The sequence below is a fragment of the Algibacter sp. genome (genome assembly GCF_039977455.1).
Lineage (GTDB): Bacteria > Bacteroidota > Bacteroidia > Flavobacteriales > Flavobacteriaceae > Algibacter_B.
Genome location: NZ_JBDWDG010000012.1, coordinates 115,344 through 173,014 on the forward strand (window position 1 = coordinate 115,344; position 57,671 = coordinate 173,014).

At 32.9% G+C, this 57,671-nt stretch carries 54 protein-coding genes and 1 tRNA gene (2 of these 55 cut by a window edge); 22 read left to right on the forward strand and 33 right to left on the reverse strand.

Translation table 11 applies throughout. The features are described from left to right. Window positions 1-792: the 5' portion of a GLPGLI family protein gene (locus ABJM36_RS03575; protein ID WP_348449257.1), read on the reverse strand. It extends 75 nt beyond the left edge of the window; the window shows 792 of its 867 coding nt (coding positions 1-792); it begins with the start codon at window positions 790-792; the stop codon falls past the left edge of the window. Window positions 793-983: 191 nt separating this feature from the next. Between ABJM36_RS03575 and ABJM36_RS03580 the strand changes: the two genes are divergently transcribed. Continuing rightward, entirely contained in the window at window positions 984-1,763 is a 780-nt protein-coding gene (locus ABJM36_RS03580; protein WP_348449259.1) for a hypothetical protein, read from the forward strand. A gap of 4 nt (window positions 1,764-1,767) precedes the next feature. After that, window positions 1,768-2,382, forward strand: coding sequence for a deoxynucleoside kinase (locus ABJM36_RS03585; RefSeq protein ID WP_348449261.1), 615 nt, complete (start codon window positions 1,768-1,770; stop codon window positions 2,380-2,382). A gap of 115 nt (window positions 2,383-2,497) precedes the next feature. On the opposite strand, the gene ABJM36_RS03590 is transcribed toward ABJM36_RS03585, so the two are convergent. The 3 genes from ABJM36_RS03590 to ABJM36_RS03600 all read right to left on the reverse strand — a co-directional run bounded on the left by ABJM36_RS03590 (window position 2,498) and on the right by ABJM36_RS03600 (window position 6,670). After that, window positions 2,498-3,496: a phosphatase domain-containing protein gene (locus ABJM36_RS03590; protein WP_348449263.1), complete on the reverse strand. Its 999-nt coding sequence runs from the start codon at window positions 3,494-3,496 to the stop codon at window positions 2,498-2,500. An 83-nt stretch (window positions 3,497-3,579) separates the two neighbouring features. Continuing rightward, window positions 3,580-6,006, reverse strand: coding sequence for a sodium-translocating pyrophosphatase (locus ABJM36_RS03595; RefSeq protein ID WP_348449265.1), 2,427 nt, complete (start codon window positions 6,004-6,006; stop codon window positions 3,580-3,582). A gap of 130 nt (window positions 6,007-6,136) precedes the next feature. Next, window positions 6,137-6,670: an inorganic diphosphatase gene (locus ABJM36_RS03600; protein WP_348449266.1), complete on the reverse strand. Its 534-nt coding sequence runs from the start codon at window positions 6,668-6,670 to the stop codon at window positions 6,137-6,139. 217 nt (window positions 6,671-6,887) lie between these two features. Here ABJM36_RS03600 and ABJM36_RS03605 point away from each other — a divergent pair, with 217 nt between their 5' ends. The 3 genes from ABJM36_RS03605 (at window position 6,888) to ABJM36_RS03615 (ending at window position 10,202) form a co-directional block, all read left to right on the forward strand. Continuing rightward, a complete protein-coding gene (locus ABJM36_RS03605) occupies window positions 6,888-9,107 on the forward strand; it encodes a M1 family metallopeptidase (RefSeq protein ID WP_348449268.1) in 2,220 nt (739 codons plus the stop codon). After that, window positions 9,082-9,780, forward strand: a complete 699-nt coding sequence (locus ABJM36_RS03610) for an SGNH/GDSL hydrolase family protein (RefSeq protein ID WP_348449270.1) — start codon at window positions 9,082-9,084, stop codon at window positions 9,778-9,780. Before ABJM36_RS03605 ends, ABJM36_RS03610 begins: the two co-directional genes overlap by 26 nt. A 197-nt stretch (window positions 9,781-9,977) precedes the next feature. Beyond that, window positions 9,978-10,202 (forward strand): hypothetical protein, encoded by a 225-nt coding sequence (locus ABJM36_RS03615; RefSeq protein WP_348449272.1) that lies wholly within the window; start codon window positions 9,978-9,980, stop codon window positions 10,200-10,202. On the opposite strand, the gene murA is transcribed toward ABJM36_RS03615, so the two are convergent. The 3 genes from murA to ABJM36_RS03630 all read right to left on the reverse strand — a co-directional run bounded on the left by murA (window position 10,203) and on the right by ABJM36_RS03630 (window position 12,535). After that, window positions 10,203-11,513, reverse strand: coding sequence for a UDP-N-acetylglucosamine 1-carboxyvinyltransferase (gene murA, locus ABJM36_RS03620; protein ID WP_348449274.1), 1,311 nt, complete (start codon window positions 11,511-11,513; stop codon window positions 10,203-10,205). 7 nt (window positions 11,514-11,520) lie between these two features. Next, window positions 11,521-12,174, reverse strand: a complete 654-nt coding sequence (locus ABJM36_RS03625) for a DUF4290 domain-containing protein (RefSeq protein ID WP_348449276.1) — start codon at window positions 12,172-12,174, stop codon at window positions 11,521-11,523. Between the two features lie 67 nt (window positions 12,175-12,241). After that, a complete protein-coding gene (locus ABJM36_RS03630) occupies window positions 12,242-12,535 on the reverse strand; it encodes a DUF493 family protein (RefSeq protein ID WP_348449278.1) in 294 nt (97 codons plus the stop codon). A gap of 305 nt (window positions 12,536-12,840) precedes the next feature. Here ABJM36_RS03630 and ABJM36_RS03635 point away from each other — a divergent pair, with 305 nt between their 5' ends. The 6 genes from ABJM36_RS03635 (at window position 12,841) to ABJM36_RS03660 (ending at window position 18,166) form a co-directional block, all read left to right on the forward strand. Next, a complete protein-coding gene (locus ABJM36_RS03635) occupies window positions 12,841-13,380 on the forward strand; it encodes an ATP-binding protein (protein WP_348449280.1) in 540 nt (179 codons plus the stop codon). Window position 13,381: 1 nt separating this feature from the next. Next, window positions 13,382-15,289 carry a RecQ family ATP-dependent DNA helicase gene (locus ABJM36_RS03640; protein ID WP_348449282.1) on the forward strand — a complete coding sequence of 636 codons (1,908 nt, stop codon included), beginning with the start codon at window positions 13,382-13,384 and terminating at the stop codon, window positions 15,287-15,289. A gap of 118 nt (window positions 15,290-15,407) precedes the next feature. Beyond that, complete coding sequence (locus ABJM36_RS03645) at window positions 15,408-15,866, forward strand: hypothetical protein (RefSeq protein ID WP_348449284.1); 459 nt, start codon at window positions 15,408-15,410, stop codon at window positions 15,864-15,866. Window positions 15,867-16,074: 208 nt separating this feature from the next. Beyond that, window positions 16,075-17,022 carry a methionyl-tRNA formyltransferase gene (gene fmt, locus ABJM36_RS03650; RefSeq protein WP_348449286.1) on the forward strand — a complete coding sequence of 316 codons (948 nt, stop codon included), beginning with the start codon at window positions 16,075-16,077 and terminating at the stop codon, window positions 17,020-17,022. Between the two features lie 188 nt (window positions 17,023-17,210). Continuing rightward, the gene (locus tag ABJM36_RS03655; protein WP_092852637.1) at window positions 17,211-17,483 is read left to right on the forward strand and encodes an HU family DNA-binding protein; all 273 of its coding nucleotides are present in this window, start codon (window positions 17,211-17,213) and stop codon (window positions 17,481-17,483) included. Between the two features lie 122 nt (window positions 17,484-17,605). After that, window positions 17,606-18,166 carry a YqgE/AlgH family protein gene (locus ABJM36_RS03660; RefSeq protein ID WP_348449289.1) on the forward strand — a complete coding sequence of 187 codons (561 nt, stop codon included), beginning with the start codon at window positions 17,606-17,608 and terminating at the stop codon, window positions 18,164-18,166. A 37-nt stretch (window positions 18,167-18,203) separates the two neighbouring features. Here the strand turns inward: ABJM36_RS03660 and ABJM36_RS03665 are convergent, their stop codons facing one another. Together ABJM36_RS03665 and ABJM36_RS03670 are read right to left on the reverse strand one after the other, a co-directional pair. Further along, the gene (locus tag ABJM36_RS03665) at window positions 18,204-19,046 is read right to left on the reverse strand and encodes an aminotransferase class IV (protein WP_348449291.1); all 843 of its coding nucleotides are present in this window, start codon (window positions 19,044-19,046) and stop codon (window positions 18,204-18,206) included. Window positions 19,047-19,222: 176 nt separating this feature from the next. Next, window positions 19,223-19,618: an START-like domain-containing protein gene (locus tag ABJM36_RS03670; protein WP_348449293.1), complete on the reverse strand. Its 396-nt coding sequence runs from the start codon at window positions 19,616-19,618 to the stop codon at window positions 19,223-19,225. 133 nt (window positions 19,619-19,751) lie between these two features. On the opposite strand from ABJM36_RS03670, the gene ABJM36_RS03675 reads away from it, so the two are divergent. Further along, window positions 19,752-19,825 (forward strand) — tRNA-Met (locus tag ABJM36_RS03675). A gap of 683 nt (window positions 19,826-20,508) precedes the next feature. Here ABJM36_RS03675 and ABJM36_RS03680 read toward each other — a convergent pair. The 6 genes from ABJM36_RS03680 to ABJM36_RS03705 all read right to left on the reverse strand — a co-directional run bounded on the left by ABJM36_RS03680 (window position 20,509) and on the right by ABJM36_RS03705 (window position 32,434). Then, complete coding sequence (locus tag ABJM36_RS03680) at window positions 20,509-22,197, reverse strand: RagB/SusD family nutrient uptake outer membrane protein (protein ID WP_348449295.1); 1,689 nt, start codon at window positions 22,195-22,197, stop codon at window positions 20,509-20,511. 12 nt (window positions 22,198-22,209) lie between these two features. Beyond that, complete coding sequence (locus ABJM36_RS03685) at window positions 22,210-25,413, reverse strand: TonB-dependent receptor (RefSeq protein ID WP_348449297.1); 3,204 nt, start codon at window positions 25,411-25,413, stop codon at window positions 22,210-22,212. Window positions 25,414-26,032: 619 nt separating this feature from the next. After that, window positions 26,033-27,445, reverse strand: coding sequence for a hypothetical protein (locus ABJM36_RS03690; protein ID WP_348449299.1), 1,413 nt, complete (start codon window positions 27,443-27,445; stop codon window positions 26,033-26,035). Window positions 27,446-27,485: 40 nt separating this feature from the next. Next, a complete protein-coding gene (locus ABJM36_RS03695; RefSeq protein ID WP_348449301.1) occupies window positions 27,486-28,856 on the reverse strand; it encodes an FGGY family carbohydrate kinase in 1,371 nt (456 codons plus the stop codon). 97 nt (window positions 28,857-28,953) lie between these two features. Beyond that, window positions 28,954-30,234, reverse strand: a complete 1,281-nt coding sequence (locus tag ABJM36_RS03700; RefSeq protein WP_348449303.1) for a sugar isomerase — start codon at window positions 30,232-30,234, stop codon at window positions 28,954-28,956. A gap of 94 nt (window positions 30,235-30,328) precedes the next feature. Then, on the reverse strand, window positions 30,329-32,434 hold the full coding sequence (locus ABJM36_RS03705) for a bifunctional aldolase/short-chain dehydrogenase (RefSeq protein WP_348449305.1): 2,106 nt from the start codon (window positions 32,432-32,434) through the stop codon (window positions 30,329-30,331). Between the two features lie 485 nt (window positions 32,435-32,919). Between ABJM36_RS03705 and ABJM36_RS03710 the strand changes: the two genes are divergently transcribed. Then, window positions 32,920-33,966: a GntR family transcriptional regulator gene (locus tag ABJM36_RS03710; protein WP_348449307.1), complete on the forward strand. Its 1,047-nt coding sequence runs from the start codon at window positions 32,920-32,922 to the stop codon at window positions 33,964-33,966. Between the two features lie 478 nt (window positions 33,967-34,444). Here the strand turns inward: ABJM36_RS03710 and ABJM36_RS03715 are convergent, their stop codons facing one another. The 18 genes from ABJM36_RS03715 to ABJM36_RS03800 form a co-directional block, all read right to left on the reverse strand. After that, window positions 34,445-34,903 carry a DinB family protein gene (locus ABJM36_RS03715; RefSeq protein ID WP_348449309.1) on the reverse strand — a complete coding sequence of 153 codons (459 nt, stop codon included), beginning with the start codon at window positions 34,901-34,903 and terminating at the stop codon, window positions 34,445-34,447. 23 nt (window positions 34,904-34,926) lie between these two features. Continuing rightward, window positions 34,927-35,805, reverse strand: a complete 879-nt coding sequence (locus tag ABJM36_RS03720; RefSeq protein WP_348449311.1) for an RsiV family protein — start codon at window positions 35,803-35,805, stop codon at window positions 34,927-34,929. Window positions 35,806-35,897: 92 nt separating this feature from the next. Next, window positions 35,898-36,353 carry a pyridoxamine 5'-phosphate oxidase family protein gene (locus ABJM36_RS03725; RefSeq protein WP_348449313.1) on the reverse strand — a complete coding sequence of 152 codons (456 nt, stop codon included), beginning with the start codon at window positions 36,351-36,353 and terminating at the stop codon, window positions 35,898-35,900. 78 nt (window positions 36,354-36,431) lie between these two features. Further along, on the reverse strand, window positions 36,432-37,031 hold the full coding sequence (locus tag ABJM36_RS03730; protein ID WP_348449315.1) for a CDP-alcohol phosphatidyltransferase family protein: 600 nt from the start codon (window positions 37,029-37,031) through the stop codon (window positions 36,432-36,434). An 87-nt stretch (window positions 37,032-37,118) separates the two neighbouring features. Next, window positions 37,119-39,086 (reverse strand): heavy metal translocating P-type ATPase, encoded by a 1,968-nt coding sequence (locus ABJM36_RS03735; protein ID WP_348449317.1) that lies wholly within the window; start codon window positions 39,084-39,086, stop codon window positions 37,119-37,121. Between the two features lie 215 nt (window positions 39,087-39,301). Next, on the reverse strand, window positions 39,302-40,222 hold the full coding sequence (locus ABJM36_RS03740; RefSeq protein ID WP_348449319.1) for a mechanosensitive ion channel domain-containing protein: 921 nt from the start codon (window positions 40,220-40,222) through the stop codon (window positions 39,302-39,304). Between the two features lie 9 nt (window positions 40,223-40,231). Then, entirely contained in the window at window positions 40,232-40,528 is a 297-nt protein-coding gene (locus ABJM36_RS03745) for a chaperone modulator CbpM (protein WP_348449321.1), read from the reverse strand. A 1-nt stretch (window position 40,529) separates the two neighbouring features. Further along, entirely contained in the window at window positions 40,530-41,414 is an 885-nt protein-coding gene (locus tag ABJM36_RS03750; protein WP_348449323.1) for a J domain-containing protein, read from the reverse strand. After that, complete coding sequence (locus tag ABJM36_RS03755; RefSeq protein WP_348449325.1) at window positions 41,414-41,626, reverse strand: hypothetical protein; 213 nt, start codon at window positions 41,624-41,626, stop codon at window positions 41,414-41,416. Before ABJM36_RS03755 ends, ABJM36_RS03750 begins: the two co-directional genes overlap by 1 nt. 81 nt (window positions 41,627-41,707) lie before the next feature. After that, the gene (locus ABJM36_RS03760) at window positions 41,708-42,382 is read right to left on the reverse strand and encodes an ABC transporter ATP-binding protein (RefSeq protein WP_348449327.1); all 675 of its coding nucleotides are present in this window, start codon (window positions 42,380-42,382) and stop codon (window positions 41,708-41,710) included. 1 nt (window position 42,383) lies between these two features. Beyond that, on the reverse strand, window positions 42,384-43,646 hold the full coding sequence (locus ABJM36_RS03765; protein ID WP_348449329.1) for an FtsX-like permease family protein: 1,263 nt from the start codon (window positions 43,644-43,646) through the stop codon (window positions 42,384-42,386). Next, on the reverse strand, window positions 43,643-44,725 hold the full coding sequence (locus ABJM36_RS03770; protein ID WP_348449331.1) for an efflux RND transporter periplasmic adaptor subunit: 1,083 nt from the start codon (window positions 44,723-44,725) through the stop codon (window positions 43,643-43,645). The genes ABJM36_RS03765 and ABJM36_RS03770 overlap by 4 nt, the downstream gene beginning before the upstream one ends. Before the next feature lie 2 nt (window positions 44,726-44,727). Then, window positions 44,728-45,813, reverse strand: a complete 1,086-nt coding sequence (locus ABJM36_RS03775; protein WP_348449333.1) for a site-2 protease family protein — start codon at window positions 45,811-45,813, stop codon at window positions 44,728-44,730. 24 nt (window positions 45,814-45,837) lie between these two features. Beyond that, window positions 45,838-46,452, reverse strand: coding sequence for a WG repeat-containing protein (locus ABJM36_RS03780; protein WP_348449335.1), 615 nt, complete (start codon window positions 46,450-46,452; stop codon window positions 45,838-45,840). A gap of 109 nt (window positions 46,453-46,561) precedes the next feature. Continuing rightward, window positions 46,562-47,260, reverse strand: coding sequence for a purine-nucleoside phosphorylase (gene deoD / locus ABJM36_RS03785; protein ID WP_348449337.1), 699 nt, complete (start codon window positions 47,258-47,260; stop codon window positions 46,562-46,564). 8 nt (window positions 47,261-47,268) lie between these two features. Beyond that, window positions 47,269-47,565, reverse strand: coding sequence for a thioredoxin (trxA, locus tag ABJM36_RS03790; protein ID WP_348449339.1), 297 nt, complete (start codon window positions 47,563-47,565; stop codon window positions 47,269-47,271). After that, window positions 47,555-47,953: a DUF302 domain-containing protein gene (locus tag ABJM36_RS03795; protein ID WP_348449341.1), complete on the reverse strand. Its 399-nt coding sequence runs from the start codon at window positions 47,951-47,953 to the stop codon at window positions 47,555-47,557. The genes trxA and ABJM36_RS03795 overlap by 11 nt, the downstream gene beginning before the upstream one ends. Window positions 47,954-47,955: 2 nt before the next feature. Next, a complete protein-coding gene (locus ABJM36_RS03800; RefSeq protein ID WP_348449343.1) occupies window positions 47,956-48,366 on the reverse strand; it encodes a hypothetical protein in 411 nt (136 codons plus the stop codon). A gap of 106 nt (window positions 48,367-48,472) precedes the next feature. Between ABJM36_RS03800 and ABJM36_RS03805 the strand changes: the two genes are divergently transcribed. The 9 genes from ABJM36_RS03805 to ABJM36_RS03845 form a co-directional block, all read left to right on the forward strand. Further along, a complete protein-coding gene (locus ABJM36_RS03805) occupies window positions 48,473-49,978 on the forward strand; it encodes a PAS domain S-box protein (protein ID WP_348449345.1) in 1,506 nt (501 codons plus the stop codon). Further along, window positions 49,975-51,027, forward strand: a complete 1,053-nt coding sequence (locus ABJM36_RS03810; RefSeq protein WP_348449347.1) for a response regulator — start codon at window positions 49,975-49,977, stop codon at window positions 51,025-51,027. Before ABJM36_RS03805 ends, ABJM36_RS03810 begins: the two co-directional genes overlap by 4 nt. A gap of 89 nt (window positions 51,028-51,116) precedes the next feature. Next, window positions 51,117-51,956 (forward strand): universal stress protein, encoded by an 840-nt coding sequence (locus ABJM36_RS03815; protein ID WP_348449349.1) that lies wholly within the window; start codon window positions 51,117-51,119, stop codon window positions 51,954-51,956. A 1,393-nt stretch (window positions 51,957-53,349) separates the two neighbouring features. Next, complete coding sequence (locus ABJM36_RS03820; RefSeq protein ID WP_348449351.1) at window positions 53,350-53,652, forward strand: HPF/RaiA family ribosome-associated protein; 303 nt, start codon at window positions 53,350-53,352, stop codon at window positions 53,650-53,652. A 464-nt stretch (window positions 53,653-54,116) separates the two neighbouring features. Next, window positions 54,117-54,965: a universal stress protein gene (locus ABJM36_RS03825; RefSeq protein WP_348449353.1), complete on the forward strand. Its 849-nt coding sequence runs from the start codon at window positions 54,117-54,119 to the stop codon at window positions 54,963-54,965. 18 nt (window positions 54,966-54,983) lie between these two features. After that, on the forward strand, window positions 54,984-55,829 hold the full coding sequence (locus ABJM36_RS03830; protein WP_348449355.1) for a universal stress protein: 846 nt from the start codon (window positions 54,984-54,986) through the stop codon (window positions 55,827-55,829). A gap of 65 nt (window positions 55,830-55,894) precedes the next feature. Then, complete coding sequence (locus ABJM36_RS03835; protein ID WP_348449357.1) at window positions 55,895-56,728, forward strand: universal stress protein; 834 nt, start codon at window positions 55,895-55,897, stop codon at window positions 56,726-56,728. A 65-nt stretch (window positions 56,729-56,793) separates the two neighbouring features. After that, a complete protein-coding gene (locus tag ABJM36_RS03840; RefSeq protein WP_348449359.1) occupies window positions 56,794-57,648 on the forward strand; it encodes a universal stress protein in 855 nt (284 codons plus the stop codon). Between the two features lie 12 nt (window positions 57,649-57,660). Beyond that, window positions 57,661-57,671: the beginning of a hypothetical protein gene (locus ABJM36_RS03845; protein ID WP_348449361.1), read on the forward strand. It continues 397 nt past the right edge of the window; only the first 11 of its 408 coding nucleotides appear in the window; the start codon lies at window positions 57,661-57,663; its stop codon lies beyond the right edge, outside the window.

Here is a 57,671-nt window from a genome sequence, read left to right on the forward strand (position 1 = left end):
AATCTCTTTGTACTCCGCTTGTGTAACCACAGATCCTTTTTTAGGAGCTTTAATTTCAGTTTTTTCTTCTGGATTTATTACAATTTTAGAGCAAAGCATAACATTATCACCAGCATTTACTTCTAAAATTAAACCTGGCAATCCCCAATAATCTGCTGGCCCTTGGCTAACAGGTATTTGTGGGGTGTACCATGCTACAACTTCAACTATTTCAGGTTCATTTTTATTAGTTTTGTTTTCGGTTTCATCACCACTGTTTTCATTGTTATTTGGTCTTGGTGGTCCAAATCCTACTTCATTAGATACTTTTTTAGCAGTAGCCTTAAAACATAAATATTGACCAATTTGTTTGGTTTCTTTGCCCATAACCCACTCTAGTGGCTCCATATCTTCTTTTATTAAAAACTGCTTTCCAAAGAACTCTTGGTCCTGTAAATACACCTTGTCTTTAATATTTTTATACTGGGGTCCAGGTGCAAAGCTACTTGCAAACCCTCCAAATCCTCTTCCCGAACTTACTGGAGACGATAGTTTTTCGTCTTCAACAAAAATAGACTCTTCTTTATTAAAGGTTAAAACATAGGTTTTTTCTAACATTGACTTAAAGCGTGTTTCTAATTCTTTTTTACGCTGTTCAGTCATTTGTTCTCCGCCTCTATTAAAACGACTCAAATCCATAGTTGTTTTAGAAAAATAGTAGGCTTTACCTTGAAATTCTTGTTGTGCTTGTAACGATACGCCAACTATAAAAATAAAAATAAGCGTAAAAACTGTAGTGTTATTGTTTTTCATTATCAAATTATAATAAGATTATACTTTAAACCAAAAGTAGTTATTAAACTACGGTTTAGACCCTATAAAAGCCATACAGTTTAATCTAAAAAAGTTAATATTTAGTTAAATTAAAATAATAAAGAAAGCTAACTGCGATTTATTAACAACCCGCTTAATACTGGTTTGATTTTTGTATTTTTCAACCTGCAATGAAATACACCTATTACATTTTTCTTTTCTTCCTCGTTTCCATTAACGCTCAAGAAACTATGGCTATTAAGCTTATAGATACTTTTAACATAAATACAGCTAACCTAATTTCGGTCAATAATTTTAACACTATTTTTTATGCTAACACTAATGTTCTTCATAAGAAAACAGACATTAAAACAATAACTTACAGCAACTTACAACTGGGCAACCTAACTTCCGTAAATACTTTTAACTCCTTAAAGATCAATTTATTATACAAAGATTTTAATACAGTAGTAATTCTTGATAATCGATTATCCGAAATATATAAAATAGATTTTAGCACGCTATCGCCTTATAAAAACGTGACCCATATAGCTACCGGTTACGATAATACCATATGGATTTTTAATCAAGATTTACAAAAACTAGAATTGTTTGATTATAAAACCAAAACCACGCGTGCTCAAACGGTACCGGTACAAAGCGACGTTATAGATATAAAAAGCAACTACAATTTTTGTTGGTTACTCACTAAAAACTATCTATACACCTATAATTATTTTGGAAGTTTAATAAAAAAAACTAAAAACTTGGGCTATACCTCTTTTGACCAAAGCAATGAAAACATCATTTTAAAAAGGAATAATGCCTTATTTTATATACAAAAAGACAGCGATAAGGCTATCCCCATCGCTACATCAAATTTATTAATAAATCAGTTTTTTGTAGTCAATGAAACCTTGTATATTTACGCCAATAATGTCCTAAATAAATATCAACTTAAAATAAAGTAACACCATGCATATTGCTATAGCCGGAAATATTGGCGCTGGAAAAACAACACTTACAAAATTATTAGCAAAACACTATAATTGGGAAGCTCAATTAGAAGATGTGGTGGACAACCCATATTTAGATGATTTTTATACCGAAATGGCACGTTGGAGTTTTAACCTTCAGGTTTATTTTTTAAACAGCAGATTTCGTCAAGTTTTACAAATTCGACAAAGTGGAAAAGACATTATTCAGGACAGAACCATTTACGAAGATGCGCACATTTTCGCACCCAACTTGCACGCAATGGGGTTAATGACCAATCGCGATTTCGAAAACTACACCTCACTTTTCGAACTCATGGAATCCTTGGTAAAAGGGCCTGATGTATTAATCTATTTACGCAGTTCTATTCCAAATTTAGTATCACAAATCCATAAACGCGGTCGCGATTACGAAAATACAATAAGTATTGATTATTTAAGCAGACTTAACGAACGCTATGAGGCTTGGATTCATGGTTATAATAAAGGAAAACTACTTATTATTGATGTCGATAATCTTAATTTTGTAGACAATCAAGAAGATTTAGGACATGTCATAAACACTATTGATGCGGAAATAAACGGCTTATTCTAATTCTTTTAGACGCAACCACACTAGTAGCTTTTTATACAGATTAGACCGAAATGGAAAGAATTCCAACATATTGGTGTATACTTAAGTGTTCTGTTTACCTTACAAAAAACTTAATCTATTTTACAAAACCATGCGCTTTAGCATGAACTATAACAGCATCAGCATGCTCTATCATTAAAACCGGAATTGTTTTAAAGCCATCAAACAACGCCTTGACACGTAACTTTTTCTTTTTATGTTTTACGCTTCTTAAATAAATGGCCAAAATCCTGCCTGGGAAAGCCTCTGCGACTTCCTTGTAAATATAAGGATCATGCTCTCCAATATCTCCTATAAGGATAAACTTTAAATTCGGATATGTTTTTAAAATATTAACAATCTCTTTATGCTTTTGCGGTTTTTCACCTTTTCTTTTTTTAGCAAAAGGTCTAGGAAAACTCCTTAAAATTATAGGCCCTTTAGGGAAATTATTTTTATTTAAAAACAATTCTAAATACCTATACAAATTCCAAGGACTATGACTCACGTAAAATATAGGATTAGCTTCCTTCCCTGATTTACCGCGATGCAATAATTGGTAAAATTCTGGCGCACCTTCTAACGGCAAGCGCTTCCCTGCCGAAGTAAGAAGGGTATTAAATAAAACACGCCATTTTAAAATAGAGGTTAAACCGGTGTGTAAAATCGTATCGTCAATATCACTTACAACTCCAAATTCTGCATTTTTTGAAGGAATAAGCATTTCACCAGGAAATCTATTTTCAGATTGAATAGTTCTTTTTAATTGTGGTGTATTATACGAAAACTCCAGTGGTAACCAACCTTCTGTATTAGCATATTCATATAAATTTTCCACTATTTCGTTTAATAAAAAATAACCTTTATTATTTGTTTTTGTATAATAAAACTTATCCTTTCCTATTTTAACACGAAGCTCCGTATTATTAATTTCGTCGGTTTCAAAACGCTTCCATGCATTAAAAAGAAGCTTAAAAGCCCCTTGCTGTTCTAGATTTATACTTTCATCTTCTATGGCGCGCCCTCTTAAATACAAATGATTCGAGGTTCCGTAGGTTTGAAATACTATTATTTGAAGCGGATCTTTCTTAAACATAAGGGTTTAAAAATACAAAAAACCACGCGAATTGCGTGGTTTTTATGATCACTCATTTTTACTTTTAAAAGCGTTTAAGATATTTAATTCTCTTTCACCTTTTCTATGATTTTTGTTTCTATTCTATGGTTTCTATCAGCAGAAGTTACCCCTTCAACCTTGGCTCTTACTTCTTTTTCTGTTCCCTCAAAAGTCATGTAATTTGTAGATGATTCACCGTTTTTAATCGTAACAGTTTTTACAACAGCTTTAACTGTCCCATCTTCATTATCTGTCATTTCAACATGTACTTCTTTAGAAACTTCAACTTGCTCCTTACTATTTAAATTATTAGCATAAGCCGTTACACCATCAGCATTCATTGCAATACTTGGAGCAATTACAAGTGCAACAACCGACATTAATTTTAATAAAATATTTAATGATGGACCAGAGGTATCTTTAAACGGATCGCCTACGGTATCCCCTACCACAGCCGCTTTATGCACCTCGGTTCCCTTTCTTCCATCTTCTTCAATGGTTTTTTTAGCATTATCCCAAGCACCACCTGCATTCGATTGAAATATAGCCATAAGTACACCACAAGTAGTTACTCCAGCCAACAAACCGCCTAACATTTCTGCACCTCCAACGCCAAACCATTGTCCGCCAAACCCAACTAATACTGGCACTACAATAGCTAATAATCCTGGTAATACCATTTCTTTAATAGAAGCTTTTGTTGAGATATCTATACATTTTCCATAATCGGCAACACCATCAGCAGCGTCAAAAATAGCCCGATCGTCTAACGTTGCTTTAGACATGTCTGAATCATATTTCCTCATAATTCCCAAAGCAGCTTTAAGTGCTGGAATATCTCTAAATTGACGACGAACCTCTTCAATCATCGCCATTGCCGCGCGTCCAACAGCATTCATAGACAAGGCAGAAAAGACAAATGGCAACATACCACCTATTAACAATCCGGCCATTATATCTGGTCTAGAAACATCAATAGATGTAACGTTTGCTGTTTTCATAAACGCCGCAAATAAAGCTAAGGCCGTTAACGCTGCAGAAGCAATTGCAAACCCTTTACCAATGGCTGCAGTTGTATTTCCAACGGCATCTAATTTATCTGTGCGATCTCGAACTTCACTAGGTAATTCGGCCATTTCAGCAATACCTCCAGCATTATCACAAATTGGTCCGTAAGCATCAACAGCCAATTGAATACCTGTATTAGCCAACATACCAACAGCAGCAATAGCAATACCATATAAACCTGCAAAATGATGAGATACCATTATGGCAGCTGCAATTAACAAAATAGGAATAGCTGTACTCATCATACCAACACCTAAGCCGGCAATAATATTTGTTGCCGCTCCTGTTTCAGATTGCTTAACAATTGATAATACAGGTTTTTTTCCTGTTGCCGTGTAATATTCTGTTACTTTACCTACAGCTAAACCAGCTATTAATCCAGCTATGGTTGCCCAAAACACCCCCATTGAAGTATAGGTGATTCCTGAATCAACCCAAGATTCTGGCAACATTTGATTAATTATAAAATAAGAAGCTAATAACATTAACCCTGCAGAACCAAATTCTCCAATATTTAATGCTGTTTGAGGGTTTCCTCCGTCCTTAACTCGAACAAAGAAGGTACCTAAAACAGACATTATAATACCTACTGCGGCAAGTACCAAAGGTAAATACACAGCTCCTAAGCCATCAAAAGCACCTTGAAATTCTGGTAATGTTGCGAAAATAGCTCCTAAAACCATGGTCCCAATTATGGAACCAACATAAGATTCAAATAAATCGGCACCCATACCAGCAACATCTCCAACGTTATCACCTACGTTATCTGCAATAGTTGCAGGATTTAAGGGATGATCTTCTGGAATACCAGCTTCAACTTTACCAACTAAATCGGCCCCAACATCGGCTGCTTTGGTATAAATACCACCACCAACACGCGCAAACAATGCAATAGATGATGCACCCAAAGAAAAGCCAGAAAGCACATTTAGAATCTCTCCTATTTCCCAACCTTGCCCACTATATATCATGAATAATCCACTAAGTCCTAAAACACCAAGACCAACAACACCTAATCCCATAACAGCACCACCGGCAAATGCCACCTCCAAGGCTCTTCCTAAAGATTGGCGGGCCGCTTGTGTGGTTCGTACATTTGCTTTTGTTGCTACTTTCATGCCTATAAAACCTGCTAAAGCAGAACAAATGGCACCTACTATAAAGGATACGGCTACCATACCGTTTGAACCTTTTTCAGCGTTACCTTTAAAGTATAGCAAGACAGCTACGGCAACCACAAAAATGGCTAAAACTTTGTATTCTGCTTTTAGAAATGCCATAGCTCCATCGGCTATATTTTTGGCAATCCTTTTCATTTTATCGTCACCTTGATCCTGTTTGGTTACCCAAGCACTCTTAATAAAAACAAATGCTAATGCCACAATGCCAAAAACTGGCAAAAATTTCACTATTAATTCCATATAATTTAGTTAGTTTTAAATTAATTATTTTTTAACTAGGTGAAAATATGAAAATATATGTGATAAAAAAAACCACCTTTAACTAAAGATGGCTTGTTTATTATGGCGATATTTTAAGAATATAATAATCTTAAATGGTGAACGTGCGTTTTTTCTTGTGTTCACTTTCATCATAACGCTTTACACACTCGTGGTAAATTTTAAGAGCGGCAGTAGCATTTCCCCATCCACCAGTATCAACTTTTTTCTTCTCTAAATCTTTATATACTTGAAAGAAATGTTCAATTTCTTTTAATCTATGAGGATTCAAATCAGCAATATCAGTTTTATTACTCCAAATCGGATCTGACACAGGAACACAAATAACCTTTTCGTCTGGTCCTTTTTCATCAGTCATATAAAAAACACCAATAGGTCTTACTTCCATAACAACCATTGGATAAGTTGGCTGATGTCCTAAAACCAATACATCTAATGGATCTTGATCTAACGCTAAAGTTTCAGGGATAAATCCATAATCTCCAGGATACATCATTGAAGAAAATAACATACGATCGAATCTAATTTTGTGTAATGTAAAATCGTATTCGTATTTATTTCTACTCCCTTTAGGTATTTCAATTAACACATCAAATGTTACTGATTCTTTCTTTTTTTCACTCATATTATTATATTTTAAATAACCTTTCTAAATAGCTTATAAATTTACTTTTCAAGACCACAAATGTAAAGAACACTTTGCCTATAAGCAACTTTAAAACTAGACATTAGCGTTTTTTTAATTGATAGTATTTTTTATTTATCCTTACTAAAGGTTTATTGTCAACTACATCCAACTATTTATTATCTTGTGCAAGACTAACTCAACACCCAAAATAATTATGCGTTTTTTTTTATTTATTGTATTTGCATCATTAATTAGTATACATGCCCAAACGAATCCTTGGCAAGGTAAGTTTGAACCTATCGATAATATGATAGCTCCACCTAACTCCTATAGAACTGCGAGTGGTGCTCCTGGAAATGCTTACTGGCAACAACGCGCAAACTACAAAATTAAAGCCGTTATAGATGAAGCAAACAACATATTAACGGGCGAAGAAAGCATTACTTATTTTAATAATTCGCCCGATGACTTAAGCTATGTTTGGATCCAGCTTGAGCAAAACGTTAATAAAAAAGAAAACGAAGACTTTGGTAATTTGAGAAATAGAATGAGAGACTCTATGACTACCAGAAACATGCAGTTTTTAACAAGAGCCATCGACTTTCCTGCCGGATATTCAATTAAATCTGTAACCGACGGCAATAACCAAAAACTAAAAACCATGGTTAATAACACCATGATGAAAGTAAAATTAAACACCATTTTAAAATCGGGCGAATCGACTAAAATTTTAATTTCTTGGTCTTACCCTATAACAGACAGAAGCATGTATTTACTATCTCGAGAAGGTTATGAATACTTTCCCGAGGATGACAATACAGTTTATTTAATAGCGCATTGGTTTCCTAGAATGGCTGTTTATAATGATACCGAGGGTTGGCAAAACCAACAATTTCAAAAGTTAGGTGAATTCGCTTTAGAGTTTGGAGATTACGATGTTGAAATTACAGTACCAGAAGACCATATAGTAGCTTCGACAGGAGCATTACAAAATAGTGATGCGGTATTAAGTAAAACCCAAAGAAAAAGACTAGAAGTTGCAAGAAAGTCTTTTGACAAACCTGTAATGATAATTACTAAAGAAGAAGCCCTAGCCAATGAAAAGCAAAAATCTACTAAGCTAAAAACATGGAAATTTAACGCTACTAATGTTAGAGATTTTGCCTTTGCATCTTCAAGAAAATTTATATGGGATGCCCAGGCCGTAAAATTACCAACAAATACAGTTATGGCGATGTCCTTTTACCCAAAAGAAGGATTACCGGTATGGCAAGACACATCCACAGAAGCTATAAAACATGCTTTAGAGGTTTACTCTGAAGCTACTTTTGACTATCCTTATCCTGTATGTATCTCGGTAAACACCTCCAATATAGGAATGGAATTCCCTATGATTAGTTTTAATGGCGGAAGACCTATTAACGGACAAATTTCCGAAAATGCGAAACAAGCTATGATTGGAACTATTATACATGAGGTAGGACACAATTGGTTTCCTATGATTGTAAGTTCAGACGAACGAAAATGGATGTGGATGGACGAAGGTTTAAATACGTTTTTACACCAAAGAACACTTAAAGAGCGCTACCCTTCTTTTACTAGTGTAACGCCAAAAACTATTGTTCCTTTTATGAGTGGAGACAAGAATATTTTAAGACCCATAATGACCAATTCTGATAATGAGCTTATGACACAATTTGGCTCCAATTTTTACAAAAAACCAACCGTTGGATTACAAATGCTAAGACATTCTATTATTGGAAAAGAACTTTTTGATGAAGCCTTTAAAGAGTATGCAAACCGATGGAAATATAAACACCCAAATCCTGCCGATTTATTTAGAACATTAGAAGACGCCACCGCAACAGATTTGGATTGGTTTTATAGAGGTTGGTTTTTTACAACCGACCATGTAGACATGGAATTAAGTGATGTTAAATGGTTTAAGGTTTATGAAGACGACTTAAATATAGAAGACAAAAAAGGAAAATCGAAAGCAAAAATAGCCTCGCAAGGTGGCAGTAACCAAACTAGGAATAAAGATTTCTCTAACGGTCCAGAAGTCATCACCATGACGGCTACTCCAGATAAGGCCTATGGTCAATTTCTTTCTAGAATTGATGAAGCTCAAGTTCGCAAACAAGTTTCAAAGAAAAACATTTATGAAATTACCGTTAAAAATATTGGCGGGTTAGTTATGCCCGTTACTATACAATGGAATTTTAAGGATGGGACATCTCAAATAGATAGGCTTCCTGCAGACCTTTGGAGAAGAAACGAATATGAAATTCAAGAAACTTTTATAAAAGATAAAGAAGTCGTTTCTGTAACTTTAGATCCTAACTTTGAATTTGCAGATACAAACACATATAATAATTCGTTCCCTAAAACAGAAACCATGTCTGAATTTGAAAGATTCAAGAAAAACAAATAAGAATGCACTTTGTAATTATAGGCCGCATCGTTTTATAAAGCTTCTATCCACAATAGTGTGTTGTTGGTGCGTTGCCTATAATACTTATAGTCAGAATAATGTCGTAGACAGTTTAAGGAAGGAAGAAAACATTCATAAAATTCTTTTTATTGGAAACGACGTTATCTCTACTAACGACTTACCTGCACTTGTTAAACAAAAAGCAAAGTACTCTGGCTATACAGTTGAAACTAAAACAATTTCTAAATCTAACTATAATTATGCCGACCACTGGAATAAAAGTGATGTACAAAATCTAATTCGTAGTAAGCTGTACGATATTGTTATTATTCAACAAAATCCAACAAATAGATTAAATAGCTACAAAAAACTGGTAGAATATAGTGAAAAATATAGCGCTCTTTGTAAAGAAAACAATGTAGTGTTAGCCTTTTTTATGGTTTGGCCTTCTTTAGAACACTATATTACAATAGATACAGAAATATTAAATTACCAACTCATAGCAGAAACTAACAACGATGTGTTATGCCCAATTGGAGAGGTTTGGAAAACCTATTTTGATAAAACTAATAGGTACGACTATTATGACTCCGATAATTTCCTGCCCTCCAAAAAAGGTAGCGATGTTGCGGCTCAAGTTGTATTAAAAAGTATACTAAAATACTTAAGGTAAAACCTCCTTTTTCATCTTCTAAAACGTAAAAACACCCAAACCTAAGGCTCTTTAAAAAAAGACTAGAACCATTATGTTTAGCAAGGTTTCGTCCATGTAAATTAAATTCAGCAAAAAAAAGATACGTAGATATGCGTATTTTATAACAAGACGTTTAGGGTTATATTTACAAACAACCTATTAAAATCCAAATAGTTATGACACGTCTAAACTTAAAACCCTCAGTAATTAAAAACATTAATTTTAATAAAAACGACGAAACTCTAGAGATAGAATTTAAACGCCATATTAGCACTGCTCAATGTATTAATATACCGCTATCCATTATTCAAGATTATGTTGAAACATTAAAAGATGACAAATTAGGAGACGATTTTCAGCCAAATTTAACCGTAGTATACTCTAACTTTAAGGTGTCTTAATTAATCTATACGTTCTATTTTCGCCCCAATTGCTCTTAACCTTTCATCAATGTTTTCATATCCACGATCAATCTGTTCGATATTTTGAATCGTAGACGTTCCTTTTGCCGAAAGCGCAGCAATTAATAAGGATACACCTGCACGAATATCTGGCGATGTCATGGTAGTTGCTTTTAAAGTTGATTTATAATCATGACCAATAACTGTAGCACGATGCGGGTCGCAAAGTATAATTTTTGCTCCCATATCTATTAGTTTATCTACAAAGAACAAACGACTTTCAAACATTTTTTGGTGAATTAAAACGCTACCTCTAGCTTGAGTAGCAACAACCAAAATAATACTTAATAAGTCTGGTGTAAATCCTGGCCAAGGCGCATCAGAAATAGTTAATATAGATCCATCAATAAAGCTTTGTATCTCATAACCATTAGTATGTGCAGGAATATGAATATCGTCACCTTGTCTTTCAACCGTGATACCTAATTTTCTAAAAGTTGCAGGAATTACCCCTAAATCATTCCACGAAACATTGGTAATAGTTAGTTCACTTTTAGTCATGGCAGCTAGTCCAATCCAACTACCTATTTCAATCATATCAGGAAGCATTCTATGTTCGGTACCACCTAAACTTTCAACACCAGTAACAATTAACATATTAGAACCAACACCACTAATTTTGGCGCCCATTCTGTTTAGCATTTTACATAGTTGTTGTAAATACGGTTCGCAAGCTGCGTTATAAATAGTCGTTTGGCCTTCTGCTAATACAGCAGCCATTAAAATATTTGCTGTACCTGTAACAGAAGCCTCTTCAAGTAACATATAGGTCCCTTTAAGTTTTTTGGCTTCAACACCATAAAACTGCTCCTCTTTACTATAACCAAATTTAGCACCAAGTTTTATTAAACCTTCAAAATGCGTGTCCAAACGACGTCTGCCAATTTTATCACCTCCTGGTTTAGGTATATATCCTTTACCAAAACGTGCTAATAAAGGACCTACAATCATAATAGAACCTCTTAAACCACGACCATCAATTTTAAATTGATCGGACTCTAAATAATCTAAATCAACATTATCTGCCTTAAACGTATACGAACCTTTAGCTAGTTTTTCAACCTTAACACCCAACTTTTTTAATAAGCTAATTAGTTTATTAACATCAACAATATCAGGGATATTATTAATAGTTACAAGTTCTGGAGTTAGCAAGACAGCACATAAAATTTGTAATGCTTCGTTTTTGGCACCTTGAGGTTGAATTTTCCCTTTTAATTGGTGACCACCTTCAATTTTGAATGTTCCCATGCTTTGATTAGTAGCGTTTTCTTTGTCGGTTATTAGAATTCTTCTTGTGGTGTGATTTCTTATTGCTGCTAGTATTAGAATATTTACCTTTAGTACGCATTAAACTTGTAGCGTCTGATAAATCTTCTTTAGAATCTTTTAAGTTTAATTTACCTCCAGAAAGCTCATATAAATGATCAAAAATAACAGCATCTTCAACCGTGTCCTTATTCCAATTTAAAAAACACTTTTTCATGTGATTAGCAATAGTAAAAGTTAAAGCCTCTTTAAGCTCGCCCTCTTCCCAAGTGTTTGCAACATCAATCATGGTTTTAATATTGTTACCGTAAAAACGATATTTTGGGAAATTTTGTGGATATTCTAAAGGGTCAGGGCGCTCTTCATAAATTTCCTTGGTAGGAATTTCGTAAGGCGAATCTACGTCCAATTCAAAATTAGACATAATAAAAAGCTGATCCCAAAGTTTATGTTGAAAATCTGGAACATCTCTTAAGTGAGGCTGCATATTACCCATTACGGCAATAATAGCTTTAGCGACCTTATTTCGTTCCTCTTTTGTTTCAAGGGTTTTAGCATGATTAATCATTTTTTGCATATGGCGACCATACTCAGGAATAATTAAATGTTCACGCTCGGTGTTGTATTCTAAATTATCTATCAAAATAAATGTGTAGAGTTATATGTTTTTGCATGTAGTATTCTATGCATGCGCAAAATACGAAAAAAAACTAAAGACTAATCACCCCCTCAACCTTTTCTGCAACTTCTTTGTATTTATTGATAACGGCGTCTGGGTTTTTCATGGTTACATTAATAGAAACGCTTGTATATTTCCCGTTTTTAGACTCTTTAGTTTCAATAACGGCACCTAAATAATTAAAAATTGTTTCTATTTGCTCTATCTTTTCCTTGTCAGAAATTACAATAAATTTATACAAATACTCGGTAGGCCAAAGGGAGGTATCTTGTAATTGCGATTTTAATTTTTTGTAAAACTCTTCAGAATTTGGAGGTGTGCTCATATCTATAAAATTGAACCACAAATATACGGTACCAAAACACATTTAAAAACATAAAATTTTATTATTTGGGCGCCTGCCTCCCGATAACTATCGGGAGGTCGAGCTTGAAGCCTGCCTTGAGCAAAGTCGAAAGGTTACAAGTCCTCGCACCTCCTTTCTCGGGCTGTGGGCTACCCATTGCAATCCCTAGTGCAACTATCCGCCAACAAAATCTAGCAGTAAAAAACACGGCGCATTTGCAATAGTTAGACATCTACTTTTTTTTCAACATTAAAATTCCGATTTTTACAGCAAATAAAACAGCATTGAGCACAAAAAAAGTAGTAATTACAGGTGGTCCAGGAACCGGAAAATCGACTTTAGTTAACGCATTAATTCAACAAGGCCATATCTGCCTCGAAGAAATTTCGCGTCAAGTTATATTAGAGGCTAAAAAAGAAGGTATTGACCAACTGTTTTTAACCAACCCCCTATTATTTAGCGAACTCCTGTTAAAAGGCCGACAACAACAATATTTAGAGGCTAATCTCTATAAAAATAAAACCGTTTTTTTTGATCGCGGTGTGCACGATGTGCTGGCCTACATGGATTTTATTGGAGATACCTACCCAGAAAATTTTGTGCAAACTTGTAACGAAGCAGCCTATGATTTAGTTTTTATTTTAAAACCTTGGGAAGCCATTTACACAAGCGATAATGAGCGTTACGAAACCTTCGATCAAGCACAAAAAATACACGACCACCTAGTTAACACCTACAAATCATTTAATTACAAACTTATTGATGTACCTTTTGGTACCGTTAAAGAACGTACAAGTTTTATTATAAACACAGTGAATATGTAATATGGAACACCCCATTAACATATTAGAGCGCTACTGGAAATATACAAGTTTTAGGCCTCAGCAAGAAGCGATAATCAATTCGGTTATTGCTGGCGAAGACACTTTTGTATTATTACCAACAGGTGGCGGAAAATCCATGTGCTTTCAAATACCAGCTTTAGCAAAAAAAGGTATTTGCATCGTGGTTTCGCCATTAATTGCATTAATGAAAGACCAGGTTTTAGCCTTAAACAATAAAGGTATTAAAGCCATGGCAATTACTAGTGGCATAAGTTATAAAGATTTAGACACCCTTTTAGATAATTGTATTTACGGCAACTATAAGTTTTTATACCTTTCGCCCGAGCGTTTGCAACAAGAGTTGGTACAAAATCGTATACAACAAATGCCGGTTAACTTAATAGCTGTTGATGAAGCACATTGCATCTCGCAATGGGGCAGCGATTTTAGGCCTGCATACAAAAACATTACCTTATTACGCCAACTCCAACCCAGCGTAAATGTGGTGGCCTTAACAGCATCGGCAAAACCAGAAGTAGTTCAAGATATTGTTACCGAGTTAGATTTTATAGACCCCAAAATATTTAAACAATCGTTTTACAGGCCTAATTTAGCTTACATGGTTTTTCATGAAAACGATAAATATTATAGGCTAGAAACCATATTAAAAAAATATAGTGCATCGTCTATAATTTATGTTAGAAACCGAAAACAAACGCTAGATATAAGCGCTTTTTTAAAGTCTAAAAAAATTACTGCCACGCATTACCACGGCGGCCTTTCTAATATTGAGAAAGATGCAAACATGGCAGCTTGGTTAAACAACCAAAAACAAGTTATGGTAGCCACCAATGCCTTTGGTATGGGCATAGATAAACCCGATGTAAAAACGGTTATTCACCTTACTTTACCCGAAAGTATTGAGAGTTATTTTCAAGAAGCTGGTCGTGTGGGACGAAACGGAGACAAAGCTTTTGCTGTAATTTTAAAAAATGATAGTGATAAGACCTTAGTTAAAAACCAGTTTTTAAGTGTTTTACCTCCGGTAAGTTTAGTTAAACAAGTGTATAGAAAGTTGTGTAACTATTTTCAAATATCTTATGGCGAAGGCGAATATGTAACCTTCGATTTTGATTTTAACACTTTTTGTAAAACCTATAAATTTAGCGCCATTACCTGCTATAACTCGCTATTAATATTAGATAGAAATAGCATTATTACCTTATCCAAACAATTTAAAAACAAAGTAACTACCCAGTTTATAATTTCCAACAAAGCCCTGTTTAATTATTTGGAGACGCACCAACATTTTGGGATTATAGTAAAATCTATATTACGTCTTTATGGTGGTGTTTTCGATCATGTTACAAAAATAGATCTTAAAAAGATTTGCGAAAAAGCAGGCATCTCAGAAAGTAGATTAACCTACATATTGCAAGAGTTGGAAAAGGATGAGATTATAACATTAAACCTTGCAAAAACCGATGCTCAGGTTACATTTATAGAGCCTCGGGAAGATGATAAAACCATAAACCGAATAGCTAAAACTATCGAGCAACAAAATAAATTAAAACAAGGGCAAGTAAACGCCATGTTAGATTATGTTGAAAACGACTCGGTTTGCAAAAGTATACAGCTACTCTCCTATTTTGGAGAAACCGATTCTAAAAACTGTGGTATTTGCTCGGTGTGTATACAAACTAAAAAAGGCAAAAAGAAACCCGTAGATAGTAATTCGCTAAAAAAACGAGTTATTGAGTTACTTGAAAATGGCGACCAATCGTCGCGCGCTATAGTAGCCAACTTGCAATGCGAACAAGAGGCTTTAAAACCAATATTAAAATTATTATTAGAACACCAAATAATTATGATAACTCCAACAAATACGTACAAATTAAGTCATTTATAAAGGTGTGCTATTTGACTCTGTAAAAATTTTATAATACCTTCGTTTAACTTTAAACACAAGGCATTAAAACGATTTTATATTCGCGAGTTTTAAGGCAGCATCAAAGTACCAATACCAGATGAATATTTTAAAACATATTAAACCTAAAAATGAAAAAATTCAGGTCAACTTCGGAATTAATGACTTAAAAAAAGTACTTGATAAAAAAGAAAAGAAAATTCACCTTAAGTGGCTGTCTGAAAATAGTTTTATAATTAGTTTAAATTTTTCGTTTGGTTCTAGCCTTTTATTTGACACGCAATATGCAAACACCAAAAGCGATATTATTGCTTTGGGTACACTAAAAGAATTAAATAATTTTGAAACAGAAATATTTTTAACAACTAAAAGTAAATATTGGCTTATTTTTTATCTTTTACCCCTTATCGCAATGTTAATTATTGAGTTTACTTTTAATTTAGGGACTCAGGTAGTATTTTTCTTTGTCTTCCTAATACTTTATATGGCATTAATATACTTAGTAAAGAATGAGGATAAAAAACTTTTAAAACACTTTAAAGAACTCTTAAAACAGTAAACAATAGTTAAAAACAAAAAACTTATGTACATAATAAACGAACTGCGGAAAAAATAAAAACTACTCTAATAGAAAAAAGAATTTAGTAAACATGCCCGCGTTAGGGATAGCAGAGAAAAGCCCACAACCCGACTTTGGAGGTGTGAGGACTTGTAGCGAATAGCCCGACCCTTTATGGGTAACGTCCAAAATATAAAAGAAAAAAAAGATGAAAGATTTAAGAATTGTTTTTATGGGTACGCCAGATTTTGCCGTTGCCACATTAAAAACATTAGTAGAGCATAATTACAATATAGTTGGTGTTATTACTGCACCAGACAAACCTGCTGGACGTGGCAGAAAACTTAATGAGAGTGCTGTTAAGCAGTATGCAAAATCGCAAGATTTAAACATTTTACAACCTACAAACTTAAAAAGCGATAGTTTTATTGAAGAACTAAAGGCGGTTAATGCCAACCTTCAAATTGTAGTAGCTTTTAGAATGTTACCTAAAGTTGTATGGCAAATGCCTGAATATGGTACATTTAACTTACATGCATCGTTATTACCAAATTACCGTGGTGCGGCGCCAATTAACTGGGCTATTATTAATGGTGAAACCAAAACAGGTGTTTCTACGTTTTTTATTGATGAAAAAATTGATACTGGAGATATGATTCTGCAAGAGGAAATAGCTATTAAACCAGAGGAAAATGCTGGCGATTTACATGATACGTTAATGGCTATTGGCAGCAAGTTAGTTTTAAAAACCGTGGGACTTATTGAAAAAGGCACTGTTAATACTATTAAACAGAAAGACACTAGCGAAATTAAAACAGCCTATAAACTTAATAAGGATAACTGCAAGATAGATTGGAATGCACCTATGGATGCTATTTTTAATCATATTAGAGGTTTATCGCCTTATCCTGCCGCTTGGTGTACCTTAATGAACGGTGAAGACGCTTTAGATATAAAAATATACAAGGTAGAAAAAGAAGAAGAACCACATAATTTAGAGGTTGGAAAGATTATTTCTACAAAAAAAGAACTAAAGGTAGCAGTAACAAATGGTTACATAATTATAAAAGAAATTAAACTTCCGGGTAAACGCGCCATGGATATAAAATCACTTTTAAACGGCTACACTTTTCAAGAAAATGCTAAAATGCTGTAAAGCCTTATTATCACTCATTTTATTAAAAACTCGACAAATAACACTTCCTTTATTAACAAATGCCTTAAGTTATTAACAAAACCACGTATTTCCCTTGCTATTACTTGCATGGTTGCAGAATCCGTATAAATTTGTAAAGGATTTAACAAAAATGTTTAACCGAATTATTAATAATTAAATATTATATTATGAACAAAACAGATTTAATCGATGCAATGGCAGAACATGCTGGAATTACTAAGGCTGCTGCTAAAAAAGCTTTAGAATGTGCAATTATTGAAATTGAAGGTGCTTTACAAAAAGGAAACAGAGTTTCTTTAGTAGGTTTCGGATCTTGGTCAGTTTCTAAAAGAGCTGCTAGAGAAGGAAGAAATCCTCAAACTGGTGCAACAATCAAAATCAAAGCTAAAAACGTTGTAAAATTTAAAGCTGGATCTGATTTATCAAATGCAGTAAACTAATTATTTACTACTTAGTAGAAAAAAAGCTTCCAATTTTTTGGAGGCTTTTTTTTTATATTACCATTAAGAGTTGCATTTTAAATAAATAAATCTTAGATTTAGTTATTATTAATTGCTCAAATATGGTTACAACAAAACCCAAAAAAGGAGATTTATTAATTGCGGAACCTGCAATAATTGGGGATGTTTCATTTAATCGTTCCATAGTGTTACTTGCAGATCACTCAGAAGAAGGCTCTATAGGTTTCATACTTAACAAACCCTTAGAGTACAATATTAACGACCTAGTTCCGGAAGTTGATGCCAAATTTAAAGTATATAACGGTGGTCCTGTTGAACAAGACAACCTTTACTTTATTCATAAAATACCACATTTAATACCTAATAGCATTGAAATATCTTTAGGCATATATTGGGGGGGCGATTTTTCGAGGGTTGCAGAACTTATTAAGAATGACACTATAAAGGAAAATGACATTAAATTTTTTCTGGGCTATTCTGGCTGGGAAACAAGTCAGTTAGTTAATGAACTTAAAGCAAATTCGTGGGTAGTAACAAAAAACACCTATAAAAAAAACATTATAGAAAAGGACTATGAAAGCTTTTGGAAAGAAAAAATGTTAGAATTTGGTGGTGAGTATAGTATTTGGTCTAATGCACCAGAAAACCCAAGTTATAATTAAGCTTTAGATTTCAACTTCCGCATAGCCGAATATAGTATTAGCCTAATCTTATCTTTACATTTAATTTTTGTAGTAATAGCTTAGCTACCTCATTATCATACCTTTTTTTTCTGTATTTGCTAACCGGTTGTATACCTGTAATAACGTTTGTAATAAACATTTCGTCTGCTTTTTGAATTTCGAATGGCGATATTGAGCTTTCATCTAATTCGTATTCTGGCAGGGTTTTAATTAAATTTATAAGTTGCGTGCGCATAATCCCTTTTAAACAACCATCAGTTAAAGGTGGCGTTTTAATTATATTGCCTTTTACTAAAAACATATTACCGTTTAAAGCTTCTACTACTTGTTTGTTTGTATTAAGCAATACGCAATTGTTTAATTTGTTTTCTTTAGCATAAATACTTCCTACTACGTTAAGTGCTTTATTATTGGTTTTAAGGGTAGATAATAAGCTTGGCGATACATAATAATCTTTAAACAAATCTACTTCGTAAAAATCCTCTTTTAGCAAGTAAAAGTCTTCTAGAAGTGGCTTTACAGAAACTATAAAACTAACTTCTGCTGTACTTGGTGTATAAAGCCCTCCTTCATTTCTATGTACTTGTAGTTTTACTCGCGATGTTTCTTTTAATTGGCTATTAGCATCTAAGGTTTTAAGAATTTCAGCTTCTAAAAATTCCATAGTAAAACTCATAGGAATTTCCATGCGCATAATACGCATAGAAGCCATTAGCCTAAAGTAATGGTCTTCCCAAAATAATATTTTACCGCTTACCACTTTTATGGTTTCAAAAAGCGCATCACCATAAGCATACCCTCTATTTTGAATTGATAATATTGTATTGTTTTCAGAAAGTGTTCCGTTAAAATTTATCATAAATAAAATCGCGTTTACCTTATTTTAAAAGCGCAACAAATATAAATAAAATAGCTTGTTGCAATCCCACGAAGTCTTAAAATAAAGTAAAAATAAAAGCTTGGATATGAAACAAAAAAACCTCGAAGTAATTCCTTCGAGGTTTTTCTGTTTATTTTTTAATTAAAATCTATTTATTAAGCAGAACCTAATACTTGTTTTAAACTAGAAATCTGATTGGTCCATAACATTTTTGACTCATCCACCTCATCATCATCATCTGCAAAATCTGTAATCATTAAGGAGACATCTTTAGTGATTTCGTCAACTTGAATACGTATTTCGAAATAACAAGATAATCCATCCTCTTCATCTTCAATCCATCTGAATTTAACACGTTCCCCGCTTTTTTTATTTATTAACTTAGCTTGCTCTTCACTATCATCCCAAATAAAGGTAAACAATTCTCCACGAGAGTTTACGTTATCAGAAAACCATTCGGATAAACCTGAAGGTGTCGAGATATATTGATATAATAATTGTGGAGAAGCATGAATAGGAAACTCTATTTCAAATTTAACTTTATCGTCCATATGTGTGTTTAATATTATTGATGCTCAATATATATATAAATTGTTAAGTTTAGCAAGAAATTTTAATAATAATTTTTTTCAAGTTCTGTTTGCGTAGTACAATTTTGTTTATATATTTGCAGCCTCAAATTATGGCGAGGTAGCTCAGCTGGTTAGAGCGTCGGATTCATAACTCGGAGGTCGCGGGATCGTGCCCCGCTCTCGCTACAATTCGAAATTACCCAAAAACAAACGGTTTAGTTCACTCTAAACCGTTTTTTTGGGAACAACAATTTCCTTTTTTTTAAGCCGAAACCTCAAATAAAATCATTTAAACCTAAATTCTATAAATTGCGCTGTAAACTTGATTGTAACGTTTTACTTTAGAATGAAGTATTAGACTCATTTTTTGAATTTATAAAATCAATGGCCGCATCTGTTTGCTTTAATGTATCGTAACCAATCTAGGCTTTAGGTGTTAGATCGTTATGATCATAACAAATTGAATTGTAACAATTATGCTTACCCTCATTGGCTACCCAAAACTGAAAGCCCTGGTGTCTATCTCCCACAGGAATAAAACTTTCTCAGCCTTGCCCCTCAATATGCCATTTACCAAAAAACCTAGCTTAATGAAGCCTTAAATGGAGTGCAAACAGGGATGCCAGACACTGCGTTTTTAAAATTAACACTCATAACCTCTACCTTGTCTAAATGTGAAGTATTTACATTTGGATATCCAGTAAATCGCGTAGTTTATACCCTAAGCTGATCGATTAAAATAATGAGTACATCCGGTTGCTTTTCTTGTGAAGAAAGAGGTGTTTTTTTTGGGTTTTAAACAAAAACATCTGGCAAATAAGATATTTACCAGATGTTTATAGCATAAATGATTTAAAGTTCACTAATAATTACCTTCCTGCCCATCCTGGGTTTTGCTCCCACACTACATCCTTGTTACGATCTATAACCGTTTGTGGTATTGGGAATGTATTAAAATCGAAGGTAAGACTACTTCTCTGATAATCATACTTGGCATATTTTCTGATACGATCTGAAGCTATAGTCCCCCCCATTCGTAAAAGTGTGTTCCATCTGCTTTCTTCTCCAAATAGCTCTCTAGCTCTTTCATCCAATATAAAATCAAGATCTACCATGCCTGGAGTTGCTAAAACATTGCACTGTGCTCTTCTACGAATTATATTAATATCGTCTGCAGCACCTTGGGCATCTCCCTTTCTAAGCTTGGCTTCAGCTCTTAACAAAATTGTTTCTGGGAGCCTAATAACATAGTCATCTCTCCAAATGTTTTGTCTTCTTTCTCCATCCTCTAGCCCCTCAAATTGGTCTGTGGTAAACTTTTCATAAATAGGAAAATAAGCGCCATCAGCAAGCCCTTCATTAGCTGCATCTAGTTCATCTTGCGGCACCACTTCTCCTACTTTAGTTCCTCCTTCATAATTTGGATCGTTATAATACACCGTTCTCCTAATATTACTTTCATCACCTCTTATATCTCCATCTGAAATGGATGGGTCCCAAATAATTGTTTCCGTTAGGTCGGTTGGACGTAAAAACGCAACGCCACGACCGCCAGTATATTCGTCTTCTCCAATAACCCCTTCAATTGCTCTCCAAACAGGGCTTAAATAATAAGGCAAGGCTAATCGAGCACCTTCATCACCCGCATTATAAGCATCATAATCAAACTGATATGCCCAAATGCTTTCGGTATTTCCATCGGCATAATTGATGTTGTTTAAGCGAAATAAATCCCAATATACATTCTTATCAGGTTCGTCCGCTCGAGACCCAAAACGATTTTCCATCAAAAAATACATTCCTCCATCAATAAGGTCTGACGCATATTTAATAGATTGATCGTATGCCGCCTCGCTACCAGTTTCAATACCTAAACCTAAATAAAATTCGCTTAAAAAATGCTGAGCCGCACCCCTTACCACTCTACCAGGCTCGTTGGTAGTTACTGGCAAATCATTAAGTATGGACTCTAAATCATTAATTGCAAATTGGTAGATTTCTGATCTTTCTGACTGCTCATAATCAAATCGTACTGTAGTTGTTGGTTGGTCTACAATTGCTACTCTTCCAAAAAGTTCGGCTGCTTGTCCATGAGCTTTTGCTCTAAAAAACTTTGATTGAGCAATTACATATTCACGTGCTTCATCAGACTGAAAAGGCATACTTTCTTGTTCTGCTAAGGAGATTGCAAGGTTAGCACGAGAAATCATCTGATATAAATCTGCGTATATATTATTTAGTCTACCTGCATTAGGTGTAATTGTAGAATTATAGTCACTAAAATTTGTGTTTTGGCGGAATGTAGGCACCGTAAAAACATCGGTACCTTGTCCATACATTACTCGACCTTGATTATTATCTATATACCCGTGTAAAGCACGGTCTTGCTGGTACATAGTTAATACCAATTGTTCTACTTGTGCGCCTGATGTAAAAACATTATCGACAGTAAGAAACGTTTCTGGTTCTAATTCTAGAAAGGCATCATCATCACAACTAACTGCGATAAAGAGTAATGATAATAGCGCTATTTTATTTATAAAATTTATTTTCATCATATTTAATTTTAATTAAAAACTAACATTTATACCAAAAGTATATGCACTCATAACCGGTAAAGTTCCGCTTTGAGCTGATACGCCTCTTTCTGGGTCTCCTCCACCAAACCAATTCGTTATAATTAACGGATTATCTGCATTGGCATACATTTCTAAGGAACCGATTCCTACGTTAAGACGCTTTAAGAACTCAGAATTAAAGGTATACTTTAGGTTCACATTTTGTAATCGAACATAACCTCTAGATTGCAAGCCTAAATATCTAGAATCATTAAAATCTGGACGTAAGTTGGTAGTACTTTGGTTTTCTGGTGTCCACCAAGCGCCGTTATCTACATCGTTATAATCAAATCTATTTTGTAAAGAATTCTGTCTTGGATTTCCCCCTAAATAGTATCCATCACCTCCAAAGGTTCCAGTAAATAAGAAGTAAAGGCTAAAATCTTTGTAACTTATTGTGTTAGAGAATCCCATTCTGAAATTAGGGACAGTATAACCTAAAATTTTTCGATCGCCATCGGCAGTAATACCTGGTTCTCCGTCTAAATCTCTAAACATAGCATCACCAGGAGAGGCGCCAGTATCGGCTATATATTGCGTGTCACTTTCTTGTACAACACCAATATATTCGTAACCATAAATAGCTCCTAAGGACTCTCCTATAAATAGACTGTTAGAGATATCATCATCTTCAAAACCATCTCCATCAATATCATCACCGTATAACTTTGCAATTTTGTTGCGGTTTTTCCAATAGGTTAAATTTGAAGTCCAAGAAAAATTTTCGGTTTTCATATTAGTTGAACCTAGTGAAATTTCCACCCCTTGATTATCTATCTGACCTAAACTAGCCAAAATTGATGTAAAACCACTGGTATTTGGAATGTTACGATTAAATATTTGGTCTTCCGTTTTAGAAAAATACACATCAGCATCTAAGGTGATTTTGTTATTTAACCAAGCTGAATGAACCCCAAAGTTTAATGAAGTCGTAGATTCCCATCCTAGCTCAGCATTTCCCAAACTGGTTTGTTCAATTCCAAATTGACTAACGGAAGGGTTATCTCCAAAGGCATATTCAATATCCCCTGGTTGCCCTGTTATAACACCAGAAAGTGTCTCATATGGCGATAAACCTTGATTTCCATTTGTTCCGTAAGATGCATTTAATTTTAAATAATTAAGAACATTATTGTTACTTAAAAAGTTTTCTTCAGTAAGTGTCCATGCCCCACCAACAGACCAAAATGTACCAAATCTCTTGTCTGCACCAAAAACAGAAGCACCATCTCTTCTAACTGAAGCTGTTAAGTTATATTTACTGTCGAAACCATAAGCTACCCGACCTAAATACCCCACATTCGATCTTTCTGTAATATCATAGGCATTAGTTTGGTTGGTGGCAAAGGTTATACCATTAACACCTAAGCTCGTATTTCCTAACGCCGCAAAATCATTCCCTGATAATGTAGACACGTCAGATTTTCTATAATCTCTTGTGGCAACTAAGGTTAAATCTAAATCGTGTTTACCAAAATTTCTTTTATAATTAATAATGTTATCAATTACATAGTTATAATCCTTATATCTAGAATTAGACCCGTTTGCTTGTGATAAATTTGACTGTAAAGCAGACTGAGAATATCTATCAAAATAAGGTTCTCCTTCCGTAGGTAAACCAATATAATAGCTTTCATAGTAAAAACTATCTTGACTTCTAAATTGTGAGCTAAGCGAATAATTAATAGTGTATTTTAAACCTTTTACCCACGGCACTTTTACCGTGGCATTAGCGGCAAGCCTAAAATAGTTACGCTTATCAAACAAATCTCTAGTACCATCTGTACCCCATAAAGGACTTTCAACATTATTTGCTGTTGGATATCGTTCTAACGCTGTAGATGAATTGGAAGCCGTATTAAACGGTTGACCCTCGTATCGATAAGGATATCCTATTGGAGCCATAACCATAGCTCGCCCTAGGTTTGCTGTTACTCCAGAGAAATCACTATTGGTGTAAGAACCATCTAAACCAACTTCTAACCAATCGGTTACATCGGCTTGTAAGCGAGAGCGCAAAGACACTCTGTTAAACTCATCGCCTATAATAACTCCAGATTGGTCTTCATAACCTCCAGAGAAAAAATAATTAAAACTATCTGATCTACCAGAAACAGAAACATTATGTTTTTGAATTTCACCTGTTCGCGAAACTAAATCAATCCAATCTGTATCCACGCCTTCGTCTTGCAAAACATTTCTATATTCTTCCTCCCACACGATGTCATCTACGGTGGCTGCTCCTGTCTGGGTTGCATATTTTTCTAAATACCTATCTCGCGATAACAAATCTGGTTTATTTTGCCAAACATTAACACCTGATGATGACGAAAGCTTAATAAGCGGTTTTGAGGTTTTTCCTTTTTTGGTATTGACTAAAATAACGCCATTACCCGCACGAGAACCATAAACCACAGCTGCCGAAGCATCCTTTAGAATATCAATAGAAGCGATATCACTAGGGTTGATATCATTTATGCTTCCTAAGAACACAATACCATCAAGAACTATTAATGGGTCATTATTTCCATTTATAGAATTCTGCCCTCTAATTACAATACTAGGTGTTTGTCCTACTTGATTTTGTGTACCAATATTAATTCCCGGTGTAGCTCCTCTAACGGATTGTAAAATACTAGTATTAGAAGATAATGCAATTGGCGAATCCTCTAAATTTACACGCTCTACAGAACCTGTTATATCCTTTCGTTTTGCAGTACCATAACCAACAACAACAACCTCATCTAAACTTTGTGCGTCGTCTTCTAAAACAATTGTAATAGTGTTTTCTCCGTTTAACGTAACTTCCTTTGTTTTAAAGCCAACATAAGAAACTACCAAGACAGAGTCCTTATTATTTACTTCTAATGAAAATTTACCATCAAAATCTGAGTAAGTACCATTAGCTGTATCTTTTTCAAGAATACTTGCCCCTAAAAGCGGGACGTTATTGGCATCAACCACAATACCTGTAATAGTACTGTTTTGTATTAATCCACCTTTTTCTTTTAAATCAGGTTCATTAATAATAGTTGACGCAAAACTAATACTGTAAGAGCACAGTATCATAATTATACCCATTAATTTTACCCGCATATTTCCATGTAAGTAATAAAAATGGGATTTTCCCTTTTTTTTGAGTGTGGTTTCTTTCATAAATTTTAGTTTAGTTAACATTATTAGTGGTTTATTTTTTTTGAACTCAGGATTGTAGACATCCCTTTTCAGTTTAGGTTTAATAAAAGTATACTTAAGTTTCACATATACCATCCTGCACTATCCTGCACTGCCACTAGCTTTCAAAAAATATTTTATCAGAAAAATACCAAGTATTTGTAAGGCGAAATGTAATCCTGATTAGTTTTTAAATCAAAGAGGATGTCAACTTACAAAAAACATTGTCTTTTAAAAAAGACAGCTTATTATTAAGTAAATAAAGAAAAAAACATAACCGCTGCCTAACAATAGGATGTTGAGAAAAAAGAAAAGTCTAAATGGCGAATATTATCGTCTCACAACCATAGCGGCCTACTAAATAAAGAAAATTAGCAGCTTTTGCATGTCAAAATAAAAAGCATAAACTTATAGTATTTTGTCCTAAGATTTACTTTCTATGTTTTGATAAACAATGGTCGATATTCTCCAAAAAAATGAATTTTTGATGCATATTCCATTACTTCTTGATAGCTTATGATATAATGGAATTCTTTTTAACAAATTACTACACATTTTACCTCTAAAACGGCATATTAATACTCTAACTCTATTTTTAAGATTAGAAGTTCCTTTGATTATACTTACTAAACACCAAAAACAGTACTCCGCACAACAACCAAGCGGGCAAGGTTACAAATGATAAGAACACATTAAACTGAACGGAAATAAAATAAAACACTCCAAAACTAATGGCCCAGGCCAATAAAACCGACTTATTAAATTTGATATTCTTCACTTCAGCGTAATTTTTAATGATACCGAAACGTTTATGAAAGAAATGCTCAAACACGATAATCGCTCCAAACGGTGCTAAAATAAATCCGTAAAGCGCAACAAAACCTAAAAGTTTCATGGCAAAAGCAGGAAATAACCCTGCGATTGTTGCAATGGTTCCTGCTATAATAGTCACTTTGGCGGTAGATAATTTTGGCAAAATAGCCTGAAAAGCTAACCCTGCTCTGTAAATCGTAGGGTTTGCTGTGGTCCAACCTGCCAATACCACGGCAATGATACCGAATATTCCAATGGCATTGTTCGCCAATGGCCCTGGCGCAACCGGAGGTGCCTCGCCATTGCTCAAAAATGCTTGTGCCTCTGGTGACTTTAAATAAACCGCATATAATAATGCAGCTGCTATCCATGCCATATAATGTCCTACGTACATTCCGGCGGCAGTAGTCCAACCAGAACTCGCTTTTTTTGCAAAACGAAAAACCGATAAATCAGACATCCCAATGTGCATTGCGCTATTAGCAAACCAAGACCAGATCATAACATGCCAAAACGTATATTTTATTTGTCCTGGAAAAGGCGCTTTACCTTCCCCCCAAATATCCCAAAACTCAGAAAAGCTAGACACCTCCAATTGACTCAAAGCTACTATTCCACAAGCTAAAAATGCTAATACAATTACTGGCGACATCCAATTAGCAGCCTTCGATACGGTATCGTAACCTTTAGCAGCAACAACGGAAATTAAGGCTCCAATTAATATAACGATAACAATCCATGTCATTCCATTAGGCATGGTATCATCTAATTTTGGCATGGGCATATCAAAGGGAATACCAACTGCTGTGGCAGAAACAGTAATCATCGAGCCAGCCAAAAAACAGAATAGGATTCCATTAGCTAAATTATAAGCAGTTACAAGGTTTTTACCACTTATTTTTTCTAGCTGAAAATACAATGTTAGTCTATTTTTTACTGCTATTTCTGCTGTTAAAAACCGCCAAGATAACACGGCTAACAAATTACCAAACAACAGACCTACCAACAAATCGAAAGCACTTACGCCTGCCGTTAAAAACAAAGGGCCTATCATAAATTCCGTTCCCGCAGCATGCTCACCGGCGTACATACCTAAAAAACTTTTCCAGCCTTTTAAATTTGATTTAGGAACAGGGGTTCTTTCAAATTCCCCCCCTGAAAGGTCTTCAATAATTTCTTCTTCTACATGTGATAATGCCATAGTGGTAAATGTGTTTAGTTAGTTGGTGGTGCGGTTTTCTTTATTTGGTTATAAACGGAACATGCTTTTTCAATGAATAATTTTTCTTTAAGAATTTTGAATTTAGTTTTTTATCTGAAATTGATATTGCTGCTCCCAATGCGGAACCTAATGAGGAATCAGTGGTTCTTAATTTCATATGTCTAAAAAAGTGTGACAATAGTTTTATAAACAAGTCGTTATCACTAAAACCACCGTCAACATACAAGCGTTTAATATCATCATTCCCAACTACATCTTTTATGCTATTTATTTGTAAAAGGACAAGTTCTGTCATTAATTGGTGGTAGGCGTATTCAAACGTGTCATGGGTCATTTTAGTTTCTACAGGCATGTCTTTATCAACAATGCTTTCCCATTTAAACATATGCTTAAAATCCCGCATTATTTCAGAATACACCTCAAAATCGAACTTTACATGACGATGATATTCTTCACTTACTCCAAATTGTTTACTCAATTCCTCTATTTGGAGTTTATACTCGTTACCTAAAAACAGGCGGGTTGCTTTAACCGGTTTTCCGTTAATTCTCATATAATTAATCGAATCTTCGGCATCGGTATCTTCCACCATAGGGTGATCAGTAAACGGATTTAAACAAATGCTCCAAGTACCCGTGGATACTAAAACAAATTTTTTCTTTACGCTACGCACATACGGTAATAAAGCTGAAGAACTATCGTGAATACCTACCCCAATTTTAATACGCTTTCCGTTGTAGTTCATATTAATACTAGTTTCGGTAGAAACGATGGGCGGTAAAATTTTGTGTAGTTCTTCTTTATACACCCAACTATGGTAATCTTTTTTGGTGTAATCCCAAAGTGCCGTATGGCAGCCAATACTAGTATATTCACTTAAAGGTATCCCTGTAAAAACATAACTTAAATATTGCGGCAAGTGCAGCGAATATTTTATTTTTTTAAATATCTCTGGCTTAGTATGCTTGATCCAATAGAGCTGTAAACCTGAATTTAAAAGGCTTAAATCGAAACAGCCTGTAGTTTTTAAAAACGATTCTTTCGGGCCATATTTTTCAATAAAAGAATCGATAACGCTCTGGTCGATTTGTTTGGTGTAATTATAGAGTGGCGTTAATACTTCTCCATTTTCATCTAAATGAACAAAACTAGCACCATAAGTTGAAAAATTGATTGCCGTTACGTTAAACTCTGAAGCTTCTAATATATTTTCGAAAACACGTTTAAGCCATCCTTGCAGGGCTTTAAGGTTTTCAGAAGGGTGACCGTCCTCGTCCTCTATTTCATCAAATTTAGAATATTCTTTATAGACTTCTTTATAGTCTGTATCGAACAGAAAGAACTTTTTATTCGTTTTTCCTATGTCGAACACTGCCGTTACATTTATCATTTCACTTATTTAGTTTAAGAGAACTTATTAGTGGTTGGTTTTAGTTTGTTGATTCTTCGTTTAAAATACTCGTGATTCGGGCATTTTAAAAATTAAATTATAGTCCTGTGGCAACTGTATTTCTACCACGTTCTTTTATAAGCTCATTTCTAACCTCTAAAGTACGGTAAGCATTTAAAGGGCTTAAAGCACCACCACGTTCTAATCTTGCTTTTTCTAACAAGGGACGAACGTCAGTTCTATAAGCGTTTTGTAAAATTTCTTGGCATTTTACCACATCATGATTTAGTTGTGCTTGTTTTAATTGGTTTTGATCGATTAAAAGTGCTTTTGCATAAGCTTCTTGTATAGCTTCTAAAGATTGAATTAAATCTTCTAAAGGATCTTTAATATTGTGGCTGGCATCAATCATCCACGCTAAATCTGGGTTTTGAGGATTATTTTCCATCCCATAAACCAACTCGTTAAATATTAGGAAAAGCGCATATGGTTTAATACTTCCAACAGTTAAATCGTCATCCCCATATTTGCTGTCATTAAAATGAAAACCTCCTAGTTTCCCTTTAGACATTAAGACAGATACAATTTGTTCGATATTACTGTTAGGTAAGTGATGGCCTAAATCTACAAGTGAAAACGCTTTTTCTCCACAAGCATTAGCAAGCATGAATGAGGTTCCCCAATCTTGAATAACCGTACTATAAAAGTTAGGTTCGTAAGGCTTATATTCAATAAGCATATTCCAGTCGGTAGGAAGGCCTTTGTAGATTTCCTTTAAACTGTTTTCTGTATTTTGAAGCGCTGTTTGAAAATTGGTTTGCCCAGGAAAACAAGACCCGTCTGCCAGCCATACAGTTAAACTTTTTGAACCTAATTTGTTTCCAATATTTATAACATCTAAATTATGCTGAATGGCTTGTTGCCTTACTGCTTGGCTAATGTTACTTAGGGATCCGTATTTGTAGCTTTCTTTTGCATTTGTTTGGTCTTGAAAGGTGTTCGAATTAACAGCATCAAATTTAATATCTAACCCTGAAGCTATTTCTTTTATAGCATTATAGTCTTGAGGAATATCCCAAGGAATATGTAATGACACCGCTCCGGCAGTTTGTGTAAGCGCATGTAAAACCCCTACATCTTGTATTTTTTGTTCTAAACTAGATGGTTCTCCAAAAAATGAAAAACGCCCAAAACGAGTTCCGCCAGCACCTAATGCCCAACTTGGGATAGCGACTTGGAATTTAGCTAATTTTGAAACAATAGCATTAACATCATGTCCGTTTTTTGATAATCTGTTTGATAAAAAATCAAAATATTCATTATGATTTTCTAACCCTTTTTTATTGTAATCTGTGATTTGCTCTTTTTGTATATTCATAATTTTAACAGCTACTAAATAATGAAACTTCCATAAACTTCTAACTGAACTTTTGGAGGTTTTATCTTATTAGACTAAACAACTAACTCAAATACTATCTAACAAAGGCATTCGCCATTCCTCCATCTACATTAATGATATTTCCTGTAGACTTGTCTAAAATACTAACTAAAGAAAATACGCCATTGGCAATATCATCGGGTGTTATAATTTCATTTAACAAGTTTCTTTTGGCATAAAATGCTGGCAATTCCTCCACCGTAATTCCATTGGCTTTGGCTCGACCTTCAGCCCAAGCACCTTGCCATATTTTACTACCTACAATAACACCATCCGGATTTACTGTATTCACTCTAATTTTATCTTTCGCTAATTCAGCAGCTAATAAACGAACCATGTGTTGCTGTGCCGCTTTTGCTGTTCCGTATGCCACATTATTAGGGCCTGCTACCAATCCGTTTTTACTGGCTATAGAAATATAATTTCCGCCTAAACCTTGCTTACGCATAATGGCCGCAGATTGTTTTGCTAAATCAAACTGACCTTTAACTAAAATATTTTGTAAAATATTCCAGTCTTTATCTGTAGTATCTTCTAAAGGTTTAGAAATTGCTAACCCTGCACTGTGCACAATAATATCTACACCTCCAAACTCAATACATGCTTTTTTATAGGCATTAGCTATAGATTCTGTATTGGTAACATCACATACTGCATAGGTTGACACGTCTCTTTTATAGGTAGCGTGTGCTTCTTTTAAACTGTCTTCGTTAATATCGGTAAGAACTACATTAGCTCCTTCGGCAGCTAATTTATCTGCAATAGCCTTACCAATACCACCACCAGCACCAGTAACAAAAGCAACTTTACGAGATAATGGTTGTTCTTTTGGCATACGTTGTAACTTAGCTTCTTCCAATAACCAATACTCAATATCAAAAGCTTCTTGTCTTGGTAAAGATGTATATGAAGTGATTGCTTCTGCACCACGCATTACATTTATAGCGTTGATATAAAACTCATTTGCCACACGTGTAGTTTGTTTGTTTTTAGCAAAACTGAACATACCAACTCCTGGATAAATAATAATCACCGGGTTAGGGTCGCGCATGGCTGGACTGTTGTCTTTTTTGCAGGTGTTGTAATAATCGGCGTATTCTTGCCTATATTGCTCAAATGCAGGTTCTAGTTTTTTAAGAACAGCATCGCCATCTGACAAGTCTTCATTTGCATCTAAAGTCAATACCAACGGTTGAATTTTTGTTCTCAAGAAATGGTCTGGACAAGAGGTTCCCATAGGAGCCAATTGTTCTAAATCATTACTATTAATGAATTCCATAACCACATCGCTATCTGAAAAATGACCAATCATTCGGTTTTCAGAAGAACATAACCCTCTTAACAAAGGCATGATTTGCGCTGCTTTTTCTAAACGCTCTTCTTTTGGTAAACTTTCTACTTTTTGTCCGCCGAAAACTGAACCTTGTTCTTTTATTTTATTTTCGATGTATTCCGAAGCCATTTCAATAACTTCTAAACTGTTCATATAACATTCATAAGAGGTATCACCCCAAGTGAATAACCCATGAGACCCTAAAACAATACCACGAATACCCGGGTTATCTTCTAAACATTTTTCTATTTGTAAACCTAAATCGAATCCTGGACGTTGCCAAGGTACCCAGCCCATGGTATCTCCCCAAATTTCTTTGGTTACCTTTTTACTATCTTTTGCTGCTGCAACGGCTATTAGTGCATCGGGATGTAAGTGATCAATATGTGCAAAGGGTAATAAACCATGTAACGGTGTATCAATTGATGGTGCTTTACTATCTAAATCAAAAATACAGTGATTGAACAATCCAACCATTCTGTCTTCATCTTCTAAACCGCCATAAACATTTTTTAAATCACGTAATCGTTTTGTATAAATACCTGCGATACCACTTCTGTTTAAAGTCCCAATATCTCCTCCAGAACCTTTAATCCACATTACTTCAACATCTTCATTGGTAAGCGGGTCTTTTTCTATAGTTCTACAGCTTGTGTTACCACCACCATAATTAGTGATTCGTAAATCGGCTCCTAAAATATTTGATCTATATAAAAATAGAGCAACTTGGTCGTTTTTTAAAGATGTTGCTTTATCATCATCCCATAAATAATCGACGTGTTTAAAACTCTTAGTAATTTCTTTCATTTTAAATATATTTAGATAAATAATAATACCAAATATATATCTCAAATCGAACTTTTGTATCCTGTACTGTACTGTAATATTTGATAATGTTTACTATAAAAATGGTTTTTAACACCCCAAAAACACTTCATTAGACTGGTTTTCAACAACTTAATCACACTAGTCTTAAGATTTATTATTAACCATCAAAACATTTTAAATATTTGCATTGAGAACTTTCTTTACTAATTAACTCAATTGCTGGTAAAGCTACCGATGGGTTAAAACCAAATAAATATTTCACCCCACAGAATTACACGAAAAAGCACCTATTTTTTGTGGCAGAATTAAAATGGTTTAAAAAGCTGAATAGTTCATGAAGCTAAATAACCAATAAAACCTTTTAGAAAACGGTTTTTATATATACTTTTTTTTGTATAATTAAACCTAATTATAATCTATAACTAGATAATTAATTATTGCTATCTCCTAAAAAGCTAATAAAAATGAATCTAATTAAATTCATAAAGATTGACGAAAACTCGAGGGTTCCAAAGTACCAACAAATTATAGATTCTATAATAGACAATATCGCTTTAGGAAATTTAACAATGGACCAAAAAATTCCTTCAATAAATATGTTTAGTGAAGAATTTTACCTCTCAAGGGATACTGTTGAAAAAGCATATAGCATTTTAAAGAAAAGAAACATTATTACTTCTATTCGTGGTAAAGGTTACTACATTTCAAGAACCAAATTAATTTCTAAAGTCAATATTCTGTTTTTAATAAACAAACTAAGCTCCTATAAACTTAGAACTTACAATCATTTTATTGATGCGATTGGAGGCAATTCCTATACAGATCTTCATATTTATCATTGTGATGAATCATTGTTTTTAAACTTGTTGGATAAAAATAAATCGGCATATGATTATTACGTTATTATGCCTCACTTTAAAACAGAAGATTTAAAGCATATTACCATGACAGATGAGGTAATTAAAGCAATAAAACAAATATCTAAGGATAAACTAATTATTCTAGATAACATTAAGCCAAACACAGATAGCGGATTTGTAGAAATCTATCAAGATTTTGAAAACGACATATATTTTGCTTTAAAAGAAGCACTTCCTAAAATAAAAAAATATAAAAAAATCATGCTAATTTACCCCCAAAAGTCTGTATACCCATACCCTAGAAGGATATTAAATGGATTTAGAAAATTTTGCGCTGAACACAAACTAGATTTTGAAGTTCTTGAAAAAGTTTATGATGATATGATTTTAAAAAAGGGAGATTTATTTATTACAATTGAAGAAGCCGACTTAGTAAATTTGGTTAAACAAGTGAGAGAAGATGAATATAATTTGGGACGTGATATTGGTATTATTTCGTATAACGACACACCGCTAAAAGAACTTTTGGGCATAACTGTTATATCTACAGATTTTAAAATTATGGGAGAAACAGCTGCTGCCATGATTTTAAATAAGCAAAAAGGAAAAGTGAAAGTACCTTTTAATTTTATTGATAGAGATTCTCTTTAAAACAATAATAAACAACATAAGAGTCTTTTAAGGAAATTTCTAAATCTTCATTCCCCCCTCTCTTTTAACTGGGTTTTAACATACTGTTCTATGGATCAAAAAAAATGTAGTGCTCTCATTTTTTTAAACCTAAAAAATTCTTGGTTTTTCAATTTGGCTTATGACTAATAAACAAAGGCAAACGGATTTCCCCAAGCCGGACCATTATTTCTAATAACTAAGATTGAGGCTGGCAGGTTATCTTAAGTTTTTGGAGCTTTCAAAGTATGAGATACTTTTATTTGAGTGTATGCTCTGTTTATAAACCTTGGAATATGCATTTTTAGGTACAACAAATGAATGGTTCTTAATCCTATATTTTAGTTAGCCCTTAATGCCATGACATTAAAACTCATTATTCTTTAACTAATTCTTTACCTGAATTTAAATAAGCAGACAACCTACCTAAATACTAAAAAAGAATGATTGTGCCCTAAAATTAGATTTCTCCATACTTGTTAATAATGGCTAATTGACCTGCATGATACGTAGTGTGTGAGATTATCCTGCCAAAAGCTTCGGCCTTAGTTTTAGATCCAAATTCTTTAGTTACAATAGTAGTTTCCCAATCTGACTCTTTTTGTTCTTTTACAATAGCTTTTAATACTTCAAATGAATGGTTTACATATTTTAATAGCGCATTTATATTAGTCCACTCGCCAGTATCTTTTTGAGAAATGACTGTTTTAGCTATCACCCTAGTTTCTCTTGCTCCAAATACGTTTTTTGCAAAAAGTAATTCAACATCTCCAATGTGCCGAATTAGAAAACCAATACTGTTTGGTGAAGGTAAAAGTTTCTTTTTTAAGTCACCTTCGGAAAGATGAAGCAATTGGTTTGAAAATCGTGTTCTAGATTCAATCCAAAGTTCTAGTAATAATTGGGTTTTTGATTTCATTCTTAATTAGATTTAAAGCTATATTAAAAAACTAACGGATTAGCATCATATTTCTTTAAAACCGATAGCAAATCTGTTAAAGGAAGCTCAATTGAATACACACCTGTGTATGATGGGCATATTACACAATCATCAAAATAGAATTCGACATAAGTATTGTTAAGCACAAAGTTATTTTTACTAGTAAAGAAATCGTCTGAAGACACTTCCCAACAATCATAATACATATCCCCCTTACCAATTCGGGTATTTATGGTCTTATTTATAATTCCTACTAATTCTTCTTCGGACCCTAGATTAAAAAAGTCTTCATACGTCATAAAAACGCCCCTGTTTAAATCGAAATTAAAACAATCAAAAGAATAACTAGGATGCATCGCTCCATTATAAAAATTCTCTTTATAAAACAGCACGCTTATTAGCTCATCATTCACATTATAGATTTTGTAATCTATAAATCGCTTTTCTCTAAATTTTTCAGCTTCTATACTATCGCATAACAACTTACTTTCTAATATATCAGATTCTGTTTTGGTTATATTAACATAATAATTATTGATAAACTCATTAAAATTTCTGTTAGTTGGTTTATAAGATTCGTTAATTAACGGATATTTAAAATTAATGGTATAATCTTTCTTTTCAACGAGATATCTTCTATCAATAATTAATTCCTCAAGCTCTTCACTTTCATCTTTTTTTTCAATCAGTTGTTTTTGCTTTAACTCAATGGTAATAGATTTATCTAACGACTCAATATCGAAATCTTTTACCTGTATGGTATCTTCATAAACTTGGTTAACACTTTCAATATCCTCGTTCTCAAAAGTGGTTTCTTCTGGCTTGTCATTTTTACAAGCTAAAAACATAACTAATAGCGCAACTAGAAATAAATATTTCATCTGTTTTAATTTATTGTTTTATTCAAGTAATATGCCATTGGCATAATCCATTTAATTAATCTCAACTTAACCAATTTGGCTTATTTTATAAATTAGTTACGTCTAATTTTACCTGTAATTTCATCTACTCTTATTTGAAAAACAATTGGTAAGTCATCTTTATAAATTTTACTTGAAAATTCACTTATAAAATCCAATTTTCTATGTTCTTTATTAATGATTAAATCTTTAACACCTAAAGAAAAAATATGTAATTGGGCTTTGGCATCACTTCCTGATAGCTCCTTAAAAGTTCCTTGAGCAAGAACTGAATTCCAAGAATTAACAGAATCGACCTCTGAAACTCCAAGCGATACACTTACGTTTTTACGCATGGCTCTAATTTTGTGCCCTTCTGATGAATATCCAATAATAACATTATTTTTAGTATCAAAAAAATAAGTTATTGGCACTACATATGGTCTATCTCTGTAGATATAAGATAGATTACCTATATAATTTGATTCTAGAATTTTTATACTTTCATCCTTTTTTAAATTCCTAATCATGATATTGGATTTTTAGTGTTCCTTCTAAATTACTCAGAATATTTTTTTTATATTATGATATTGGTCAGTTCTCTTAAATTATAAATTAGTTGATTTTTTTTTCAGCCGTCTTTTATCTCTATAAGCCCAATAAATGCCTTTTACATCCGAAGCCCAATTATCGTACATAAAAATAAGGGTGATTTCTTCAAAAGTTTCCAATAATCCAGTACCAATCATGATGTAAAATAGCGTATTATTAGGTGAATAAAATAAAGCCCATAAAATAAAAACACTTTGCATTACAGCAGATAACTTTGCCAAATACGTATGAAATGCTGTTGCTTTCCCGTATTTATAATAAGCGATAACCATTTGTAAAACATAGGGAACAAATGCAATAAGAATTAATACAACGTTGTTCTTTATAAAATCTGATTCAAAATAAAACAAACCTATTAGGCCAACAATTAAAGTTGTTTGGTCTCCTAAAGAATCCAGTTGAGAACCTCTGGGGCTCGTGATTTTTAGTTTTCGTGCTATATACCCATCAATAGCATCTGTACAATAACTGATTAAAAGCAGCCAAGTAAAAATTAAGCGCTGGTCCAACCAAATAAGAGCTAACAGAAACGGTGCAGCAAAAATTCTGTAAAATGAAAACCAATCTGCAATGTTGAAATTTTTAAAAGTGAACATAAAAATGTCTATTTACGTAAAACTAAGACATTGCCATTGTATTGAAAATGAGGAATATCAGTTAAATCTTAGCTTCTATAACATGAATCAATTCATTTTATAACGAAGCAATCGCAAAGCATTTAATGCTACAACAAGGGTTGAACCTTCGTGAAAAGCAACTGCTAAACCTATATTTGTCAATCCTAAAATTGTTACAGGTACTAGAAGCACCACAACTCCAAGACTTATAAAAATATTCTGTTTAATGATGTGCTTAGACGCTCGACTCAAACCTATAACAAAAGGTAAATTTTCAATTTTATCAGACATTAGAGCTACGTCGGCTGTTTCGAGAGCGACATCGCTACCGGCTGCTCCCATAGCTATACTTACGGTACTTAAAGCCATTGCTGGGGCATCATTAACACCATCGCCAACCATTGCTATTTTCTTATCGCGCTTGATTAATTCTTTTACAGCTAAAACTTTACCTTCTGGAAGTAAGTTCCCTTTAGCTTCAGTCAGCCCTATTTGTTTTGCAATAGCATTTCCAACGTTTTGATGGTCGCCAGTAAGCATTATCATGTGTTTAATACCTATTACTTGTAATCGTTTTAAGGTAGAAGCAGCAGTTTTTCGAGGTAAATCCATTACACTAATTAATCCAATAACCTTATTTACATACGAAATTAACATTACGGTATGTCCATTTTGAAGAAGCTCATTCATGTTAGAGAGGATAATGTCATTTACTTTTATACCTGCATTTTCCATCAGTTTTACATTACCGACAAATACTTTTTTAGTCCCATAATTGGCCTGAATACCCTTTCCCTGAATGGCATTTACGTTAGAAGCTTTGTTTTGTGGCACTATATTAAATTTTTTACTAAGATCATTTGTTATAGCCTTGCCTAAAGGGTGATTGCTTAAGCTCTCCACGTCTAATACTAATTGCGCTAACTCCTTTACATCAAAATTGTTCAAAGGAATTAAATTTGTAAGTTTTGGTTTACCCTCTGTTAATGTACCCGTTTTATCAAATGCAATAGTTGTAATTCCTCCTAAATCCTCCAAAGCTTTTCCGCCCTTAATGAGAACGCCTTTTTGCGCTGCCCGTGCTATTCCGCTTAAAACAGCACTTGGCGTAGAAATTGCCAATGCACAAGGGCTAGCAGCAACTAATACGGTAATGGCTCTATATAAACTAAGATTAAAACTCTCATCTATAACCAAGAATGCAAAACACAGTAAAAACACCACAATAATAACTATAGGTACATACCATTTTTCAAACTTTTTAGTGAGTCGCTGTGTTGGCGATTTTTGAGCTTCAACCTCACTAACCATTTTAATTAATCGTGAAACTGTAGAATCCTTGGTGAGTTTAAGCACTAAAACCTCAACACTATTATCCCCATTAATGGTGCCTGCAAACACCACATGCGTTTTATCAATATCTTTAAAGTCAGGTAAATTAGTTGTCTTTTCAATGCATGTTTTGTCAACAGGGATGCTTTCTCCCGTAATTGGTGCCTGATTGATACTTGAGCTACCGCTTACAATAACACCATCTGCGGCTATTTTTGTATTGGGTTTCACTACAATAACGTCATCTATTTTTAGATTTTCTATGGATACTTCTTCAAGATTTCCGTCTTTTTTAATTAATGCTGTCTTTGGGGATAGATGACCTAAAGCTTCAATTGATTTTTTAGCTTTATTCATCGCGTAATGCTCCAAAGCGTGCCCCAAACTAAACAGAAACAAAAGCAATGCGCCTTCTGCCCAACAACCAATATAAGCGGCTCCAACTGCAGCAGCAATCATTAAAAAATCAATATCAAATTCGCCCTTCGGTATTTTTTTATACGCTTCTAAGGAGATAAAGACACCCCCAAAATAATAGGATACAATGTAGCTCAATAAAGACGCCCAATCCGGTAAGTCCGTTAATTTAGCTATTATAAAGCCTATGGTGAGAAACACCCCACATAAAATTGCAAAATAGAGTTCTGTTTTTTTACCTAAAACTTGATGATGTTGGTGGGGTAATTGTTCTTTATTTGCCATTAATAATGATGTGTTGTAGATTCAAAATTAACAATACTAAAAAAAACTAAACTCATAATTATCATTGAAGTAGCATTGTTAATCCAATAATTTTATAAGATAAAAAATTAAAAACTATAAAAAAAGTAGCTATTTATATTTTAAGGCTTATTCAGTATTCATATCTTTAAAAGAGCGTATCAGATATTAAATAGAACATAAACTTAAAGTGGCTACTATTGCTTTTTAGCTTCTTCTGATGTTATCTTTAATTCAGGAATTTTAATAAGCTCTATTGTTGTCGATGCTAATACCACTTTTCCGTTGGTTTTTTCAAAAGCTTTTCGAATATAATCGTGAAGAAGATGTCTAGTTAATCTTCTTTTTTTGTAATCTACAATATATCTTAAATTGAATTCCACCCAATTATCGGTAAGTCTAATAGCCAGTGTAGGTTCCACTACAGCATCTTCAATATAATACTTCTTTACAACGGTTTCCCATTGCGATTTGGATGCTTTGGTATATTCGGAAAGTGTTTCTGAAGCAATTTTAATAACCATAGATTTTGCAAGCTCCATATCTGAACCATACCGGATTGGCAAATTGAATTGATCCCATATAAACGGAAAATCTTGCGAATAGTTATAGATTGGTCCTTTAAAAACAAAGGCATTACTAAGCTTTACAATGCGCCCACTATAATTATCACTTTCTACCCATTGACCTATTTCCATCATGGTTGTATAAATGCTATCTACATCGATCACATCGCCTTTAATACCATTAATTTCTATCCTATCGCCAGGCTTATAAACTTTAACCAGAAAAATATAGATAGACCCAGCAATGCTTAAAATTAATTCTTGTAACGTAAATGCCAAACCAGCGGTAAACAATCCTATGATTATGGTAAAATCCTTAATTGCACCAGAAAAATAAGTAATGGCCAAAAAAATTAACAACACATAACCTACAATCTCTATCCCCTTTTGTGCCTTATAACGTATTACAGTATTTGAAATGCGCTTTTTCAAGTAACGTCTTACCAGCTGGATAGCCAACAAAATAAGAAATAGTATAGCAAGAAATCTAATTACATTCCAAATAAATGGATTTGTATTTAACCATTCTTTTATGTATTCTATTGATGTCATAATAGATGATTAAAAATCCTCGAAAGCATTCAATTTGTTTTTTAAGACACGTATTTCTTCCTGAAGCTGTTCTACTTGTTTCAAAAGATTATAAATGGCATCTATCCCTTCAAAATTAATGTCTAGATCATAATGCATTCGCATCATTTTTTCAATAGCATTAAGCTGATTAGTCTGCAAATAATCTTGGTTATCGGTAATGGTGATTTCGATTAATTCGTATTCTTGTAAAGCGTTAATAAACCTTACAGGTACATTATAATGCGAACAAAATTGTTGTATCGATATGAGTTGTGTTGTGTCCATATTATCGCAATTTTGAGAGTTCTTTAAAAAGTTCTTTTTCTTTTTCTGAAAGATTTACTGGTGTTTTTATGGTATAAGTCACGTACAAATCCCCAAATTGCCCTTCTTTTTTATACTTTGGAAAGCCTTTGCCTTTTAGCTTTACTTTGGTTCCGTTTTGGGTTTCTGGTTTTACGGTCAGTTTTACTTTTCCATCAAAGGTATTAACCATAATGTCGCCACCTAAAAGTGCTTTATATAAATCTAAATCTACCGAAACATATAAATTATTGCCATCTCTTCTAAATACTGAGTTATTAGTCACTGAAAACTCAATATATAAATCGCCATTTGGCCCACCGTTTATACCTTTTCCACCATGCCCTTTTATCTTAATAACCTGTCCGTTTTCTACGCCAGCAGGAATGGTAATACGTATGTTTTTATTATTTACGGTTAATGTACGTTTGTGAGTGGTATAAACGTCCTTTAGGTCTAGTTGCAATTGCGCATTAAAATCCTGACCTCTAAATTTAACTTGTCGTCCGCCACTTCCAGAAGTTCTACCTCCAAACATATTTCCAAAAAAATCTGAAAAATCTTCTTCGGAATAACTTCCATGCGTCCCTTGCCTGCTTCTTTGATACTGCTCTTGCTTTTTAGCTTTATTGTATTCTTCGGCATGTTGCCAATGCTCTCCGTATTCATCGTACTTTTTACGATTTTCTGGATTACTCAAGACCTCATTAGCTTCATTTATTTCTTTAAACTTTTTTTCGGCTTGCTTGTCATTTGGATTTAAATCGGGATGGTATTTGCGTGCCAATTTACGATACGCTTTTTTGATATCGCTTTCAGAAGCTTTTTTTGAAACGCCCAGTATTTTATAGTAATCGATAAATGCCATTACTGTTTATTGTGAGTTTTACTGTATTGCTTTAATATTTGTTTTAAGCTTTCTAAATAATCTTCCATAATCGTTATGGTCATATCAGGATGAATTTCAGTTGGAATAGTCATCGGGTTTTCGTCTAACGTAGCATACAATTCAGGGTAATTTACCTCAATACTTGTGGTTAAAGTAAGGATTTGATTTTCTATGTCTTGAAGTGTTTTCATAGCATTTGCTTAAAACTTGATTATAAAGTTAGTTGCAAATAGGGATATTAAAAATGATTAATATCATGAATAACAGGTCAATTATAGAAGTATTTTTCCATCTTCCATTTGTATAATTCTATCGGTTTTATTTGCAAAATCTTCATCATGTGTAACTATTAATAGCGACAAACCTTGTTCGTAACTCAATTGTTTAAAAATGTTAAATACATTTCCGGCATTATGACTATCTAAATTTCCGGTAGGCTCATCTCCCATAATAATGGAAGGGTCATTTATAAGTGCTCGAGCAATTGCCACCCGCTGTTTTTCGCCACCCGATACTTGTGATGCTTTTTTATAAGCTAAATGTTCAATATTGAGCATTTTAAGTTTTTGTATGGCATTATGCTCAATTTCTTGAAATGATTTTTCTGCTAATTTTTTTGCAGGAAGCATCACATTTTCCAAAACCGAAAACTCTGAAAGTAAATAATGAAACTGAAACACAAAGCCAATATGTTTATTACGTAAATAAGACAAATGTGTGCTGTCTTGACCTGAAACAAGCTGATTATTAAGATACAGTTCACCTTCATAATCAGTATCCATGGTTGAAAGAATGTAAAGTAAGGTGGATTTTCCACATCCCGATTTTCCCATGATGGATGCAAATTCCCCTTTTTTAATTTGAAAACTGATATCCTTTAACACATGAAACTTCACAGGTTTTTTGAAATACTTATTAATATGTTTAGCTTCTAAAACAATACTCATATTACTGACCTCTTATAATTTTTACAGGATCTATTTTTTTTGCTTTTCTAGATGGTAAATAACCGGCAAGAAATGTTGAAAGCATCGCGAACGAAAACCCAATAATAAAGTACAACGGATCTTTATTTATAGGATACGTTTCTACTGTAGGTAAGGCTTCTGTTTTAAAGGGAATAGTTTCAATTAAACTTGTTAATCCGAAACCAATTAGCAAACCTAAAACTCCTCCTACGAAACCAATAATCATGGCTTGACTCATAAAAATAAATTGGACATCTTTACCCGAAAACCCAGTTGCTTTAAGAATAGCAATGTCATTCATTTTTTCATAAATAAGCATATTCAAGATGTTATAAATACCAAATCCTGCAACTATAAGAAGTGTTATAGACACAGCATACGTAATGAGGTTTCTTACAGTTGTTCCTGTTTCAAATTGTGCATTTGCCGTTTTTATATCAATAGCTTTAAGTTTAAATTGTTGCTCTATTTTTTTAGCTAATGGAATCGCTTTCTCCATATCATATAGCTTTACATTAATATCTGTAATATAATTATTGGCTTCCCCTAAAATTCGCTGTACCGTTTTAATGTTGGTAAAACTTTGTACAGCATCTAAATCAGCCACACCACTTTGATAAAAGCCTACAATTTTTAAAGGAAAAACCCCTCCATTTATTGGGCTCACTTGAACGCGATCACCAATTTTTAAGGCCATTTTTTTTGCTATACCAATTCCTAATAAAATCCCATTATCTGTGTTTTGCAAAGCTTCTGCAGCCCCCTCTACAATATAATCGCCCATATTAAAATATTTGGCTTCGTTCATTGGATTAATACCTATAAGGTTTCCCCCGAGTTCTATCGATCCAGCAATGTAAAAAATTTGTGTTTTTACCTGTGGAAGTGCTCCGCGTACTTTAATATCGTTTTCCAAGTATTTGATAATGGGTAAGGCATTATGGATTTTCTTCTGACTTAATTTTGGCTTGATAGAATGAATGACATTAAAACTATTATTATGGTTATCATATAATGAAACTGGTTGTTTTTTTGAAGGTTCGATTTCGTTATAAATATGAATGTGTGGTGTTTGATTCAGCATTAAATTATCCAACATAGTATTTAAACCTGTCATAAAACATACTAAAGTGATGTATGAACCAATACCAAATGTAACACCCAAAGCAGCAATAGATGTTTGCTTTATTTTGGTTAGCAAATGAGTTTTGGCAATACTTAATATGATACTCCAATTGGTCATTTGTCTGGTTTATAGATATAGGTATCTTTATTTATTCCCGAAAGTATTTCTATGGTATCCATATTTTGTACACCTGTATGTATTGTTACGATACCTTGATCCGTTTTAACTTTATTATCACCTATCAAATAAGCTTTAGGAATGGTTAATACTTTTTCCTTTTGGGCGATGATGATATTAGCCTCACCAGAAAGCCCTGGATACAATATTTTTGGTGGATTTACAAACACCGCTTCAACGGTAAATGTTTGGTTGCGTTCATCTTTTTTGGGATATATTTTAGAAATTTGAGCTTTAAAAACAGTATCTGCATAAGCCTCTAAAACAAGTAATACTTGTTGCGTATTGTTTATTCTAACAATATCCACCTCATCTACCAATAGGTTAATTATAAAACGATGAGCACTTCCTAACACTGCTAAAGGTTCCATGCTTGTTACAAGCTCACCTGGCTCTTTAAATAGTGCGTAAACTTTTCCATCCATTTTACTGGTAACCATAAAATCATTGGTTGCAATTGACGCCGTATCAAAGTTGTTTTGTGCTTGTTTTACTGCTGTTTGCAATTCATTTCTTGTTCTTTCGTATTTATGCTTTATAAGTTTTAATTGATTTGCAGCCAATTTATAAGCAAGCTTTTTAGTATCGTATTGCAATTTAGAGCCTATGCCCTGCTCCCAAAGGTTTTGTTGTCTGTAATAATTAACAGAATCATTTTTAAAGGTCAGTGTAGCGGCATCAATTTCATCTTTTATACTGCTCAAAATTGCTGCACTACCATTATAATTTTCTTGAGCAAGATGTAAAGCAAATTTGGCATTTTCACTATTTAATTTTGGTGTGCTATTTGTAATTTGAAATAAGGGATTACCTTGAGTTACTAGATCACCTTCTTTAACTAAAACCTCTTCTAAAATCCCTGAAACCACTGCATAAGCTCTATAGATACTATCTGGTTGAATGGTAGCTGACGCATAAACAGATTCTGTTAATGATTGTTCTACAGGTAAAATTTTATCTTGACTTTCTGTACAAGATATTGATAGCAATAAACCACTAATAAAAAACAATACTTTCATATCTAATACGCTAGTTTAGCCTGTAATGCTATATATTCATTTAAATTGGTAGCATCAATGGCTCCAAACAATTCCCCATTATTAACTACAGGAATATATTTTTGTTTGCCACTATAAATAAGTTGGTAAATGGATTTAAGGTTATCTGTGTGTTTCACTGTTTTAAAAGTGGTATCCATAACCGTTTCAACCAACACATCCTTATTAGAATTTTCTATTATTTTTCTGTGATACAAAATCCCTTTTATAACCCCATCCTCAACCACAACAAAATTAGTTTCCGTACCAGAAATAATCTTGTTAACGACTAAATCTATAGAATCTTTAGGTTTAAACCTTGTAATGTTGAGCAACATAGCTTCCTCAACAGTATGGTCTTTAAGCAATTCCATTTGCTGTACCGCCTGATTTTCTCCATAAGCACCTAAAAAAATAAATAAAGCTATAAAAACAAGAAACGGATTATAAAGCAATCCAACTAATAAAAACACCACGGCAATAAACTGACCTAGACTTGCAGCTATCAGGGTTGCTTTAGCTCTATTAAACTTTAGTGCCAATAAAGCTCTTAGCAATCGCCCACCATCCATTGGAAAAGCTGGTATCATATTAAACAATGCTAAAGCAACATTAGCTATAAACAAAATAAACAAGAAGTTCTGAAATGAAAAACTCACAAAAATATCATAAGCATCCGTGAAACTTTGATTAAAAAGCTCGTTAACAGGAGTAATAAAATAAAGTAAAATCGCTATAGCAACATTAACTAAAGGCCCTGCAATAACAATAAGAATCTCTTGTTTTGGTGACTCTGGAATTTTATCAAAACTTGCTACACCTCCTATGGGAAGCAATGTTATTTTTTCTGTTTTAACACCAAAATATTGAGCGGTTAAAGCATGTCCTAATTCGTGAAGTACAACACATACAAATACAGCCAATACAAAAGCTATATTAAATAATATACTTTCTGTACTACCACCTCGTTCTAGTTCATCAAAAACAATCCAAGCTATTAATAGAAAAAATGTCCAATGAATTTTTATTTTAATTCCAGAAATACTGCCTAAGTTAAAGTTTCCTTTCATTAGAAAAATGTTTATTTATAATATTCATTTACTATTATTTAAAATGGTCCATCTATTATTTTTCTCCTTGATGGCAAATACATTTTTTGAAATTTGTTTAGACCTAATTTTTGGAGGATCACTTAAAAACTCATTATCTAAAACCACATTTTCACCTTTAGGTGTTAGGTAATCTATAATTTCACCTTTAATATCTATGGTGACTTCAAAGTATCTGTAGTAAACTATATTTTTTACTAAGGCTTCATTTTTACCTACAGTTTTTTTAACCAATTCTAATACTATAGCATTACCATCACTAAAATTGGTAGCATTCAAAAATTGAGGTTTAATTACTGTTTTTCCAGAAGTATCTATATAGCCAAAATAAGATATTCCTTCTTTTAGATCCTTAATCAGACAGCGTTCATCACTAAAGATTGGATAATTTACATCGCCAACTGTAGTTTCTACTAAATCACTTCTAAAATTTACGACAATAGCACCTTCTTTATTAATAAAAGCCCATTGATTATCTTTTTGGATTGCTGCGTAACCATTATGGTATGGCGAAATATAATTGAGGTTTTCAAGAGATTGTGCGAGCACCAAAATTGGTGTTACGAGTAGAATTAACAAAATAAATTTTACTTTTTTCATGAGTTCTATATTTTTTGAATAATACCTTAAGTTAATGGTAAATAAGTGCTTATAAAATGATATTCATCATACAAAAAAACATGACTTGCAATATTAATTGTTTTGACAACTAGATTGTATTTAAAGCAATCTCTATCATGGTTCTAAAGCTCGTTTCTCTATCGGTTGCTGAAGTGCGTTCTTTGGTTATCAAAGAATCTGATACGGTTAAAATGGAAAGCGCCTTTACATTATACTTTGCCGCAATGGTATATATTCCTGCGGTTTCCATTTCTACACACAGAACACCAAAATCTGCCCAAATTTTGTAATTGTCAAAATCGTCTTCATAAAATTCGTCTGTAGATAAAACGTTACCTGCTATAATTGGTATATCATTTTCTTTGGCATAAAGTGCTGCTTTCATAAACAATTCAAAATTAGCCGTTGGCGAATAATCGGAGTTTATAAAACGTGAATTATTGATTCCTGAGGTTGAAGATGCTGCCATAGCAATTACGATATCCCTAATCTTTATATCTTTTTGACACGAACCTGTTGAACCAACCCGAATCAAATTTTTAACACCATAATCATTAATAAGTTCATGGCAATAAATTAATGCTGAAGGAATACCCATACCTGTACCTTGCACAGAAACTCGCTTTCCGTTATAAGTGCCTGTATAACCAAACATACCTCTAACATTGTTATAGCATTTGGGGTGATCTAAAAACGTCACTGCAATCCATTTGGCACGCATTGGGTCTCCTGGTAACAAAACTGTTTCAGCTATTTCTCCCTTTTTAGCTTCTATATGTGTACTCATAATTTAGGTTATTTTGAGATTATAACTTTTACAATCTCACTTTTTTGAAGCACTCCAGATTGTCTCCAAACTTGTTTTCCGTTTTTAAATAATAACATAGTTGGCACACCACGAACTTGATACTTTGTTGCCAATAATTCATTTTTATCAACATTAATCTTTATAATCTTTATAGCATCTCCAAGTTCTTCTTTAACTTCTTTTAATATAGGTGCTAAGGATTTGCAAGGCCCACACCAATCTGCAAAAAAATCGACCAAAACTGGTGTTTCAGAATTTATAATATCATTAAAACTACTTTTCATTTTCTAATTCATTTATAACCTTCTCAAGTTTAGAACTAACCTCTTGCGCTACGGCATGAAGTGCGGAGTTTTTCACAACTTGCATAGACACCATAGGGTTTATGGCAGACACTTCTAAGTTGTTTTGGGAGTGCTCTTGCAAAATAACATTACATGGCAGCATGGTACCTATTTTATCTTCTGCTTGTAATGCTTTAAATGCAAATGGTGGATTGCAAGCTCCTAAAATCTTATACTTTTTAAAATCTTTATTAAGTTTTTCCTTTAAGGTACTTTGCATATCTATTTCTGTTAGCACCCCAAAACCTTCATTTTTTAATAAGGTCTTTACCTTAATTTCGATAGTCTCAAACTTTCCATTTATGGTTTTACTGAAGTAATAATTCATCTTTAAGGTATTTTTAATTCTATATCTAGTTTTGCCAACAATGCTAACTCAGACTTATTAATGCCAGAAAACGCATAAGCAATGGCAGAAGCCGTTTTTATTATTAAGTGCCTTATATCTTGGGTAAACAGATGATTTTGACTTTTCTTATAATTAATAAAGTCCTTGAAACACGCAGTTGCGTTAAGCTCTTCATCTTCATTTAGCCAATCAAAAACAATTTCTATTTGATAAGCTGCATCTGTCCCGAAGGCATCTTCAAGATTATCAACCTCGAGCCATTGCTTTTTAACAAGTGTCCTTAATTTATCAAACTCTACAGGCCTAACATTGCCATCTGCCGCGGCTATAGCATAAAAAAGTTTTCCAAGATTTTGGTAAAAAGCATTCGTCATTTTCTTTTTAGTTACCATGTTTTAAGCCATTTAGAATAAATCAAATTTAGATATAGTTTTGTTTTTAAAAAATGATATAAATCAGTTATCTTTAGGTGCTTTACCAACTAAATATTTGAAGTATATGTTTCAACTAGATCAAGATATATCTAAGGTGCTCTTAGATGCTGTTTCCGAAGGCGTTATAGTCGTTGATGAACACCAGAATATTGTTGAAACTAACGATTCTGCCAATCAAATGTTTGGATATGCTAAAGGCGAGCTTGTAAAACAACCACTAAATGTATTAATTCCTCAAAATTATCATGCTGGACATGGCGCGCATTTTCAGGGCTTTATGAAACATAAAGCACGCAGACAAATGGGACATGGTCGCGATCTTTTTGGCGCACGTAAAGATGGTAGTATATTCCCTGTAGAAGCCGGACTAAATCCATTTAAAATTTACGGAAAAGACTATGTAATGGCTCTGATTATAGATATTAGTGAGCGAAAATACATGGAGCAAGAACGGAATCATTTGGCCAGTATTTTTCAAGAATCACTTAATGAGATTTATGTATTTGATAACCAAGATTTAAAATTCATAAACGCTAATTATGGCGCACAGAAAAATATAGGCTATAGTTTGAAGGAACTTACCAATATGACACCTGTTGATATAAAACCAAAATTTACAGAACCTCAGTTTAGAAAAAAATTAGAATTACTTAATGATACTAATATCGAAAAGATTGAATTTGAAACTATTCATCAACGTAAATCAGGCAGCATTTATCCTGTAAATGTGCATTTGCAGCGTTCAAAATTAGGTGATAAAGATGTTTTTTTATCAATTATTTCAGATATTACAGAACAAAAAAATTATACTAAAACCTTAGAAAAAAAAGTTGCCATTCGTACCGAAGAACTTAAAACAGCTTTAGCTGCAGAAAAGGAATTAAACGAATTGAAAACCAAATTTCTATCCATGGTATCACATGAATTTAAAACACCTTTAAGTGGTATTTTAACCTCAACCATGTTATTAAATAAATATAAACTAACTGAACAGCAGGAAAAACGAGAGAAACACATTAATACCATTACGGACAAAGTACAGTACCTCAACACCATTTTAAATGATTTCCTTTCCGTTGAAAAACTCGAAAAAGGTAAAATTAATTATAAATTTACAACGTTTAAATTAAGCAAAGTTTTAAACGAGGTTATTTATAATGCCAATATGCTGTTAAAAGATGGACAAAAAATTAACTATCCAGAGCATATAGACGATATTTCTTTATACCAAGATGAAAAGATTTTAGAACTAACCTTATCTAATTTAATCTATAATGCTATAAAATATTCATCTGAAAATACTATTATTGATATCGAAATTTATCAAAATGAAACGACCACCATTTTCAAAGTATCAGATAATGGTATTGGCATACCTAAGAAAGATCAAAAAAACATATTCAATCGCTATTTTAGAGCTGAGAATGCTTTACTCATACATGGTACAGGAATTGGATTGAATATTGTTAAAGACCATTTAGAGAACTTAGATGGTAGTATAGCATTTGAAAGCATAGAACATAAGGGTTCAACGTTCACTATAAAACTACCCAATAAAGCACAACAATGAAAACAGTATTATTAATAGAAGACGATACCGTATTAAGAGAAAACACAGCCGAATTACTAGAACTTTCTAACTACGAGGTTATTACAGCTGCCAACGGACAACTAGGTCTTGAAGTCGCAAAAGATAAAACTCCAGATATAATAATCTGTGATATCATGATGCCCATTTTAGATGGTTATGGTGTATTAGAAGGCTTATCAAAACATAACAACACCAAATTTATACCTTTTATATTTTTATCTGCCAAAACCGAAAGACAAGATATTAGAAAAGGAATGAATCTAGGTGCAGACGATTATATTACAAAACCCTTTAGTGAGGATGAAATTATAAGCACTATTGAAAGTAGAATTGCAAAAGCAGCTATATTAAAGGATGAGCGAGAATTAGCTAAACAAGCGTCATCCAATCCTGATGATCAATTAAGAACAATTAACGACTTAAAGAATTTCTTTGACGATAATGGCACCATTTTTAATTACCATAAAGGTGAAATTATTTATGAAGAAGGCAACAATTCTAACTACGTGTATTTAGTATTAAAAGGTGTTGCTAGGTGTTATAAATTTGATGAAAAAGGAAAGGAGCTTACCACTGCAATTCATAAAGAAGATGATCTTTTTGGCTATACCTCCTTTACTCAAAATAAACCTTACAGAGAAACAGCTACGGCCTTGGAAGAGTTAAAAATGGTTGGTGTTACTAAAAACGAATTAAAAGAAGTATTGGACAATAACCACAAATTAGCGGTAGAAGTCATTCAGTTATTAACTGAGGATATTACTGGAGTTAAGGACCAATTATTACAAATGGCCTACAGTTCTGTGCAAAGAAAAACAGCCTCAACTATCATAAGGTTTGCAGAAAAAATAAATTCTAAACCAGAAGATCTTATTAAAATTTCTCGTACGGATTTAGCTAGTGTAGCTGGAATTGCCACAGAAACATTAATAAGAACTTTGTCTGATTTTAAAAAGCAAGGACTCATAGATATGGAAGGTAGAAATATCAAAGTTTTAGATCTTCAGCAATTGCAGGATATCTACTAACAGAGTCCAAAGGCGCTTCTAATATGATGAATATCATATTTTAATTGCCCTCATCATTTTAGATTTGTATATCCTAATAAATTTAAAAGATGAATGTTTTATTACCAACGGACTTCTCTGAAAACGCATGGAATGCTATTTCGTATGCCATTGGCTTTTTTGAAACCACGGAATGTAATTTTTACCTGCTTCATGTTAATAGAACTGAAGCTATGGTTGTTGGTGTAGAAAATTATATGCCCACGGAAGACGTTATTGAAGAAGTTTACACTAAACCTTCAAGAAGTAAATTAAGACAACTTCTAAAGAAAATTAGAGGGAATCATAAAGCAAACAAAAACCACCATTTTTATTCACTAACAGATAATTATTTCTTTTTAGAATCCATAAGAAAAAATGTAGAAGAAAAGAAAATAAACATGATTGTTATGGGCACAAAAGGTGCCTCAGGACTTAGAGAATACATTGTAGGAAGTAATACTGGTGATGTTATTACAAAAGTTAAATGCACCACCTTAGTAGTGCCAGAATGCGCAAGATACACTAAGCTGAAAGAAATTGCGTTTACATCAGATTTTAACCTTTCATATGATATTAATATACTACAACCATTAACAAATATTTTACAAGATGTAAGTGGTAATTTAAGAATTATTCATATTCAAAACAAAGACGAATCTTTAAATCCTGAACAACTTAACAACAAGGACTTACTGAATGATTATTTTGATGAGTTTAATCCAAGTTTCCATTTTCTTACCAATAGAAAAGTTGAAGACGCTATACAATGTTTTGTGGAGAGTAGATCTGTAGATATGATTGTAATGGTGGCTAAAAACCTAAATTATTTTCAAAACATTCTATTTCACTCTAAGGTTGAAAAAATAACATATCATACAAATATACCTTTTTTGGTATTGCATGAATAAATCACGTTAATTATGAACAATTCAGTTTTTTTGGCAAAATTTTGGGGCTGGTATCTTATTATATTTTTCTTGATACTTAGTCTAAACCCCAAACGTATTAAACAGGTGTTTAATGACTTAAAGGACGAAAAATTCCTAATTATTTTTTCTTTTATAGCTATTATCGTCGGGTTACTAAATACGCTCTTTCACAATATTTGGGAACCAAATTATAAGCTTATCATCACACTTATAGGTTGGGCGTCTTTGTTTTTAGGATTAGCCTTATTTATGTTCCCTAAGAAAACGGTTAAATGGCTAATAATCATTAATATTAAGATGGTACAAGTAATTTACACACTATTATTTTTAATAGGTATTTTTTTATTGAATGAAGTCTATGGTATTGTGCCCGTATAAATTTAAAAATCACCATATGAACCATCTTATATTTTTTAATCAGAAACAGATTTAGCAAATTTTAGTTAGATGTTTTTTTAATAAATACCCTAAACTGATATATATCATATCTTAAACCGTAAAACTATTGTAACTTAGGACTATAAATTAAGAATCGCTTTTTAAATTACTTAAACGTTTTGAATATATCAGTTTATAAACCATAATACTTTATAAACTTTACAAAGGGTTTAAAACTATTATTTGATGTTAGTCACTTTAAGAATAGCTTTTTTAATAAAGTTATTTTAAAAAGAAATCTAGTAAATAATATTATTAAACTCAAGTCAGGAAACAGGAAGTTTCTACTTCCTGTTTCTTAACAACACACAGATTTTTTCGATGCACAATGTAAAATCTGTTATGGATAGTTTTAAGCTATTATTTGGCTTATGGTTCCAGTAAATTTTTAGTTATAAAAGTTGTTGGAAGTGCTATAAGAGAAATAATAATATTAAACTTTTCCGGAAAGCAGGAAACTTAAGTTTCCTGCTTTTTTTTTTAACAAACATTTTTTTCGTTTCAAAATGAAATTTACAATATGAAATGTTTGGAATTATTTTTTAACTGAAAATCTTGGTAAAACCCAAAGGGGTTGAACATTAACCATTAGAAAAAAGTTAATAAATAAAATTGAATATTTCAGTTGATACAGGAAGCTTTGGTTTCCTGTTTCTTTTAAAGTACACCTCTTAGCTATTTAAATGATAATTGAGAGATTATGAAGTGTTTTATTTGCTACCTAATCGAATTAGATTTTAAACCAATTTAACCACTTCTACAACGGGAAATTTAGGCTTCCCGTTTTTTGTTTCATACAATTTAAACCCATACCCCTACAGACCTAACATCTTAAAAACCAACACTCAAACCCATATAATTAAATGATATTTATCATTTAATTATATGGGTTAATGTCATAGCTTTATGTTTATAACCCATTAAAAATTTAAACATGAAAATAAATTTCCAATTTGTAAATATGCTAACAAGTGAAAGCCTTGAAGCCTATACTGCTAAAAAGCTAATAACATTGAGCAAAAAATACAACACACTAATTAAGGCTGAAGTATTTTTTAAAAAAGAAAATGATCCAAAAGGAAACGGTAAAATTAGCGAAATTGAATTGAGCCTTTCTGGCCCGAGACTATTTGCGTCTTCTAATGAAAAAAATTACGAAATGGCTGTTAAAAATACCATTAGTGATTTAGAAAAACAGCTTAAAAAAAGAAAAGGGATTTTAAAACCTTTTCTGTAATTCTAAATAACCATAAGCATGCTTATAATAACACCTCAAGTCTTATCTAACGTTTTGAAATTTGTAGAAATTTCATGCTACATCGTACCATTTACTAAAGTTATAAGCAGCTTAAAGTTTTTTAGCTATAAACTATATAATGGTCAATGGCTATAATAACAGCCAATTAAGCGCTTATTTTTTATTACCATAAATGATAGTTTTTAAAGGTTTTTCACCTTGAGAAATACAGTTTCAAAAACCACTAAACTTAAAAAACTTTAACAACTAAGGGGTTTCCAATTATTTATAACTGCGTAAAACTTCAAATTAAAAGACACCATAATATATAGTTATACTAGTAAATAGTATAAAAAATCTATACTAATATAGTGGTAACGAGTATTAAAACAACCATCTGATATATATCATAGTTTATTGATTATCTATGTTTTAACTTATTAATTAAATCTAAAACAATTATTATGCTATCCATTCTGATTCCTACCGATTTTTCAGAAAATTCTATGAACGCCATTAAATATGCTCTAGAATTTTTTAAGTATCAAAAAACCAAATTTTACTTTATGCATGCGTATCTAAATGAATTTTACGACCATGAAGAGTTAGCTTCTCGTGAAGTATTTAATGACGTTTTAGCTGGTATTAGAAATGAATCGCAATCCAATTTAGAAAACCTGGTAAGTGAGGTAGAAAAAATAGCCCCTAACCCTAGATATATGTATTACAGTATTTCAGCATATAATACGCTAATAGAGGAAGCTAATTTTATCGCAAATGACAAAAATATAGATTTAATAGTTATGGGTACTAAAGGAAAATCAAATGAAAGAGATATTGTTTTTGGCAGTCAAACGTTTCAGGTTTTAAAATATGTGCAATGCCCTGTTTTGGCTATTCCTTCCAATTATACCAATACCCAACCCAAACGTATTTTATTCCCTACAAATTATATGATACCTTACAAGCGACGCGAACTGAAACTACTTTCCATTTTGGCGAAACCCAACAGAAGTAGAATTGATGTTTTACATGTTTCTACAAGTCATAGACTGTCTATCAGACAAGAAGATAACAAAGCTTTTATTGAAGGGGTTTTGTGTGATAATGAAGTGAGATTTTACCATGAGGAAAGCAAAGACATAGCAGACACCATTAATACTTATATAAAAGAAAAAGATTTCGATATGATTACCATGGTCAATACACAGCATTCTTTCTTAGAGGATATGTTATTTCCTTCTAATATCGATAAAGTGAGTTTTGAGTTAGCCATACCACTATTAGCCATGCAAAATACAGCACGTTTTTAATCCTTAAAATTCAACGTTATGAAACAGATACTTTTACCCACAGATTTTTCAGAAAATTCTTGGAATGCCATAATTTATGCCCTTCAATTATTTAAAGACGAAGAATGCACCTTTCATTTATTAAACACGTATACACCTGCGATATACAATCTTGAATACGTTACCGGATATCCCGAACAATTTGGATTAGTAGATTCTATAAGAGACACCTCTCGAAAAAACTTGTTAAAAATAGTTTCAAGAATTTCCTCTGAGTTTACAAAAAATGAAAAGCATACCTTTCAAACTCACGCCAAATTTGACACTTTACTTTCTGGTGTAAAAGAGATTATAAAAAAGCTCGACATAGCCATCATAATCATGGGAACTAAAGGTGCAACTGGCGCAAAAGAGGTGCTCTTTGGATCAAACACGGTACACATATTTAAGGAAATAAAACGTCCTATTTTAGCTATTCCATCAGGCTTTGCCTATGAAACACCTCATGAGATTTTATTCCCTACTGATTTGAATGCTATGTATAAGCACTCAACTCTTAAAATCTTAAAAGAAATTGTTATATCAAATCATTCTAGATTAAACACCATGCACGTCTCAACGGGTTATGAACTTAACGAAACACAAGAAAAAAATAAAGACAAATTAGAATCAATGTTTAAGCACTCAGCATTTTTGTTTCACGAAATTAAGACCAAAGATATTACCCATGCTATCAATGAATTTCAACTAAAGTACAAAATCAATCTTTTGGTTATGATAAATAATAAGCATTCGTTCTTTGAAAATCTATTTTTTAAAAACACCATTAATCAAATTGGATTTCATTTAAATGTTCCTTTTTTGGTGATTCCTACAGGAATATAAATTTTTCATGATTTACAACTTAAGCTTTTATAAAGTGTAACTTATTATAATAATTTTATTTAACCATGATAACAAACATTCTTTTTCCAACAGATTTTTCAGATAACGCATGGTCTGCTGCAGTTTATGCACTTCAATTATATAAAGAGGAAGAATGCAAATTCTATTTTCTACATTCTATTAAGTTAACTGTATCAACTATGTCTAACTTATCGAACAAACTGTTAAAAGTAATGGCTGATAATGCGTTAAAAGAATTAAATGATTTGAAGACATTGGCTGAAGACTCAAACACTAATGCTAATCATGAATTTGAGATTATTTTAAGTACCGACGATTTACAAAAAGCAATTGATGCCTCAATACAAAAATACGATATCGACATTACTGTAATGGGTACAAAAGGCAGTGCAGGTGCAAAAGGTTTTTTATTTGGAAGCCAAACAGTTCGCGTCATAAATAAAATAAAAAACTGTCCGGTATTAATAATACCTGAAGAATTTGATTTTGTTAAGCCTACCCAAATTGCTTTTCCAACAGATTTCAACCGCTTTTATGGCGAAGAAACACTGAATATAAAGCGTTTAGCAGAACTCTACAACTCAAAAATAAGAATCCTTCATATAAATGAAGAAGATAAACTAACACATTTACAGGAAAATAATCTAGAGATGCTAAAAACCTATTTTACAAATTATGCATATAGTTTTCATTGGATGCCAGATTATGCAAAAAAAACGCAAGAAATCAATGATTTTATAGAAGAATTAGACATTAATATACTTGTGATGATAAATTATAAACATAGTTTAATTGAGAAAATTATCAAGGAGCCTGTAATAACAAAAATTGGTTTTAAACCACTGGTTCCTGTTTTAGTTATTCCCTGCACAACATGATTTATATCACTTAATATCAAATACTTATAAAGTATCTTTATAATAAACATATAAATGCATCTATCATGAGGCATAAAATTTTAATACCTACCGACTTTTCCAAAAATGCAACAAAAGCATTGTGGTACGCTTTAGAACTTTATAAAAATGATTATTGCAACTTTTATTTACTAAATGCATTTACAGCAAAAAGTAACACCATAGAAGACTTAATGAGTATGGAGCCTAAAACCAAATTGTATGAAAGTAGAAAATTAGAATCTGAAAATGGTTTAGCAAAAGTTTACGATATGATAGCCACGTCTGACTATATCAATCCTAAGCATCATTTTAATGTAATCTCTGTTTTTAACACGCCCATAAAGGCTATTAAGGATCTAGTAGAAAAAAGAGATATTGAAATGATAGTTATGGGTACCAAAGGCGAAACGTATTCTAATGCAACCGTTTTTAGCAGTACGGCAATTTACGTGATGGAAAAGGTACGTAACTGCCCTATTATTGTGGTGCCCCAAAACGCAAAATCAGCGATGCCTAAGGAAATTGTATTTCCTACTAGCTACAAAACACATTACAAAAGAAGGGAATTATACTACCTCATAGACATTACAGAAAAATCTGAAGCAACCATTATAATACTTCATATTTCTAAAGAAACAGAATTAAGTAAGGATCAAAAAGAAAATAAGCAATTGCTAGAAGAAATATTAGAAGATACAAACCATAAATCTCATTTCCTTTCCCACAATTGGATAGAGACAGCTATAAACATTTTTGTTGATAGCAGAGATAGCGACATGGTCGCTTTTATAAATAAGAAACATGCTTTTTTCGGAAGTATTTTAACAAATCCATTGGTAAAGAATATTTCTTTTCAATCTAAAGTTCCGATACTAGTTATGCACGATTTAAGAAACTAAAAAACAAATAAGATGAAAAAAAC

What these genes read in the sequence shown, in the direction of transcription:
- ABJM36_RS03580 (WP_348449259.1), top strand. Translation starts at nt 984, where the DNA reads ATGAAATACACCTATTACATTTTTCTTTTCTTCCTCGTTTCCATTAAC.
- ABJM36_RS03585 (WP_348449261.1), top strand. Translation starts at nt 1,768, where the DNA reads ATGCATATTGCTATAGCCGGAAATATTGGCGCTGGAAAAACAACACTT.
- ABJM36_RS03590 (WP_348449263.1), bottom strand. Translation starts at nt 3,496, where the DNA reads ATGTTTAAGAAAGATCCGCTTCAAATAATAGTATTTCAAACCTACGGA.
- ABJM36_RS03595 (WP_348449265.1), bottom strand. Translation starts at nt 6,006, where the DNA reads ATGGAATTAATAGTGAAATTTTTGCCAGTTTTTGGCATTGTGGCATTA.
- ABJM36_RS03600 (WP_348449266.1), bottom strand. Translation starts at nt 6,670, where the DNA reads ATGAGTGAAAAAAAGAAAGAATCAGTAACATTTGATGTGTTAATTGAA.
- ABJM36_RS03605 (WP_348449268.1), top strand. Translation starts at nt 6,888, where the DNA reads ATGCGTTTTTTTTTATTTATTGTATTTGCATCATTAATTAGTATACAT.
- ABJM36_RS03615 (WP_348449272.1), top strand. Translation starts at nt 9,978, where the DNA reads ATGACACGTCTAAACTTAAAACCCTCAGTAATTAAAAACATTAATTTT.
- murA (WP_348449274.1), bottom strand. Translation starts at nt 11,513, where the DNA reads ATGGGAACATTCAAAATTGAAGGTGGTCACCAATTAAAAGGGAAAATT.
- ABJM36_RS03630 (WP_348449278.1), bottom strand. Translation starts at nt 12,535, where the DNA reads ATGAGCACACCTCCAAATTCTGAAGAGTTTTACAAAAAATTAAAATCG.
- ABJM36_RS03640 (WP_348449282.1), top strand. Translation starts at nt 13,382, where the DNA reads ATGGAACACCCCATTAACATATTAGAGCGCTACTGGAAATATACAAGT.
- ABJM36_RS03645 (WP_348449284.1), top strand. Translation starts at nt 15,408, where the DNA reads ATGAATATTTTAAAACATATTAAACCTAAAAATGAAAAAATTCAGGTC.
- fmt (WP_348449286.1), top strand. Translation starts at nt 16,075, where the DNA reads ATGAAAGATTTAAGAATTGTTTTTATGGGTACGCCAGATTTTGCCGTT.
- ABJM36_RS03655 (WP_092852637.1), top strand. Translation starts at nt 17,211, where the DNA reads ATGAACAAAACAGATTTAATCGATGCAATGGCAGAACATGCTGGAATT.
- ABJM36_RS03660 (WP_348449289.1), top strand. Translation starts at nt 17,606, where the DNA reads ATGGTTACAACAAAACCCAAAAAAGGAGATTTATTAATTGCGGAACCT.
- ABJM36_RS03665 (WP_348449291.1), bottom strand. Translation starts at nt 19,046, where the DNA reads ATGATAAATTTTAACGGAACACTTTCTGAAAACAATACAATATTATCA.
- ABJM36_RS03670 (WP_348449293.1), bottom strand. Translation starts at nt 19,618, where the DNA reads ATGGACGATAAAGTTAAATTTGAAATAGAGTTTCCTATTCATGCTTCT.
- ABJM36_RS03680 (WP_348449295.1), bottom strand. Translation starts at nt 22,197, where the DNA reads ATGATGAAAATAAATTTTATAAATAAAATAGCGCTATTATCATTACTC.
- ABJM36_RS03685 (WP_348449297.1), bottom strand. Translation starts at nt 25,413, where the DNA reads ATGAAAGAAACCACACTCAAAAAAAAGGGAAAATCCCATTTTTATTAC.
- ABJM36_RS03690 (WP_348449299.1), bottom strand. Translation starts at nt 27,445, where the DNA reads ATGGCATTATCACATGTAGAAGAAGAAATTATTGAAGACCTTTCAGGG.
- ABJM36_RS03695 (WP_348449301.1), bottom strand. Translation starts at nt 28,856, where the DNA reads ATGATAAATGTAACGGCAGTGTTCGACATAGGAAAAACGAATAAAAAG.
- ABJM36_RS03700 (WP_348449303.1), bottom strand. Translation starts at nt 30,234, where the DNA reads ATGAATATACAAAAAGAGCAAATCACAGATTACAATAAAAAAGGGTTA.
- ABJM36_RS03705 (WP_348449305.1), bottom strand. Translation starts at nt 32,434, where the DNA reads ATGAAAGAAATTACTAAGAGTTTTAAACACGTCGATTATTTATGGGAT.
- ABJM36_RS03710 (WP_348449307.1), top strand. Translation starts at nt 32,920, where the DNA reads ATGAATCTAATTAAATTCATAAAGATTGACGAAAACTCGAGGGTTCCA.
- ABJM36_RS03715 (WP_348449309.1), bottom strand. Translation starts at nt 34,903, where the DNA reads ATGAAATCAAAAACCCAATTATTACTAGAACTTTGGATTGAATCTAGA.
- ABJM36_RS03720 (WP_348449311.1), bottom strand. Translation starts at nt 35,805, where the DNA reads ATGAAATATTTATTTCTAGTTGCGCTATTAGTTATGTTTTTAGCTTGT.
- ABJM36_RS03725 (WP_348449313.1), bottom strand. Translation starts at nt 36,353, where the DNA reads ATGATTAGGAATTTAAAAAAGGATGAAAGTATAAAAATTCTAGAATCA.
- ABJM36_RS03730 (WP_348449315.1), bottom strand. Translation starts at nt 37,031, where the DNA reads ATGTTCACTTTTAAAAATTTCAACATTGCAGATTGGTTTTCATTTTAC.
- ABJM36_RS03735 (WP_348449317.1), bottom strand. Translation starts at nt 39,086, where the DNA reads ATGGCAAATAAAGAACAATTACCCCACCAACATCATCAAGTTTTAGGT.
- ABJM36_RS03740 (WP_348449319.1), bottom strand. Translation starts at nt 40,222, where the DNA reads ATGACATCAATAGAATACATAAAAGAATGGTTAAATACAAATCCATTT.
- ABJM36_RS03745 (WP_348449321.1), bottom strand. Translation starts at nt 40,528, where the DNA reads ATGGACACAACACAACTCATATCGATACAACAATTTTGTTCGCATTAT.
- ABJM36_RS03750 (WP_348449323.1), bottom strand. Translation starts at nt 41,414, where the DNA reads ATGGCATTTATCGATTACTATAAAATACTGGGCGTTTCAAAAAAAGCT.
- ABJM36_RS03755 (WP_348449325.1), bottom strand. Translation starts at nt 41,626, where the DNA reads ATGAAAACACTTCAAGACATAGAAAATCAAATCCTTACTTTAACCACA.
- ABJM36_RS03760 (WP_348449327.1), bottom strand. Translation starts at nt 42,382, where the DNA reads ATGAGTATTGTTTTAGAAGCTAAACATATTAATAAGTATTTCAAAAAA.
- ABJM36_RS03765 (WP_348449329.1), bottom strand. Translation starts at nt 43,646, where the DNA reads ATGACCAATTGGAGTATCATATTAAGTATTGCCAAAACTCATTTGCTA.
- ABJM36_RS03770 (WP_348449331.1), bottom strand. Translation starts at nt 44,725, where the DNA reads ATGAAAGTATTGTTTTTTATTAGTGGTTTATTGCTATCAATATCTTGT.
- ABJM36_RS03775 (WP_348449333.1), bottom strand. Translation starts at nt 45,813, where the DNA reads ATGAAAGGAAACTTTAACTTAGGCAGTATTTCTGGAATTAAAATAAAA.
- ABJM36_RS03780 (WP_348449335.1), bottom strand. Translation starts at nt 46,452, where the DNA reads ATGAAAAAAGTAAAATTTATTTTGTTAATTCTACTCGTAACACCAATT.
- deoD (WP_348449337.1), bottom strand. Translation starts at nt 47,260, where the DNA reads ATGAGTACACATATAGAAGCTAAAAAGGGAGAAATAGCTGAAACAGTT.
- trxA (WP_348449339.1), bottom strand. Translation starts at nt 47,565, where the DNA reads ATGAAAAGTAGTTTTAATGATATTATAAATTCTGAAACACCAGTTTTG.
- ABJM36_RS03795 (WP_348449341.1), bottom strand. Translation starts at nt 47,953, where the DNA reads ATGAATTATTACTTCAGTAAAACCATAAATGGAAAGTTTGAGACTATC.
- ABJM36_RS03800 (WP_348449343.1), bottom strand. Translation starts at nt 48,366, where the DNA reads ATGGTAACTAAAAAGAAAATGACGAATGCTTTTTACCAAAATCTTGGA.
- ABJM36_RS03805 (WP_348449345.1), top strand. Translation starts at nt 48,473, where the DNA reads ATGTTTCAACTAGATCAAGATATATCTAAGGTGCTCTTAGATGCTGTT.
- ABJM36_RS03810 (WP_348449347.1), top strand. Translation starts at nt 49,975, where the DNA reads ATGAAAACAGTATTATTAATAGAAGACGATACCGTATTAAGAGAAAAC.
- ABJM36_RS03815 (WP_348449349.1), top strand. Translation starts at nt 51,117, where the DNA reads ATGAATGTTTTATTACCAACGGACTTCTCTGAAAACGCATGGAATGCT.
- ABJM36_RS03820 (WP_348449351.1), top strand. Translation starts at nt 53,350, where the DNA reads ATGAAAATAAATTTCCAATTTGTAAATATGCTAACAAGTGAAAGCCTT.
- ABJM36_RS03825 (WP_348449353.1), top strand. Translation starts at nt 54,117, where the DNA reads ATGCTATCCATTCTGATTCCTACCGATTTTTCAGAAAATTCTATGAAC.
- ABJM36_RS03830 (WP_348449355.1), top strand. Translation starts at nt 54,984, where the DNA reads ATGAAACAGATACTTTTACCCACAGATTTTTCAGAAAATTCTTGGAAT.
- ABJM36_RS03835 (WP_348449357.1), top strand. Translation starts at nt 55,895, where the DNA reads ATGATAACAAACATTCTTTTTCCAACAGATTTTTCAGATAACGCATGG.
- ABJM36_RS03840 (WP_348449359.1), top strand. Translation starts at nt 56,794, where the DNA reads ATGAGGCATAAAATTTTAATACCTACCGACTTTTCCAAAAATGCAACA.